We start from the raw sequence: 57,671 nt of genomic DNA, 5'->3' as shown, positions 1-57,671 counted from the left end.
GAATCGGTCACCAGAATCAATAAGGGCTCGCAGAGAATCAACATGCTGATTTGATCTCTGTGGTGCTGCTGTTCGTGAGGAATGCGGTGACGTCAGCAGGTGTCCGGAACCTGGCTGTCGAGGGTGGGATGGTGTAGCCGCGCTCGGCCAGGAGGGGCTGGACCTGGTGAACGGCCCTGGTGAGGGTGCTGGCGTTGACTCCGAATAACTGGGCGACCAGGTCTCGGGTGCCGAGTTTGCGCAGGTAGAGCACGGTGGCCAGGACTCTGTCGGCGGTGGTCAGTTTGTCCTTGGCCCCTGCGCCGCGAGCGCGGATGCGCTCGCCTCCTCGCCGCTGGAGCCGTCCTTGCTCACGTAAGTCGTCCAGTGTCCGGGCCAGTTGGCCGACAAGTTCGTCCAGCACCGGTTCGGGCATACCGGTCAGCTCCTGGTTGCGCAGACACCTGATGCACGGCTGTGGGGACGGGCAGTCGGCTGACCGCGTGTTCTTGGCCGCGCTGGTGTCGCGGGGCTGAGGGTGGAGGGTGTAGTTCCAGTCGCCGTGGAAGCGGTGCCGGTGCATGGGCAGAGTGTCGATGTCGCTGTCGGTGACCTTGATGCCGGTGTCGTAGGTGCCCGGGTCGAGTTCGGCATGGACTGTCAGCCCGGTGCGGGTGGTGGTCGCCGCGATGCTGTTCACGATGACGTCGTGGCTGGTCAGCGGGCGGCCGCGCCAGTTCATGGAGATGTGGGAGAACAACCGGTGCTCGATCTTGTTCCACTTCGAAGTGCCCGGCGGCATGTGGCAGACCGTGATGTCCAGGCCCGTCTCGGCGGCCAGAGCTGCGAGTTCCTTCTTCCAGCCGCGGGTGCGGTAGCCGTTGGAGCCGCCCGCGTCTGCGGTGATCAGCAGGCGCGTGGCGGCCGGGTAGTCGTGCCGGCCTCGAGCCTGCCACCAGCGGCGGATGGATTCCACGGCGAAGGCGGCGGTGTCGTGATCGGTACCGACGCTGACCCAACCGGTGTTCGCGGCGATGTCATAGATCCCGTACGGGATCGCCTTGCCCGGTCCCTGCCGGTCGAGGAAGTCGTGCGTCTTGACCTTCACCGGCTCACCGGCCGGCATCCACTCGCGGCCGCCGTTCTTGTACTCGCCAACGAGTTCCTTCTTCTTGGTGTCCACACTGATCACTGGCTGGCTGGCGTCCATGTGATGCCTGGCCTGCTCGCTTGCAGGCTGAAGCCCTCCTCCCTCAGCAGGTCACTGACAGTGTCCGCTGATACCCGGTGACCCTGCCGGGTGAGTTCGCCGGCGAGCTTGCGCGTCGACTTCGTCGTCCATCGCAGTGGCGACATCGGATCCCCGCGCACTTCCGGCTCGACCAGCGCCAACAGTGCAGGTCGCACCCTCGATCCACGTCGGCCGCCCTCTTACGTCCGCCGCCGGGCCGGCGGACCCGACCCAGCGGCTCCGCCCCCGCTTCCAGCTCGCTCACACCACTGCTGACGGTGGTCTCGCTGACTCCGGCCGCCTGCGCGACCGCCCGGATCCCGCCGTGTCCCAAGATCCGGGCCTCGGCCCCCATCAGCAGCCGACGCTGGCGCTCATCCAGATGTGGAAACAACACCGAGAATCTCAGCGCGAGTTGATCACGATTCTCCTGCGATACGCGCATACCACATCAACGAGCCAGACCCACGAAAGCAACACGTTGATTCTCTGCGAGCCCTTAACCTCGGGCTTTCATGACAGCTCGCCAGTTCATCTGGCGGGCTGTTTCTGTCTGTGCTGTGGGTTTCGGGCATGACATCGCCCCGGCAGTCGCGTCGGGTGGGCGCCGGGTTCCACTGCTCCGGTGGGCTTGCGCTGCCCGTAGGGACGAGAAAGTGTTGGTCAGCCGGGGCTGGGGAGGGCTTCGAGTCGTGCCCACGCGTCGGTGATCAGGTTGGTCCAAGGCCAGTGTTTCGCGAGCCGGAGGATGCGGCGGCGGCCGGTGGTGACCAACTGGGCAGCGATGGAGAACAGCCGCAGGCGCAGGCGTTTGGGCTCCCACACCCGGGCGGTGCCGGCCAGAGCGAGCATGGGCATCCAGGCGAGCAGGTCGAGGGCGATCTGGACGATCTCCAGCCAGATCTGGTTCTGCGCGGTGTCGTGCAGGGGCAAATTGCGCAGGCCGGTGGCGCGGGCGGCGCGGATGCGGTCCTCGGCCCTCGCGCGCTGGCGGTGCCGCAGTTCGAGCGCGGCGATCGGAGCATGCTTGGTGTTGGTGGCGAAGCAGGTCAGGCGCATGCCGTCGGCGTCGGTGAAGCGCAGTTGGGCGCCGGGGTGCGGGCGTTCCTTCCGCACGATCAGCCGCATCTCCTTGGGCCAGCCGGTCAGGCAGTCGCCGTCGAGTTCGGCGACCCAGGCACCGTCGCGGATCTCGCCGTCGGGCTCGACGGCCGGCGTCCAGGCCGATGCCGGGACCTTCCCGACGGCCTGGTGGATGGCATCGGTGATGGTCATGCCGACCGAGTAGGACAGCCACCGGCCGCGCGCGGAAAGCCAGTCCACGAACTCGTGGGTGCCGCCGCCCGAGTCGGTGCGGATCAGCGTCCGCCGTCCGCGCCGGTACTTCTTCGGCAGCTGCTTCAGGGCGATCCTGGCGGCTTCGATGTGGTCCGCAGCGGTGTTGCTGCCCGCGTTCCCGGGCCGCAGCAGCCCGGCCACCGGCTCCCCGGACCCGCCCCGGCCGTGGTCGACGAACCCCATCAGCGGATGGTGCCCGAACGTCTTTTTCCAGGTCGCGGCCGCATCCTGCTTCTCGGAATGCGCGATCACCAGCACCCCGCCCAGGTCCACGACCACCTGCCCGCCGGCGTCCGGAGCTTCCTCACCGGCCAACGTCCACACACATTCACGGACTTGAGAGCGGGCCTGCCGCAGTGCGGTCAGAGCACGCTTCCCACCCGCTGCCAGCGTGTCGATCAGCCGGGATACCGTCGGATCGGAGGCCACCGGCCCGAACACCGACGGTTCGGCCCGCAGCAGACCGACGTCTGCCAGGCAGTCCCCACCCAGCGCGACCGCGAGCGCCACATCCAGCAGGACCTTGCCCGGATCATGCACCGCCCGCGGCCTTCGCCACGGCTCAAGCGCCGCCGATATCGCCTGATCCAGACCGGACTTGCGGATCGTCTCCACCAGCAGCACACCACCGGCCTGGGACACCACCCCGCGGCCACCGCCCTCGACGCGGACACGCGGGTAGGACCCGATACGCTTCTTCACCTGGAGAGTGCTTCTTTCATGCGACGACCTGGACACTAGACAAGTCCCATCGTTGCAGGTCAGGAGCACTCTCTGCGTTTCTGATCACCCACCGGACGCCCTGCCACGTGAAAGCGCGAGGCTAACGAGCCGGGTGTGCTGCCCAGGACATCCGGGAGGTCGTGGGGACGCTCCGGGGCCCGTGCGGGCCAAACAGATCGTGCCGAGGATCGGCCTTGCGGCCGAGGCCGCGAAGATCGAGGGAGCGCGCACGAAGCTGAAGCGTCTGGTCGAACGGGGCTGTACCGATCTGGCCAACTCACCCTGAAAATCGGTCCATCGCGTGAATACTGATCACGGGTGTCGGGCGGGTTCGGGGTGGTCTTTCGAGTGCGGGCAGCAGGGTGTGCCGGGTGGCCGTCCGGTGCGGGTTCTCCTGTCGCGCGTCAGACTTTCTGGCACAGGGGTTTGTTGAGCCCTGACGAGCTGAAGGAGAGCCTGATGAGCCGTCCGCCGCAGTTCCCGGTGGAGGACAAGATACGGATCGTGCTGTCGGTCCTGGCTGGTGAGATGACCGTCGCTGAGGCGGCCCGCCGGAACAAGACGTCGCAGACGTCGGTGGCCAAGTGGCGGGACCAGTTCCTGGAGTCCGGGAAGGCTGGCCTGACGGCCGGAACATCGAAGCAGGCCTCCAGCCGGGAGGCGATGCTCGAGGAGCAGATCGAGGACCTCAAGGCCGCGCTTGGTGAGGCCCATGTCGAGCTGCGGGTGTGGAAGAAGTCCGCTGAGGGCCGCCTGGCCCCTTCGAGGACCTCGAGGTGATCCGCACCCAAGCGGCGATGCCGACCTCGAGGTTCTGCGAGCTTGTCGGCATCCCGCGCCGCACCTGCACCCGCTGGCAGGCCCGCGCCCGCCGTGGCCAGAGTGTGGTCAAGGGCCCGTGGCCGGCGCCGGTGGTCGACCAGCTCGAGCCGATCGCCGCGAAGTACGCCGCGGACTGGCCGGCCTGGGGCCACCGCAAGATCCACTGGATGATGCGAGCCGACGGCCACGACGTGTCTGCGTCCTCCATCGAACGGGCTCTGCGCAGAAGGGATTTACTCCAGCCGGTCGACTACCAGGGAATACGCCGCGAGCTGGCCAAGGCCCGCAAGGCCGCCTTCGCCCAGCCGCCGACGAGCCCGAACGAAGTATGGCAACTGGACTTCTCCGAATACGAGACGTCCGGAGGCGGGATCTGGCGGCTGGCCGGGGTGACGGACTACTTCACCAAGTACGAGCACGGCTGGCACATCAGCCCCTCGTGCACCGGCGCCGACGCGATCGAGGCGGTGAAGCTCGCGATCGCGGAGGCCGAACGTCTCGGCGGACGTCCGCTGGCCGAGCTGCTGCCCGCCGATCCCGACACCGGCAAAAACCGGCGCATCAAGCTGGTCACCGACAATGGCGGAGCCTTCAAGGGCGCCGCGTTCGCCCGCTTCATCGCTACCCGCCCCGAGTTGCTGCACATCCGCACCCAGGCCAAGAGCCCCGGCCAGAACGGCGTACGCGAGCGCGCCTTCGGCTCGCTGAAGTACGAGCACCTCTACCGCCTGGAGATCGAGGACCTCACCATGCTCGCCCCCGGAGGCCGAGCACTACCGGCATGTGTTCAACCACAACCGACCCCACGAGGCCCTGTCCGGCCACCGGCCGATCGAGGTCTACAACGACCCGAGCCTGCATCCCCAACTTTCAAACCGAGATCACTGAGCCAAAAACTTGACGCGGGACACTCCGATGTCTTTCGGGTCGTGGGCGGGTAGGGGCGGTCGCGCGGGTCAGCTGAGCATGCGCTGCCCGGTCGTTGTCCACGTACGAAGCAAGCGTCCGTCCGGGTCACGCCCTCGGCACGACCACCGTCTTCGGTACGGCGATAGCGGAGACCACAAGATTTCGGCGGGCCAGCCAACGGCCCTTCAGAAGGCCGGCTTCTCCCCTGAACTGGGGCCGGGAAGGGATGATGCGTGCCGTGAAGGAGGCTGCCGCGGCGTCCACTTCGATGTCGGCGTCCTCGAAATCCAGTCGGCGCCCCGTGGCCGGATACCAGGCCTTGTAGACCGCTTCCTTCATGCTGAACAGCAGGCGGTCCCAGCACACGCCGGGTTCGGTCGCCCGGAGTCTGCGCAGGCGCGCGATTTCACCGGGCAGGGCAATGGTCTCCAACACGCCTTCGGGCAGCGGCTGATCGGGTTCCGCGTCGATCCCCATCATGGCGACATCGGACGTACGGGCCAGGGCCGCGACTCGATAGCCGGTGCAGTGCGAAATGCTGCCTGTCACGGATTCCGGCCAGCGCGGCGCTCCGTGCCAGCCGGGCAGCAGGGGCCCGGACGGCAGGCCGAGCTGGGCGAGGCAGCGTCGCGCGCACAGCCGTGCCGTGGCGAACTCACGCCGCCGACTGTCCACGGCGTTCGCGACGACCCTGGCCTCCTCCGGATATAGCTCGGCCGGTGCGAAGTCGTCGTACGCCTCGGCCACAACGACGTTCGGCGGGAGTATCTCTTCGATCACGGAGTTCTCGTCTGTGGCAGCACACGACGGGGGACGTTGCGCGGGTGGCCGGGGCGGCGCCACTCGCGCGGATAGCCGACGGACACCTCCTCGAAGCACACGCCGTCGTGCCAGGTCGTCCGGGGGATGTGCAGATGGCCGTACACCACCGACCGGGCGCGGAACCGGTGGTGCCAGTCGGCCGTCCGCACGGTGCCGGACCACTGCGCGAACTCAGGGTGATACAGGATCCGGGTCGGATGGCGCACCAGCGGATAGTGGTTGACCAGCACCGTGGGCAGGTCGGGGTCGCACGCGGCGAGGCGCCGTTCGCTCTCCCGCACCCGAGCGTCGCACCAGGCCTCACGACTGGGATAGGGGTCCGGGTGGAGGAAGAACTCGTCCGTGCACACCACTCCCTTCTCGTACGCCTGCTCCAGCGCCGCCTCCTTGGTCACGGCGGTCGGCGTACGGAGGCTGTAGTCGTAGAGCACGAACAGCGGCGCCACCGTCACCGGTCCGCCCGCCACTTCCCACACCGCGTAGGGGTCCTCCGGGGTGAGGATGTCCATCCCCCTGCACAGGTCCACCAGGTAGCGGTATCTCTCCTCGCCCCGGAGCTGCACCGGGTCCTCGCGGGGCGTCCACGGCTCATGGTTGCCCGTCGCCCAGACGACCTTGGCGAAGTGGTCCCGCAGCGTGCTCAGCACCCACTCGATGTCTTCGGTCAGCTCCCCGACGTCACCGGCGACCAGCAGCCAGTCGTCGGCCGCCGTCGGGCGCAGGTTCTCCACGATCTCCCGGTTCTCCGGATGGCTGACGTGCAGATCGCTGATGCCGAGCCGGTTCGCGGGGGCCATCCGTCACCGGTCCGACGCGGGCGGGCCGGTCAGCGACGACTCCGCGATGCCGGCCGAGAACGCCTCCATCACCGCTTCCGCATGGGAGTTGAGGTAGAAGTGACCGCCCTCGTACACCTTGAGTTCGAAGCCGCCGACCGTGTGCTCGCTCCAGGCCTTCGCCTCGTCGAGCGTCACCTGGGGGTCGTCGTCGCCGGTGAAAGCGACGACGGGGCAGTCCAGCGGAGGGCCTGGAACGTGGCGGTACGACTCCACCGCCTTGTAGTCGCTCCTGACGGCCGGGAGGATCATCCGCAGCATGTCCGGGTCGCCCAGGATCTGGGAGTCAGTCCCGCTGAGCTTCTTGAGCTCGTCGATCAGGCCGTTGTCGTCGCGCCGGTGCACGTTCCCGTCCCGCGTACGCGACGGGGCGCGCCGGCCGGAGACGAAGAGGCGCAGGGGCTTGATCTCCTTGCTCTCCAGGCGCCTGGCGGCCTCGTACGCCACCATGGCGCCCATGCTGTGGCCGAAGAGGGCCAGCGGCTTGGTGTCCAGGGACAGCAGCTCCTCGACAACGCGGTCGGCCAGCTCGCCGATGTCACTGACACACGGTTCGCTGTGCCGGTCCTGCCGACCCGGGTACTGGACCGACAGCACCTCGATCGACCGTGACAGCGTACGGGAGACAGGAAAGTAGAAGGTGGCCGAGCCTCCCGCGTGCGGGAAGCAGACCAGCCGGACACCGGCATCTGGCGCCGGGTGGAATCGACGCAGCCACGCCGTGTTACCTGTCATGGTTCCTAAACGTCCCCTCTGTCTTGCCGTCTTGCCATCTCTGTCCTGCGGTTCTGTGGTCTTGCCGGGCCACATCGGCGGGTTGCCGTGTTTACGCGAGGACAGCCGAGCGTCCTTCGCGCGCAGTGCCTCAAGTGCCTCAATCAGAACGGGTTTTGGTTCGGCGGGGTCGATCACGTCGTCCACGAGCCCGCGTGGCGGCGTAATAGGGATGCATCAGCTCCTGCCGGTACTTGAGGGGCCTCGCGCTTCTTGGACAGCATCTGGCCATTGATGTCACGCGGAGATTTGCAACTTCTGGTACTCGGCGTGGCCTTCGCACGGAGGGCGGTAACCCACCGCCGAGTGAAGGCGTTTGCGATTGTACCAGAATTCGATGTATCGAGTGATGTCCTGCCGGGCTGCCTCGCGGGTGGGGTAAGTCGCCCGTGATACGCGCTCGTTCTTCAGGGCTCCGAAGAACGATTCAGCCATGGCGTTGTCGAAACAGATTCCGGTACGGCCGGCGGATCTGCGAAGCCCGAACCGCTTCAGCGTCTTCCCGAACTCGACTGACATGTAGTTCGGTCTTCCATCGCGTAACCGATTACTTCTTTCGTGCAGCCGTCGAGGACGGTCGCAAGATACAGCCACCCTTCTGCGGTGGCTATATAGGTGATATCGCCGACCAGCTTTTCACCTGGAGTATCGGCGGTGAAGTCCCGGCCGACGAGGTCCGGTACGGGACCGGGCGTGCCCTGGGTGAGGCCGAAGCGTTTCGGCTTCGGCTGGCAGGGCTCAAGGCCCAGCTCGCGCATGATGCGGCGGACCAGCTCCAGGCCCGCGGTGATGCCCCAGCGATGCAGCTGGGCGTGGATGCGCCGGTAGCCGTAGGTGCTGTCGGCTTCCTCGAATGCCTTCTTGATGAGAAGCTTCAATTCCTCACGCCGCTGGGCCGTCGCGGATTCCGGACGGCCTCGCCAGTTGTAGTAGCCGGACTTGGACACGTCGAGCCGACCGCACATGAACTCGACGCTATACACGTACTCCACCGTGTCGAGCCGCATCTCATCGATGAACTCGTATTTGCTCGCTACCGGGGATCCTTCGCGAAGTACGCTAACCTCGAAGTTTCGTGACGGTCCGCCGATGGAGTCGGTGGACCGTTTTCGTGCCGTGGGCTGAGGTTTTGCAGGCCGAAGACCCGAGTGTCGCCTCGGGATGGCGCCGGATTCCACTGCTCAGGGTGTTGAGGTGCTGTCGAAGGGACGGGGAATCTGCTGGTCAGCCAGGGGCGGGCAGTTGGATGAGTCGGTCGAGGGCTGCGGTGATGTGACCGGTCCAGGGCCAGTGCCGGGCCAGGCGGAGGATTCGCCGACGGCCGGTGGTCACGAGCTGTCCGGCCGCGGTGAACAGGCGGAGCCGTAGTCGGCGGAGCTCCCAGAGCCTGGCCTTGCCGGTCAGGGCGAGCATCGGCATCCAGGCCAGCAGGTCGAGAGCGAGCTGCGCGATCTCCAGCCAGATCCGGTTCTGGGCCGTGCGGTGCAGGGGCAGGTTGCGCAGGCCGGTGGTCCGGGCGGCGCGGATGCGGTCCTCGGCCCGGGCCCGCAGCCGGTGACGGAGCTCGAGCTCGGCGATCGGCCGGCCCAAGGTGTTCGTGGCGAAACAGGTCAGCCGCATGCCGTCCGCATCTATGAGCCGCAACTGGGCCCCGGGGTGCGGTCGTTCCTTCCTGACGATCAGCCGCATGCCCTGCGGCCAGCCGTCCAGAACGTCGCCGGTGAGTTCAGCGACCCAGGCGCCGTCGCGGATCTCGCCGTCCGCCTCGACGGCCGCCGTCCAGGCCGATGCCGGAACCTTCAGCACATGCTGGTGAATCGCCTCGGTGATCACCATGCCGACCGAGTAGGACAGCCACCGTCCTCGCTGAGCGAGCCAGGCGACGAAGTCGTGGGTGCCGCCCGCGGAGTCGGTGCGGATCAGGGTCCGGCGCCCGCGCCGGTACTTCTTCGGCAGCTGGGCCAGGCCAGTTGAGCGGCAGTGATGTGGTCGGTGGCCGTGTTCGATCCCGCGTTGCCTGGTCTGAGCAGGGCCGCGACCGGTTCACCCGTGCCGCCCGGTCCGTGGTCGACGAACCCCATCAGCGGGTGGTGGCCATAGGTTCGCTTCCACGTGGGTGCGGCGTCCTCCTTGTCCGAGTGAGCGATCACCAGCACCCCGTCGAGGTCCACGGTCACCGTCCCGCCCGCATCAGGAGCTTCCCGGTCGGCCAACCGCCAGACATGTTGACGGACTTCAGCCCGCGCGGCACGGATGGCCCGCAGGGCCTTCTCCCCGGCCGCGGCGAGGGTGTCGATGAGGCGGGAGACCGTCGGGTCGGAGGCCACCGGCCCGAACACGGCCGGCTCGGCCCGCAGCACGGCGACATCCGCGAGGCAGTCCCCGCCCAGCGCGACCGCCAGGGCCACGTCCAGCAGGATCTTGCCCGGATCGTGAACCGCCCGAGCCTTCCGCCACGGCGTCAGCGCCGCTGATATCGCGGTGTCCAAGCCGGCCCTGCGGACGGTCTCGACCAGCAGCACGCCCCCAGCCTGCGAGACCACCGCCCGGCCGCCGCCCTCGATGCGGACACGCGGGTACGACCCGATACGCTTCTTCACCTGGAGAGTGCTTCTTTCCGTGCAGCCAACAGGACCCTAGACAAGTCCCATCGTTGCAGGTCAGAAGCACTCTCCGCTTATTTGATCAAGCCTCGGACACCCCACCTCGTGAAAGCGCGAGGCTAATACTCCAGTCTGGTTTCGCGATCTTGCTGGTGGACCCGGCTGGTAACGCGTACGGCCACCGCGTGATCATCGGGGGTTGTGTGGACTCCTGAAGATCGTGCGGTGGCCGCAGGCCATAGCGTAGACCCTGCCCGCTGGCGGACGATGTTCGACCAGGCCATGGCCCGGATCGCGGGACAATTCGGCCGAGTTGAGCCGCGGACCGCCGCCCGTGCCTATCTGCTCGGGCTGCTGTCGAACGTCGAGCGCAAGAACTGCTGGCAGCTGGCCGAGCAGGCCGGTCTCGCCCGGCCCGGACCGATGCAGCGCCTGCTGCGCTACGCGCGCTGGGACGCCGACGCTGTCCGTGACGACCTGCGCGCCTACGTCGCCGACCACCTCGGCACCGACGACGCGGTGCTGATCGTGGACGAGACGGGCTTTGTGAAGAAGGGCCGAGCCTCGGCGGGCGTGCAACGGCAGTACACCGGCACCGCGGGACGCATCGAGAACTCCCGGGTCGGCGTGTTCCTCGCCTACGCCACCAGCCGAGGAAGGGCCCTGATCGACCGTCGGCTCTACCTGCCCGAGCATTCCTGGTGCACCAATCCGGACCGCCGTCACGCGGCCGGGATACCCAAGGAGGTGCAGTTCGCGACCAAGCCCCGCTTGGCCGGGGAGATGATCGCCGACGCGCTGGACGCGGGGCTCACCGCTTCCTGGGTGACCGGCGACGAAGCCTACGGCCAGGACCCGCACCTGCGAGCCCGCCTCGAAGGCCGTGGTATCGGCTACGTCCTGGCAGTCGCCTGCTCGGCCAGGGTGCGGATCAACCACGGCCGCACCCCCGTCCGCGCGGACACCGTCGCCGGCAGCCTGCCCGCCACCTCCTGGCACCGCCAGAGCGCCGGGAGGGGCGCGAAGGGCCCGCGCTACTACGACTGGGCCTGGATCCACATCGGCAGCGACAGCCACCGCCACCTACTCATCCGCCGCAACCGGACCACCGGTGAACTCGCCTTCTACCTGTGCTGGTCACCCACCGAGGTGCCCCTGGCGGAGCTGATCCGCGTCGCCGGTGTCCGCTGGAGCGTCGAGGAGTGCTTCCAGGCAGCCAAGGGCCAGGTCGGACTCGACCACTACCAGGTCAGGCACTGGACCTCATGGCACCGGCACATCACGCTCGCCATGCTTGCCCTGGCCTTCCTGAGCGTCGTCGCCGCCAGTGCGGCCCCGGACCGGGCCGCCGATCCGCACCACCCCACCCGCAGCCGCGAACCGATCACGCTGACCGTTTCGGAGATCCGCCACCTACTCGCCGCCTTCCACCCACCAGCCGTGTCCGCGGCCAGGCTGCTGCACTGGTCCAACTGGCGCCGAAAGCACCAGGCCACAGCCCGTCGCAGCCACTACCGACGACGATCCGCCGACGAACCCACGGGATAGATCACGAAACCGCACTGGAGTACTAGCTTGAGGGCATGGTGAACAACCGCACGTCGGGGTCGGTGACGACGGAGGTTCGCGGGATCGTGTGGGCTGTCCAGGCTGGTCACGAGGGTCAGTGGCGCGCCCTGGAGGCAAGGCTCCGCGAGCGGGATGCGGCTATGGAACACCTTGAATGGTGCCGCGTGCACGCGCCTCGCTCTGTCTCTCACCGGCTCATTCGGGAGACAACGACGGTGACGACCGAGATCGTGGACGTCTGATCGGGCACGAGAAGCAGGCGACGACCAGCATTCGAGACTTGTGCATTGGAGTTCCGAAACGGTCACACGCGGCCGCGATGCCTGCTGGTGCGTGCCCACCGGGACCCCGCGTACGCAGGGTCGGCTTCTTCGCCGCCCGCCGCTACCGCCGGCGCTTCCAGCAGCTTCTGGCGGGCCACCGCCAAGTGCAGCCTGCGACAGAGCCGTTCACCGGCCCGTCCCCCAAGCTCGACAGCGACCGCACGCAGCCACTGCTTCACGCCGGGACCGGAGCGCCGATACCGCTCGCTTGACCCGCTGACCCGCTGACCCGCTGATGCTGACCTGCTCGACGAAGATCCTCCGCCCGCAGGACGACCGGTCTCGGTCAGGGACAGCTCCAGCCAGGCCGCGTTGATCTGGAAGTGGCAGGAGGGGAAGCGGCCGGAGCCGGTGGTCTTGCCGCAGGGGATGCGGTCTTCGACCCGGGCGTGTGCGCGGTGGCGAACCTTTAGATGCTGCATGGAGCCCTCGCCGTAGGGGGTGTCGGTGAGGAAGACCTGGTGGCGCATGCCTTCATCCAGGCCGAATAGGGAGAGCTGGGCGCCGCTCGGTGACCTCGACTGAACCGCGCAGGGAGCCGCCCTGTTCCAGGGCCCGGGTGCCAGACCTGCCGGGGCAGGGTCCGGATCGCGCGGCGGACCGGTTCGGTGACGGGGCGTCTGACGGAGAAGTGCGTCCGGATGCCCTGGTGGCGCAGGTGGGTCAGGAATGCTTTGGCGCCGCCTGCGCTGTCGGTGCGGATGAGGATGTCGGTGCCGTGGCGATGGGCATCGGGGTCTGTGCGAGCGCGGCGTCCAGGACGGTGATGTGGTCGCTCGCAGTGTTTGCGCCGGCGTTGCCCGGCCGCAGCAGGCCAGCCAGAGCCTCGCCGGTGTTGTCCAGAAAGCACAGCAGCAGGTGGAAGCCGTATCCGTGTTTGTAGTTGACGGCTGCCTTTTCCTTCTCGGAGTGGCAGGTGACGAGGGTGGCGTCGAGGTCCAGGACTGCCGACGATTTTCTTGGCGGCGTCGGTTCTCTGGCTGGCCAGGGGCACATTGAGGGTGCGCCATCTTCAAAACCGCTGGTCAGGGGTTCTTCCGTGATGTTCGTTCGGGGTGCTCGCGCTGGTCGTAGGCGGCAGTCTGTGCTGTAGATCGTCTGACAGGGTGGTTTCGCCGGTTCCTGCCCGCTGTGGCCGGTATGCCTTCTACGATCCCGGGTCATGGTGGACCCCGAGACGCTGGAACGGATCGCCGCGCGACGCGCGGAGCTGGACGCACTCGAAGAACAGCTGGTCAAGCAGCTGGAGGAGGTACGGGCCGAGCGGGACGAACTCGCCGTCGCGATACGGTCCTTGAGCGGATGAGTGAGCAGATCACCCAGGAGCGTGCCGTGGCCGCTCCGGTATCTGCCCAGGTGGGGGCTGGACGGTGTGGATGATCCCGGAGCGTGGGCCGGGTGTGGAGGAGACTGCGCTCCCGCCGGAGTACCAGCGCATCCTCACCGTCGCGCGGAAGGCTGGCGGACCGGTATCGGTCCGGCAGGTCGGCGAGGAGCTGGGCCTGGAGGTCACGGTGAAGGGCAAGCTGGAGCCGCTGCGCGGGAAGCTGAGGAAACTGTCCGACCGCGGTTGGCTGCGCAAACGTCCCGACGGGAAGTTCACCGTCCGCCCGTGACCCGCCGCGACTCCGCTCTCGGTGCCGCAATCCGGCCGTAACTGCGGTGCCCCCGGCGGCCGTTGAGATTGTGTGAGCAAAAACAAAGAGCACACCGAGAGCACCGTGTCCCTGTCTACCAGTGCCGCCTGTCGCTGTCCACGCGGACCGTCAACCACCTCGCCGACCTACTGCGACGCCACCTGAAGGCGATAGGTTCCCGCTGGAGGACCCGGACACCCGGGAAGATCGCCGTGATCGTCCTGGCCGTCCTGCGGCACGACCATCGGCTGACCGACATGGCCGGCGGCAACGGCATCTCCGCCACCACCGTCCGGCGCTGGCGCGACGAGGTGATCGACCTGCTCGCCGCCAAGGCGCCGCGTCTGGACCGCGTCCTGAAGAAGATCGCCAAGCGGGGCGGCGAGGTCGTCCTGGTCGACGGCACCCTCGTGCCCACCCAGCGCCGCACGGGGCCAGCGAACCGCCCGAACTATTCCGGCAAGCACCACCGCCACGGCCTGCACTTCCTCGCCCTGACCGACGAACGCGGCCGCCTGATCTGGATCTCGGCCGCCCGGCCCGGCCGCACCCACGACATCACCGCCGCCCGCCGCGACCATCTCCTCACCCACCTCCGCGCCGCCGGCCTCGGCGCTCTCGCGGACCTCGGCTTCCTCGGCCTGGACGACGACCCCGACGACCCCGTGGTCGTCACCGGCTTCAAAGCCACCCGCCACCGCAAGCTCACCACCTGCGAAAAGGAAGCCAACCGGGTTCTCGCCGCCGGACGCGCCCCCGTCGAACACGGCTTCGCACACCTCAAAAATTGGCGCACACTCACCAAGCTCCGCACCGAACCCGCCCGCGCCACCCACCTCCTGCGCGCCCTGCTCGTCCTCACGAACCTCGAGGTCCACCGCTGACAGATGACAGATGATCTTCAGTGCAGACTGCCGCAGCACGACCAGCACGAGTACCCAGACTGAACGTCACGGAAGGGCCCCTGAACAGCGACTTTCAAGATGGCGCAGGCTCATTGGTGGAGGTCTTCACGCTCTGGGTGTCGATCACGGAAGCGGTCGTTCGGGCTTCCGTCCTTCCTTTACGCGGACCAGGCCGGTCAGGTCGTAGTTGAGCTGGGTGAGGATTTCCTCGTCTCGCCAGGCGGCGTAGTAGGCGTAGACGGTGCAGTGGTGGGGTAAGGCGTGCGGGAGGTATTTCGAGGGGATTCAGGTGCGGTTGATGTAGAGGAGTGCGTTGAATACGTCGCGCGCGAAGTGCGGGCGAGGTTGCGGCCCATCACCGCGAGTCCCGTGACACCGATCTGGGCTGTACCACTCATGCGCGTGCTCCTGGAGTCCGTCGGAAGATCCGTCCGTGCCGTCATTGCCGCTGTTCCCGCTGTTTTGGAGACGCATACGTGTGGGCGGTCCCGGCCATTCACCGATCCTCGACGCACGGGCGGCGTTCCGCACTCTGCCCGGCCCCCTCGCGTCGCACTCGGGCAGCGTTCGGACTCCGTCACGTGCGAAGCGGGCGCCGACGGGGCCCGTCGCGCTCGCGCGCAGGCGGCCGACCAGTGACGACGCGCTCGGCGAAACGGGCAGGAACGGGCATACGCCGTCCGGCGAAGACGCTGGTCCAGCGGCCTCGGTTGCTTGTGCAAACGACGCATGGGCCCGAACGGACGACGGGCCCGCCATGCAGCACCAGCACAGGCAGGGATGTGGGCCGTGGACACCGAGGAACGCCGGCGGGCCATTCTCGACACCGCCCGACGGGACGGGTCGGTCGAGGTCAACGCGCTGGCCGCCCGGCTCGAGGTGGCCAAGGAGACCATCCGCCGCGACCTCCACACCCTGGAGGAGCACGGACTCGTCCGGCGCACGCACGGCGGCGCGTACCCGGTCGAGAGTGCGGGCTTCGAGACGACGCTGGCGATGCGCACCATGCGCCAGGTACCGCAGAAGTCGAGGATTGCCGCGGCCGCCGCCGACCTCCTCGGTGACGCGGAGACGGTCTTCGTCGACGAGGGATTCACCCCGCAGCTCGTCGCCGAACACCTGCCGAGGGACCGGCCGCTGACCGTGGTCACCGCCTCGCTGGCCGTGGCGTCCGTCCTCGCGGACGCGGAGAGGACCGCCGTCCTGCTGCTCGGCGGCCGGCTGCGCGGCCAGACCATGGCCACGGTCGACCACTGGGCCACCCGGATGCTCGCCGGCTTCGTCATCGACCTGGCGTACGTCGGGGCCAACGGCATCTCCCGCGAGTACGGCCTGACCACACCCGACCCGGCCGTCGCCGAGGTCAAGGCGCAGGCCATGCGCAGCGCGCGACGGCGCGTCTTCGCCGGCGTGCACAGCAAGTTCGGAGCGGTGAGCTTCTGCCGTTTCGCCGACGTCGGCGACTTCGAGACCGTCGTCACCGACACGGGCCTGTCCTCGGTCGAGGCCCAGCGCTACTCCCTCATGGGGCCGCAGGTCGTCCGCGTCTGACTCGGCACCTCAACACAACAGCACCCACTGCACCCGCCCCGGCGGGACGGGCCGTCACGCCCCGAAACACCGAACGAACCGCCCGAAACCGGCACAATGAGCCGCTCTGAAATCCCAGGAGTCTCAATGACGAAGTCAAGCCGCTTGCGCGACCGGCGGGGCGGAGGTGAACAGTCGGTGATCGCGCAGGAGTGCCCACAGAATGCTGGCCCGTCGGCGGGCCAGGGCGATGACGGCCTGGACGTGTTTGCAGCCCTCGCCGCGCTTCTTGAGATAGAAGTCCCGGTTCGGTCCTTCTCGGATGATGCTGGTCTGCGCGGACATGTAGAACACTCGTCGCAGGCGGCGGCTGTATCGCTTGGGCCGGTGCAGGTTGCCGGTCCGCCGCCCGGAGTCCCGGGGAACAGGGACGAGGCCGGCTGCGGAGGCGAGGTGGCCCGCGTCCGCGTAGGCGGTCAGATCGCCCGCGGCAACGACGAACTCCGCCCCGAGTATCGGTCCCATGCCGGGCAGGAACTCGATGATCTCGGCCTGCGGATGACTGCGAAACGTCTCGCGAATCTGCCGGTCGATCCGCTTGAGACGGTCGTCCAGCGCCAGGATCTGCGTGGCCAGATCGGCGACGATCTGTGCGGCGACGTCCTCGCCGGGCAGCGAGGTCTGCTGGGCCTGGGCGGCTTCCAGGGCGGTGGCCGCGACCGCATCAGCGCCGCGCACGCCGCGGTTGGCCAGCCAGGCCGTCAGCCGGGCCCGGCCGCGACGGCGGATGGCAGCCGAGGTCTGGTATCCGGTCAGCAGCACCAGCGCGCCCTTGTGGGAGCTGTAGTCGAAGGCCCTCTCCAGCGCGGGGAAGACTCCGGTCAGCACGTCGCGGAGCCGGTTGATCATCCGTACCCGGTCGGCCACGAGATCGGCGCGGTGGGCGGTCAGCAGCGCGAGGTCAGCGGCGAGCTGGGCAGGAACGGCGATGGGGGCGAAGTCCCGGCGGTGCCTGGCGGTTTCGGCGATGACGTAGGCGTCGCGGGCGTCGGTCTTGGCCTCGCCCCGGTAAGCCCCGGACATGCGGTTGACCGTGCGGCCGGGAACGTAGACGGCCTGCTGGCCGTGGGCCGCGAGCAGGGTCAGCAGCAGCGCAGAGGACGTGCCGGAGATGTCCACTGCCCAACTGACCTCGTCGGCCAGTTCCAGGATCTCGCCGAGGGCGGTGAGGATCGCCGACTCGTCGTTCTTGATCTTCTTCGACCACAGGGTCGCGCCGGTCTCGTCGACCACAGCCGCCCAGTGGTGACCCTTGCCTGCGTCGATGCCGGCCCACACCTGGGCCCGTCGCTCGCTCACTCGCCCCTTCTCAGCCCGAACAGCTTGCCGTCGGCCCGAGGAACACCCCGCTGTCATCTCCGTAATCAGCGACCGAAGCGCACATCTCAATCAGCAGCCAGGGCGCCCCGGAGAGCCGGACGGCCACTCCAAGGAAGCCACGGTCGGCAAGAACCCATCAGCCACATCCGGCCCTCCCGGGCCACCCAACAACTTACGGAGACACCCATGACCCTGAAGCGACGACACCATGGACAGCGCATCAGTGCGGTTGCCGCCACGGCTGCCCTCGTCGTCCTCGCCGCAGGATGCGGGGGTGCCGGCGGCGGTTCGTCCTCCTCCGGAGGCAACCAGACCCTGAACGTGCTCATGGTGAACAACCCGCAGATGGTCGAACTGCAGAAGCTGACCGCCCACCACTTCACCAAGGACACCGGCATCAAGGTCAACTTCACCGTCCTGCCGGAGAACGACGTCAGAGACAAGATCAGCCAGGACTTCTCCAACCAGGCCAGCCAGTACGACGTCGCCACCATCAGCAACTACGAGGTGCCCATCTACGCCAGGAACGGCTGGCTGCACTCCCTCGACACGTACGCCGCCGAGGACACGGCCTTCGACCAGAACGACATCCTGGCACCCCTGCGCCACTCGCTCACCGCCGAGGACGGCAAGCTCTATGCCCAGCCCTTCTACGGAGAGTCGTCCTTCCTCATGTACCGCAAGGACGTGTTCGCGGCGCAGGGCCTGAGCATGCCCGACAAGCCCACCTGGCAGCAGGTCGCCGACCTTGCCGCGAAGGCGGACGGAGCCGAGAAGGGCATGAAGGGCATTTGCCTGCGTGGCCTGCCCGGCTGGGGCGAGGTCATAGCTCTGTCCCGCGTCAAGTTTTTGGCTCAGTGATCTCGGTTTGAAAGTTGGGGATGCAGGCTCGGGTCGTTGTAGACCTCGATCGGCCGGTGGCCGGACAGGGCCTCGTGGGGTCGGTTGTGGTTGAACACATGCCGGTAGTGCTCGGCCTCGCGGGCGAGCATGGTGAGGTCCTCGATCTCCAGGCGGTAGAGGTGCTCGTACTTCAGCGAGCCGAAGGCGCGCTCGCGTACGCCGTTCTGGCCGGGGCTCTTGGCCCGGGTGCGGATGTGCAGCAACTCGGGGCGGGTAGCGATGAAGCGGGCGAACGCGGCGCCCTTGAAGGCTCCGCCATTGTCGGTGACCAGCTTGATGCGCCGGTTTTTGCCGGTGTCGGGACCGGCGGGCAGCAGCTCGGCCAGCGGACGTCCGCCGAGACGTTCGGCCTCCGCGATCGCGAGCTTCACCGCCTCGATCGCGTCGGCGCCGGTGCACGAGGGGCTGATGTGCCAGCCGTGCTCGTACTTGGTGAAGTAGTCCGTCACCCCGGCCAGCCGCCAGATCCCGCCTCCGGACGTCTCGTATTCGGAGAAGTCCAGTTGCCATACTTCGTTCGGGCTCGTCGGCGGCTGGGCGAAGGCGGCCTTGCGGGCCTTGGCCAGCTCGCGGCGTATTCCCTGGTAGTCGACCGGCTGGAGTAAATCCCTTCTGCGCAGAGCCCGTTCGATGGAGGACGCAGACACGTCGTGGCCGTCGGCTCGCATCATCCAGTGGATCTTGCGGTGGCCCCAGGCCGGCCAGTCCGCGGCGTACTTCGCGGCGATCGGCTCGAGCTGGTCGACCACCGGCGCCGGCCACGGGCCCTTGACCACACTCTGGCCACGGCGGGCGCGGGCCTGCCAGCGGGTGCAGGTGCGGCGCGGGATGCCGACAAGCTCGCAGAACCTCGAGGTCGGCATCGCCGCTTCGGTGCGGATCACCTCGAGGTCCTCGAAGGGGCCAGGCGGCCCTCAGCGGACTTCTTCCACACCCGCAGCTCGACATGGGCCTCACCAAGCGCGGCCTTGAGGTCCTCGATCTGCTCCTCGAGCATCGCCTCCCGGCTGGAGGCCTGCTTCGATGTTCCGGCCGTCAGGCCAGCCTTCCCGGACTCCAGGAACTGGTCCCGCCACTTGGCCACCGACGTCTGCGACGTCTTGTTCCGGCGGGCCGCCTCAGCGACGGTCATCTCACCAGCCAGGACCGACAGCACGATCCGTATCTTGTCCTCCACCGGGAACTGCGGCGGACGGCTCATCAGGCTCTCCTTCAGCTCGTCAGGGCTCAACAAACCCCTGTGCCAGAAAGTCTGACGCGCGACAGCTCCCCTCACCACTGTCGTCAACACCATGGGGGCACCTGGTTCACCGAGGACTGGGAAGCACGGCTCGACTCGCCCGAGTTCACCAAGGCCGCCAAGTTCTACGTCGACCTCCTCCGGGAGCACGGCGAGGCGGGCGCGGCCCAGTCCGGCTACGCCGAGTGCCTCAACAACATGACCCAGGGCAAGACCGCCATGTGGTACGACGCCACCGCAGGCGCCGGCTCTCTGGAGGCCTCCGGTTCCCCGGTCAAGGGGAAGATCGGATATGTGCCCGCGCCGGTCGAGAAGACGGACAGCTCCGGCTGGCTCTACACCTGGGCCTGGGGCATGCAGAAGGCGTCCACAAAGGCCGACAACGCCTGGAAGTTCATCTCCTGGGCATCGAGCAAGGAGTACGAGGAGCTGGTCGGCAAGCAGATCGGCTGGGCCAACGTGCCCGCCGGCAAGCGGACCTCCACCTACTCCCGCCCCGAATACCTCAAGGCGGCGGACGCGTTCGCCGACGTCACCAAGCGAGCCATCGCCGAGGCCGACCCGAAGAACCCCGGCACCCAGCCCCGCCCCGCGCCCGGCATCCAGTTCGTCGGCATCCCCGAGTTCACCGACCTCGGCACCAAGGTGTCCCAGGAGATCAGCTCGGCCGTCGCCGGCCGCCAGTCCGTCGAGGCAGCCCTGAAGAAGTCGCAGGCCCTGGCCGAGAAGGTCGCCGAGGAGTACCGGTGAGTACATCGCTGAGCACACTGTCCCCCACGCCCGCCGGACAGCGGCCGCAGACCGCGCCCGGCACGGCACCCGAGCCCCCGTCCTCCACGCAGCGCACGGCCGGCCGCAGTGACCGGATCCGTGCCTGGGCCACCAGGGCTCCACTCCTGCCCGCCCTCGTGTTCCTGATAACGGTCACCCAGCTGCCCTTCGTGGCCACACTGGTGATCTCCCTCTTCGACTGGAACTCCCTTGCCCCCGACGAACGCGCCTTCACAGGACTGAGCAACTACGCCTCCGCGTTCAGGGACGACTCGATGCGCGACTCGGTCCTGACCACCGTGCTGCTGACCGCGAGTGTCGTCATCGCGAGCGTCGTCCTCGGACTGCTCCTCGCCCTGCTGCTCGACCGCACCTTCCTCGGCCGCGGCATCGTGCGCACCCTGCTCATCACCCCGTTCCTGCTGGTGCCCGTCTCGGCGGCCCTGCTGTGGAAGCACGCCCTCTACAACCCCGAGTACGGGCTGTTCAACGGTGCCCTCAACTGGGCCGCCGGACTCGTCGGCATCGACGCACCGGCGCAGCCCGACTGGATCTCCGAGATGCCTCTGCTCGCTGTGGAAGCGGCCTTGGTGTGGCAGTGGACACCGTTCATGATGCTGATCCTGCTCGCCGGACTGCAGAGCAGGCCCGCGGAGATGATGGAGGCCGCCCGGCTCGACGGCGCGAACTCCTGGCAGATGTTCCGCTACCTGACCCTGCCGCACCTGCGCCGCTATCTCGAACTGGGCATTCTGCTCGGCTCGGTGTACATCGTGCAGAACTTCGACGCCGTTTTCACCCTCACCTCGGGCGGCCTCGGCACCGCCAACCTCCCATACACGATCTACCAGACCTTCTACCAGGCCCACGAATACGGACTGGCGTCCGCCGCGGGAGTCGTCGTCGTGATCGGCACCATCGTCATCGCGACCTTCGCGCTCCGGGCGGTCTCGTCCCTCTTCCGTGAGGAGGCGACCCGCGCATGACCACTGCCGCACTCCCACCGCACCCCCTGCCGCCCGCCGCCCGCAAGGCCCGGCGCCGCTCCGCCGCCCTCGGCCTGCTGGCCTGGGCCGCCGGCATCGGGTTCTGCCTGCCCGCCCTGTGGATGCTGCTCACCTCCTTCCACTCGGAGGCCGACGCCGCCACCAACCCGCCCTCGGTCGCCGCCACGCTCACCCTCGACGGCTACCGGTCGTTCTTCGGCGGCGCGGGCGGCCCCACGCCCTGGCCCCTGCTGATCAACTCCCTCTCGGCGTCCGTCCTCTCGACCGTCCTCGTGCTGGTGCTCGCCCTTCCGGCCGCGTACCCGCTCTCCATCCGGCCGGTCCGCAAGTGGACGGACGTGATGTTCTTCTTCCTGTCCACCAAGATGCTGCCGGTGGTCGCCGGACTGCTCCCGGTCTACCTGTTCGCGAAGAACACCGGGATGCTGGACAACGTCTGGCTCCTGGTCGTCCTCTACACCTCGATGAACCTGCCGATCGCGGTCTGGATGATGCAGTCCTTCCTCGCCGACGTACCGGTGTCGATCATCGAGGCCGCCCAGGTCGACGGCGCCCGGCTGCCCACCGTGCTCGCCCGGGTCGTCGCGCCCGTGGCGGGGCCGGGCATCGCCGCGACCGCCCTCATCTGCTTCATCTTCAGCTGGAACGAGCTGCTGTTCGCCCGGGTGCTCACCGGCGTCGTCGCCCAGACCGCTCCCGTGTACCTGACCGGATTCGTCACCAGCCAGGGCCTCTTCCTCGCCCAGCTGTGCGCCGCGTCCGTCGTCGTGTCCCTGCCGGTGCTCACCGCCGGCTACGCCGCCCAGGACAAACTCGTCCAGGGCCTGTCTCTTGGAGCCGTCAAGTGAGGGCAGCGATCGTCGAAGCACCCGGCAAGGTCACCGTCACGACCGTGCCCGACCCGACTCCGGGCCCCCGCGACGTCGTCGTCTCCGTGGCGTCGTGCGGACTGTGCGGCACCGATCTGCACATCCTCCAGGGCGAGTTCGCGCCCACCCTGCCGATCGTGCCCGGCCACGAGTTCGCCGGCGAGGTCGTCGGCATCGGCAAGGACGTCACCGAACTGGCCGTCGGGGACCTGGTCGCGGTCGACCCGTCGCTCCACTGCCACGAGTGCCGCTACTGCCGCAGCGGGCGCGGCAATCTCTGCGACCGCTGGGCGGCCATCGGTGTCACCGTCCCCGGCGGCGCCGCCGAGTACGCGGTGGCACCGGTCGCCAACTGCGTGAAACTGCCCGGCCACGTCGACGTCAGGGACGCGGCGCTCATCGAGCCCCTGTCCTGCGCCGTGCGCGGCTACGACGTGCTCAGCAACACGCTCGGCGCCGAGGTCCTGATCTACGGCTCGGGAACGATGGGCCTGATGATGCTGGAGCTCGCCAAGCGCACCGGCGCGGCCGGTGTCGACGTCGTCGACGTCAACCCCGACCGGCTGGCCACCGCCGGTCTCCTCGGCTGCTCGCGCACGGCGGCCTGTGCCGACGAAATCGAGCGCCCCGGCGGCTGGGACGTCGTCATCGACGCCACCGGCAACGCCAAGGCCATCCAGGACGGCCTCGGCCGCGTCGCCAAGGGCGGCACCTTCCTCCAGTTCGGCGTCGCCGACTACGCGACGACGGCGGTGATCGAGCCGTACCGCATCTACAACCAGGAGATCACCATCACCGGCTCGATGGCCGTGCTGCACAGCTACGAGCGGGCTGCCGCACTCTTCGCGACCGGCGTGCTCGACGCGTCGGTGTTCATCAGCGACCGGCTGCCGCTGGAACGGTACGCGCAGGCCATGGAGCAGTTCCGGGCGGGCCGCGGCCGCAAGATCGTGGTGGAGCCGTAAGCCGTGTCCCGCCCCGGCGGTGCGACGTCGCCGGGGTCGGGGTGACGCGTCCGCAGGTTACGCGGCCGACCAAGCCACCGACCCCGACGGTCGTTCGCCGACCTAGTAGGACTCCGTTAGGTGTGTTTGCCTGTTGTGTGCGGTTGAGGGCACGGTGGGTGTATGGACATGCGGCAAGTGGAGGGCCTGCGGGCGGAGTTAGCCGAGTTCGTAGCGGATGTGTTCGCGTCGGTGCCGCGGCGGGATCAGCGGGCGAAGGGCGACTGCTACCTGCGCGGGCTGATGCTGGACGGGCGGCGTAAGTCGATCCAGCCGATGGCCGAGCGGCTGCCGGACGGCAGCGAGCAGAATCTGCAGCAGTTCGTGAATCAGTCGCCGTGGGATCCGATGCCGGTGCAGCAGCGGATCGCCGCGCGGATGGTGCCGCTGATCAGCCCGGACGCCTTCGTGGTGGACGATGTGTCCTTTCCCAAGGACGGCCGGATGTCGGTCGCGGTTGCCCGTCAGTACTGCGGCGCGCTGGGCAAGCAGGCCAACTGCCAGGTCGCGGTGAGTGTGCACGCGGTCAGCGACACCGCCTCGGTGCCGTTGCAGTGGCGGCTGTTCCTGCCGAAGGAGTGGGACGACGACACCCAGCGTCGCCGGGTCACCGGGGTGCCGGACGAGGTGCGGCACCAGGAGAAATGGCGGTTGGCGCTGGATGTCCTGGACGAGCTGGCCCGGTGGGGCCTGGCCCCACCTGTGGTGGTGGCGGACGCCGGATACGGCCAGATCCATCCCTTCCGGGCAGGATTGCGCGATCGCGGTCTGGACTACATCACCGCGGTGCGCGGGGACACCAGCGTCCATCCGGCCGAGGCCGTGCCCAGCACGCCGCAGCGGGCGGGGCGGATGGGCGCACCCCGCCTGCCGCGCTACCGGGAGGCGGCCCGCTCGGTGAAGGATCTTGTCATGGCAGCGGGACGCAGGTCGCTGCGGCGGTGCACCTGGCGGGAGGGCAGCCGCGGCGCGATGACCGGCCGCTTCATCGTCATGGAAGTCCGGCCGGCCGGCGTCGCGGCCTGCAAAGCGGCACGCGATCAGGCCGGCGGACGCGACGCCTGGGACGGCACCCTGCCGGCCGAGACCCTCCTGGCCGAATGGCCGCCCCACCAGCCAGAGCCCACCGACTACTGGCTGACCAGCCTGCCCGCCCACACCACTCTGCGCCTCCTGGTACGGCTGGCCAAGATCCGCTGGCGGATCGAGCACGACTACCGCGAACTCAAGCACGGCCTGGGCCTGGACCACTTCGAAGGCCGTTCCTGGAACGGCTGGCACCACCACGCCACCCTGGTCACCGCCGCCCACGCCTTCCTCACCGAGCAGCGACTGGCCCCAAAAGCCGACACGCCGGCCTGTCCCTCTACCAGACCCTCGACGCCCTCCAAGACCTGCTGAACTGCTGGACCGGCACCTGCACCACCTGCCACCGCCCCCTGCCCACACACCGCACCAGACAGCCAGCCCAAACACACCTAACGGAGTCCTACTAGGCTACGACTCCGACAAATACCGCCTCCTCCCGGCTCGAGGGATCACACCGTGGCGGGGGAGGGGATGTGTGCTGGTTGCGGACACCGTATGGGCCGTTGCCGGGTTCTTCGTGAACTGTGCGTCGAAGGTGTCCCGCACGGTCCCGAGTACTTCCAGCGCGTCGGCCCGCTCGCCGGTTATCTGTGCGGCCCGAGGTCACCTCGAACGTGCCGTTGTCGCCGGCGAGGCCCGCGTCATCGTCTATCCCAAGGACGTCGACTCTGGCCGTTTCACTGGACGCCTCCCGCCCGGGCCGGGGCGGCCGGCTGCCGGGGCACTCCGCCAGATTGACGCCACCACCGCCGTGTCGCTCCCCGCCGGTCCGGCCGGCACCTGTGCCGCCCTGTGCTGCTCCCGCCCCGCCCCTCTACCGTGCTCGCCTGAACATTCGCGCCCGCCGCATCCGCCGCATCCGCCGCATCCGCCGCATCCGCCTCTTCGGCGGTGGTCTCCCGCGCCAGTCGCCGTAACTCTTTCCCCCGGTCCGCTCCCGGACCCAGCCGCTGTCCGCACCCGGTCATTGTCTCCGCGGCCACGCCTATCGCCACCACCACTCGCGTCCGGTCGATCCGCGCCTGCCCCCGCTCCCGGGCCTGACGCATCTTCTCCTTCACTGCGGCGGCTACCGTCTCCTCGTCCTCTCGCGCCCGGTCGAATTCGGCCTCCAGCTCATCGAACGCCGTCTCCTTGCTCAGCCGCTCAGCCGCCGCTCCTGAGAGGTCGTTTTCTCCCGGTGTTTTATCCCGGTCCAGGTGATTCATTGGTAGTTGTCGGGTCGTGCCAGGAGATGGTGTTCTCGCCGGTGAGGCGGCGGGTCATGAGGTCGGTCATGGCGAGGTGGATCATCGCTTCGGAGCGGGCCGGGAGGGTTTCGTAGTCGCGGGCCAGGCGGCGGTGCAGCATCAGCCAACCGGTTGGGTCGGCCGCGCGGCGAGGTGCTTGCCGTGGGGGCGAGTCCTGTTCCGCGCGGCCTCCCGCCGAACCGGACATGACGGTTTCCCGGTCATCCGGCTCTCCAGTGACTACTGCGTGAGTGGTCTGGCTGGCCGTTCTGAGTGGATACGGTCGTGGCAGGTGTCGCAGGCCACGACGGTTTTGCGTCGCCGGTGGAGCATGACGCGCGCCCAGTCGGAAGGCTGCCATCCGGAATGTGCGAGGTCGGCGAGAGCGCGGACGTGGTGCACTTGCACGTTGCCCTTGCTTCCGCAGATCTCGCAGGTGTCCGCGAGGAGTCTCGCGATGAGTTCCTTCTGCGGATAGTCCACCCGTACCGGCTCGCGATCGGCGAGTTCTGCCGCCCGCTGCCGTTGGAGGGGAATCCCGCCGAACCGTGCCACCAGTGGTTTCCTGTTCTTCCGCTCGATACGGGCCTCGAAGCACACTCGGGGCCCGTTGGGGGTGTCGATTCTGGTCTTGTGCTTGGCGGCCATCTTCGACACTGACGAACGGTGCTTGGCTGCGAGAGTTTTGAGCATGGAGGTCTCCATGACCCATTGCAGCCGGTGCAGCCGGAAGACGTCTCCGGCGAGCAGGTAGTACTGGACGACGCCCCGGTAGATGGTCCCGAAGGTCGCCACGATCGCGTGATCGCTGCTGTTGGTCAGGGCCGTCTTCTTCGCGGGTTTCCCGCGGGCGATATAGGGGGCGCACTTGGCTTTGATCACGTCCCGTGGAACACGGAGTGCTATCTGACCGTTGACCCGACGGTAACGGCCGGTTTTCTTCGTGTCGTTGTGCTGGGTCGTGATCTCATAGCCGAGAAACCTAGCTGCCCGGGTGCGGGCATGGGTGATCAGCGTCTTTTCCTGGGACAGTTCCAGCTTGAGTTTGTCACGCAGGAACTGGGCCAGGCGTTGTTTGATCTGCTCGGCCTCGGCTTTCGGTCCGGTGAAACCGAGGAGGTGATCGTCCGCGTAGCGTATGTAGCGCAGCCTGCGATATGCCGGATCATTGGGATCCGCGCTCGGCAGGCTGACCATCCGCTGACGCAACGCACGGGCCTGGGCCCGATCGCCGCGCCGGCGGGCTTTCGCCAGCAGATTCTGCAACTCCAGGTAAGCCGGGTTTCGGGCCCGGCGGTCTCCTCGGGTGTACTCCGGAATCAGAACCGTTTCTACAAACTCATCCAACTTGTGCAGGTAGATGTTGGACAGGATTGGGGAGGCCACTCCGCCTTGCGGCGCTCCGGAGAGCGTGGTGCCCCATCTCCAGTCCTCCAGGTATCCGGCTGTCAGCATGTTGCGCACCAGCCGTAGAAACCGCTGGTCATGGATCTTTTCGCCGAGGATCGACAGCAGGACCTGGTGGTCCAGGCTGCCGAAGCAGTCGGCGATGTCCCCTTCGATGAACCAGGATGTCCCGGTCCAGGTGTGGTCCACCTCCCGCAACGCGGTGTGGCAGCCTCGGCGGGGACGAAATCCATGTGAGCGGTCGGAGAACGTTGGCTCGTAGTACGCCTCTAATAACAGGCGGACCACTTCTCCAACGAGCTTGTCCGACCAGGTCGGCAGCCCCAGCGGGCGCGTCTTCCCGTTCTTCTTCGGGATATGGATGCGTCGGACCGGCTTGAAGCGGTAACGCTCGTGACGCATCGCTTCAATGATCCGGCCGATCTTCCGCTGTGACATACCGTCCACGGTTTCCGACGTGACCCCGGGCGTCATCGCGCCGTGGTTGGCGTAAATGCGCCCGTAGGCCAGCAGATACAACTGCGGGTTGAACAGTTGCCTATACAGTTCATTGCACGGCAGGCCGCGCCTGCCGCGTTCACGCAGGACACCCAGCACCGTTTTGGCGCTTTGCATTCCGCATACCTCCCGGATTCGAGTGTCCGAATCACCTGGCCCCCTTCGCCCTGTGAACGGCTTTCCCGTCCTCCCTGGCCGGGCGTGACTCCGGCGACTACTACGGGGCCTCCGTCGCCATAGGACTCGCGTCCCGTAGGCGATCCCACGTTCGTCTCTGTCTGTACGTTCTAGCGCGACACAGGCGTCCCACTCATCTCCTTGAATGTCCTCGCTGAACATCGCTCCGTGCTCCGGAAGTTGCTCCGGCCACACAATCGAAGCCAGAGCAGAGCACGGCACCGGTTTCAGATGTCTTTCCGGCGGATGGGAACTTGCATCTTCTGGAGATTGGGCTTCAAACAATCCAGTCTTCGCCATATCGCGCGGGCCACCCAGCACACCGTCTCCGACAACTGAGCCCGGTCACTGGTTTTCTGACATGCTTTTGTCCCCTTCGCCTTTCGGATCCAGGTAAGTCATCGGGCCCAGGAACCTCCTTCCGAGTTCCTCCCGGCTGAGCCGGGGATACAAACAGAGCGCCTCGTGGCGCACTAGGTCCGCTCGACCGCCCACCGTTTCGGTATCGGGGTGAACCCCCTGGTCCCGGGGGTGCGGGCGGAGATTTCCATGTCGATGCCGAGGGTGGCGGCGTGCTCGACGAAGTGCTTGCGGTAGCCGCCGTCGACCCACACCTTGCGGAGGCCGGGATGGTCGGCGGCGACCTGGTCGAGCAGCTGGGTGCCGGCCACCGAGTCCTGCACGCCGGCCGCAGTGACCAGCACTGCGAGGAACAGGCCGAGCGTGTCGGTCACGATGCTCCGCTTCCGGCCGACGATCTTCTTGGCGTTGTCCGTGCCCTGACTCGCGGCGGGGACACTGGTGGAGGTCTTGACGCTCTGTGCGTCGATCACGCACGCCGACGGCTTCGCGTTCCGGCCCTCCTGCTGTCGCACCAACTCACGCAGCAGGCCGTTGAGCTGGGCAAAGATGCCATCGGACTGCCACTTGGCAAAATAGCCGTAGACCGTGTTCCAGTTCGGGAAATCATGCGGCAGGTAGCGCCACTGCACCCCGGTGCGGTCCACGTACAGGATCGCGTTCATGATCTCGCGCAGATCATGCTCGGGCGGCCGGCCGAAACCCAGGGCCCGGCCGCGACGCTCGTAGCGCCACGCGGACAGCACCGGCTCGATCAACTCCCAGCGGGCATCGGACAGATCACTCGGATACGCACGACGATCGGTCATGACCTGGACGTACCGCCGGTCGGGGGCGTGCGCCCAGGCGTGAGTCCTGCCTCACTGAAGCACAGACCCGATCCGGGCGTCCCGGAATGAGACAGGCGCAAGCCGACTCCCGCCCCAGATGTCACACCATCCGCCTCGGCAAGCACGGCCAACCTGCCAGCTTCACCCGCACCAACACCTCAGCGGGTGTAATTGCGGAGATACCACCGCACTACAGATGAAAACGACCTCTAAGACGTCGTCTCATATGGGTTGTTCGATAGTCTGGCGTCGTGGGGATCGTTGAGCGTCTCGTGCCAGATGAGTTGTGGGAGCTGTTCGAGCGGGTGGTGCCGCCGGCTCCGTCTCGGCCGCAGGGCGGTGGCCGACGACGGTACGGAGACCGAGAGGTCCTGGCTGCGATCATCTTCGTAGCGACGTCGGGCTGTACGTGGCGGCAGTTGCCCCCCTCGTTCGGGCCTTTGGGGCCCACAGCCCACCGGCGGTTCACCGAGTGGACCAAGGCCCGAGTCTGGGCCAGGCTCCACCGTCTGGTCCTCGACGAGCTGGGCAGGCGCGGTGAGCTGGACTGGAGCCGGTGCGCGATCGATTCGGTGAACATGCGTGCGATGAAAGGGGGGAGCTGACAGGTCCGAATCCTACCGGGGCAAGAAAGGCTCAAAGATCCACTTGATCTGCGGGTCGTAGAGGTCCAGCTTGTCCACCCCGGTCCTCAGGTTGTCCGGCACCAGACGCCGCGGGACACCGCTGGAGAAGCGGAACGCTTTCGCGTGCGCTTCGGTCCAGGCGTGCTGGTCCATGTGTGCCACCAGGCAGACAACCATGTGCCGCGGGGCGGGCAGCACCATCACGAACGCCCAGATCCGGTGCCGTTTCCCGGTCGCCGGGTTGATCCACTGCCCCAGGAAGCCGTAGTCGACCGAAGCCGTTGGTAGATCGTGGTGACCGACGTGGTCTCCAACAGGCTCTTGACGTAGTCCCGGTGCGGCTTGATCTCTGCCCACCGCACCTGGTTCAGCCTTCGGCTGGCCAACTCCGGGAACCAGCTCTTGAGTAGCTTCGCCCAGTCCACCTCGCTCATCGGCGACCCTCCCGGAGTGATCCCGGCCGCCTCCGCCGGCGCCAGCTACTTCCTGATCGGCTTGCGGTTCACCCCCAGCGACGGACACCTGGCTCTTGAGCCGGCCCCGCGTACCCATACACGTAGATCTCGACGACGTCGACCACGGCGAATGTTCTTCTTGCCATCCGGTGAGCGTGGCCAGCGGCATGATCGACGGTCAGCGTCCCGCTGGGGAGTCGTGACCACAGGGGTGGGGTATTGACTGATGCCGATCATGCAGATCGTAGGGAATTACCTGACCGTCGACACGGGGACGTGCCCCAAGTAGCGGCGGACCGCGTGAACGTCGTCGAATGCTCGGCGCAGGCGCCCGAGCACGCCGCGCGGGCGGCCGGCTTGTCCAGGGCTGTCATGTGTCCTCATTCCTCGAACCTGACGGTTCGGAGATCAATGGCCGCTGAGTGAATCGAGCCAGCGCCGGAGGTGCGCGGCGGTCTCTGCCGCCCGTTCCTCGATGATCGAAAAGTGATCTGCCTCGATGTACTCGGCCGGTCCACGGTGTTGCCAGTCGGGGACGGGGGCGACGTCCCCGAAGCTGCTCAGCATCACGGTGGCCCGCAGATTCAGCGTCGGCGCGGCGATCGGCTTGGCCTCGCGCTCGGGGTATATCCGCACGTAGCCGCCCATGGAGACCAGGCCGTGGTCGTCGACGGGGGTCAGTGCGTTGCCCCGGGACAGGATCTGTCCCAGCGCGTCGGTGAGCACGAGGCGGTTGAGTTCGTGCTCTTCCGGGGAGTAGGTGTCGATCATCGCGACGCCCGCGAGCTCGCCGCCGTCGTCTTCGATCCGCCGGGCGATCGCATGGGCGAGCGCACCACCGGCCGAATAGCCGATGAGCGCCACCGGGCCTCGCTCGAGTTCCGACGCGACGGCCGCGGCGAGGCTCTCGATCGCCGTCGCCCATGTCGCCGGCAGGTCGTCGCCTGCGCGCATGCCGGGCAGCCGCAACGCACTGACCTGCCGCTCGCCGCCCAGTTCGCGGGCCAGGCGGGCGAACTGGTGCGGGCCCGATCCCGCCAGGAACGAGGGGATGCAGACCAGTGCTGGTGCCGCGGCGCCGCGCGCCAGGAGCTGCACATCCGGGCGGTGTTCGGCGGCCTCACCGACGGAGTACGCGGTCATCAGAGCCGAGCTCGCGGTCAGCAGGGGCATCGCCCCTTCCAGCTCACCGCGGCGATGCGCCGCCGACACCAGGTCGGTGATCGTGCCGCGCACGCCGGCCGGTGCCTGCTCGACCACGCCGGTGTCGGATTCCTCGATCAGCGATCGCACCAGTTTCGCCACGTCGGCGGCGGTCGGGTGGTCGAAGATCAGCGTCGACGGCAGCGTCAGCCCGGTCAGCTGTGCGAGCCGGTTGCGGAATTCGACGGCACCGAGGGAGTCAAAACCGAGCTCGGTGAACGGCGCGTCCGGGTCGATCGCGTCGCCGGACAGGTGGCCGAGGACCGCCGAGGCGACGTTGCGCACCTCGCACAGGATCACACCGTCGCGGTCGGCGTCGGGCAGTGCGGCCAGCTGCCACGCCAGGCTGACACCGGGCTTCGCCGCGGCCGGGGGAACCCGGATCATGCCGCGCAGTACCGCGGGCAGTGTGCCGCCGCGCGCCAGGTCGGTGAGCGCCGCCGTGTCCAGCAGGGCCGTCGTCGGTGTCGCCCTGTCGGTCGCGAGCGCGTTGTCGAACAGCGCCATCCCGGACTCCGGGTCGATCGGGATCAGGCCCAGCCTGGCCCGGATCTGGCGGGCGTACTGCTCGGCGCCGTCCCCGCCGAGTATCCCTGCCATGCCGACGGTCCACAGTCCCCAGGCCAGTGAGTGCGCGGGCAGGCCCCCGCTGCGCCGCACGCGTGCCAGCGCGTCCAGGACGCTGTTCGCGGCGGCGTAGTTGCCCTGCCCTTGTCCGCCGAGCAACGGTGCCGCGGACGAGAACAGCACGAACGCCGACAGATCCATATCGCGGGTCAGCTCGTGCAGGTGCAGTGCCGCATCGGCCTTCGGTGCCAGCACCCGTGTCGTCTGCGCGGCGGTGAGGGTGTCGAGCGTGCCGTCGTCCAGGACGCCCGCCGCATGGATGACGGCGGTCAGCGGGGCGTCGGTGTCGATGTCGGCCAGCAGGGCCTGGACCGCGGTGCGTTCGGTGACGTCGCACGCCACGACCCGGACGTGGGCGCCGAGGTCGGTCAGCTCGGCGACCAGTTCGGCGGAGCCGTCCGCGGCGGCACCGCGCCGCGATGCCAGCAGCAGCCGTCGTGCGCCGTGCGCTGCGACCAGATGCCGGGCGACGATCGCGCCGATGCCGCCGGTGCCGCCGGTGATGAGCACCGTGCCGTGATCGAACGGTGGTACGCCCGGTTCGGTGGTGGGCAGCTGCTGCAATCGCGGTGCCAGGAGCCGACCCTCGCGAACCGCCAGGTGCGGTTCGTCCTGGGCCAGGGCGTCGGCGAGCGACTTGATCGGCAGGGCGTCGCCGTCGTGGTCGATGAGCAGGAACCGGCCCGGGTGCTCGGACTGTGCGCTGCGCACCAGGCCCGCCACGGCGGCTCCGACCAGATCGGGTTCCTCGCCGGGCAGTCCGGCGGCCGTGTGCGTCACGATCGCGAGCCGGCCGGGGTGTTCGGCGGCCATCCAGTCCTGCAACACTGCGAGCGTCGTCAGCACGCCGGCGTGTATGTCCGTCGCGCCGGCACCGGTTCCGCGGGGCGCCGACCAGACCACCGTGTCGGGAACATCCTGCAGCACGGCGAGTTCCGCGAGATCGGCACAGCATGTCGGGGGCTCAGGGGCCTCGACGGCCGCCGGGTCGCCGAGCACGACGATGCGCCCGGTGTCCGCCTTGGAGGCGGCAGGCACGGCGACCCACTCGAGGTCGAACAACGGTGCCGCGCCGCGCAGCCCGGCCAGCGCCCTCCGCTCGATCGGGCGGGACCGCACCGACTCCACGCTCAGCACGAGGGCACCGGTCGCGTCGACCGCCTCCACACAGAAGGTGTCCGGTGCGACGCGGGCGATGCGGGCACGCAGGGCACCCACGCCGGACTGTGCCAGCTGGACACCGTCGAAGGCGAAAGGCAGCGTCACCCGGCCGTCGGTCCCGCCCGCGGCGAGCTGGCCGACAGTCGCGTGGAACACCGCGTCCAGTAGTGCCGGATGCAGTCCGAAGGCGGTGGCGCGCGCCGCGGTGTCGGTGTCGAGCGCCAGGTCGGCGAAGACTTCCTCCCCACGCGACCACGCGGCGCGCACACCCTGGAACACCGGGCCGTACCCGAAGCCGAGGTCGCCGAGCACGCGGTACACCTGCTGCCCGTCGACCGGATCGCCCGCAACCGGAGGCCACACCTGGGGCCAGCCCGGCGCCGCGGTCGGCGCGGCGGGCATGAGCAGGCCACGGGCATGCTGCACCCAGGCGTCGGCGGCGCGGGCGTGGATGGCCACGGTCCGGTGCCCGTCGGCGTCGGGTTCGCCCACGGCGAGCTGAATGTCCGCGGCACCGTCGGCCGGGAGAACCAGCGGCTCCGCAAGCACCAGTTCCGCCAGGCGCGGCACACCAAGCCGGGCGCCGGCGGCCAGAGCCAGTTCCACGAATCCGGTACCTGGCATCAAGACCGCGCCGAAGACGGCGTAGTCGGCGAGCCATGGGTGCGTGCGCAGCGAGAGCCTGCCGGTGAACAGCCACTCGTCCTTGCCGGCGAGCTGCACCTGGGTGTGCAGCAGCGGATGGTCGGCGGAGTCGGCACCGGCGAGCGGCGCGGCGGCCTCCGCGGGCAGGAGCCAGAATCGTTCGTGCTGGAAGGGATAGGTAGGCAATGTGATCCGTGGCTGCGGTCGAGCTCCGAAGTAGGCCGCCCACCGTACCGGCTGGCCCGCGCAGTGCGCGGTGGCCAGCGCGGCGACCAGCTGCTCGGGTTCGGCGACTGTGCGACGGGATCCCGCGACCACCGATGTGCGCGCTGCGAGGTCTGTCGCCAGAGTGGCGCGGCTCATGGTCGTCAGCACCGCGTCCGGGCCCAGCTCAACGAACAGGCGCACACCCGAATCGAGCAGTGACTGCACCGCCGGGGCGAAGCGCACGGCCTCGCGCACCTGCCGTACCCAATACTCGGGCGTACCCACCGAATCGCCGGCGAATGCGCCGGAAACCGTGGAGCACAAAGGTATTCGTGGCTCGTGATACGTCAGGCCCGCGGCGATCTCCGCGAAGTCAGTCAGCATCGGATCCATCAAGGCGGAGTGGAACGCGTGGCTCACCCGCAGCCTGCTGGTCTTGACGCCCTCGGCCACCAACCTCGACTCGAGCGCCGATACCGCCTCGGTGTTTCCGGAGAAGACCACCGCATCGGGAGCGTTCACAGCGGCCAGCGAGACCGCGGCGGCTGCCGGATCGGCACTAGCCGCCGCCAGCAGCTCCAGGGCCCGCCCCTCCGGCACCGCGGCGGCCAGCATGCTCCCACCTGTCGGCAGCGCCCCCATCAATCGACCCCGGGCCGCAACGAGTCTGCACGCATCAGACAACGACCACACACCGGCCACATACGCCGCGGCCAGCTCGCCGATCGAATGCCCGGCCACCACATCCGGCGTCACGCCCAACGACTCGACAAGGCGATACATCGCCACCTCGAACGCGAACAACGCGGGCTGGGCGTACTCGGTGCGGTCCAGCAGAGTCTCGGCAGTCGCGCCGCTCGCAGCGGCCAGCACGTCGAGCTCACTCGCTTCCTGCCCGATGCCGGTGCGCTGCGCGCCGAACATCACATCCCGCAGCGAATGCTCCAGGTGTGCAACGAATTCCGCGCACACCTCGTCGAGCGCGGCGGCGAAAGCCGGGAACGCCCGGTACAGTCCAGCGCCCATCCCGATCCGCTGCGCGCCCTGACCGGTGAACAGGAACGCTGTCGTGCCTGTCTGACTAGCGCCGTTGGCGATGCCCGGTCCTGGCTCGTCGGCTGCCAGGCGCGCCAAGGCCGCCAGCAGCGTCTCCCGGTCCGAGCCCACGACGGCGGCGCGCTGCTCGAGCCGCGCGCGGTGCAGCGCCAGCGTCACCGCGACGTCGGTCAGGTCGAGCGACGGACGTTCGCGCAGCGCGTCGTGCATACGGCGCGCTTGGGTCCGCAGCGCGGCAGTCGTCCGCGCGGACAGCAGCAACGGCAAGGCCGCCGGGCGCGGTAGATCGACCGGCCGCGGCGGGACCGCGGGCGCCTCTTCGAGGATCACGTGCGCGTTGGTCCCGCTGATCCCGAACGACGACACTCCCGCCCGGCGCGGACGCTCCCCGACCGGCCACGGCTCGGCCTCGGTCAGGATCCGTACCTCGCCCGCCGACCACTCCACGTGCGGCGACGGCGCGTCAACATGCAAGGTGGGCGGCAACACCTCGTGCCGCAGCGCCTGCACCATCTTGATCACACCGCCGACACCGGCAGCCGCCTGCGCATGCCCAATGTTCGACTTCAACGACCCGATCCGCAGCGGCTCGGCACGATCCTGTCCGTAGGCGTTGATCAGCGCCTGCGCCTCGATCGGGTCGCCCAGCGTGGTGCCGGTGCCGTGCGCCTCCACCGCGTCCACCTCGGCCGCGGCCACCCCTGCGTTGACCAGTGCCTGCGCGATCACCCGCTCCTGGGATGGACCATTCGGTGCGGTCAAGCCGTTGCTCGCACCGTCCTGATTGATTGCGCTACCGCGGATCACGGCCAGCACCGGGCGCCCATTACGCTGCGCGTCGGACAACCGCTCGAGGGCGAGCACGCCGACGCCCTCGGCCCACGAGACACCGTCCGCGGCACTCGAGAACGCCTTGCAGCGCCCATCCGGTGACAGCGCCCGCTGCCGGGAGAACTCCTGGAACAGCATCGGAGTCGACATGACCGTCACCCCGCTGGCCAGGACCAGCGACGTCTCCCCGGCGCGCAGTGCCTGCACCGCCAGATGCAGGGCCACCAGCGACGACGAACATGCCGTGTCCACCGTCACCGCGGGTCCTTCCAGACCGAGGGCGTAGGACACCCGGCCGGAGACGACGCTGCCGCCCGATCCGGTCGCCAGATAGCCTTCCGCGGCACCGTCGGCGGCCTCGCGCGCCGTGTAGCCGTAGTCCTGGTACATGACGCCCGCGTACACCCCCGTGTCGGTGCCCCGCAGTGAGGTCGGATCGATGCCGGCGTCTTCGAGCGCTTCCCAGGACGCCTCGAGCAGCAGCCGCTGCTGCGGGTCCATCGCCGCTGCCTCACGGGGGCCGATCCCGAAGAAGGCGGCATCGAAATCACCCGCGGCATGCAGGAATCCGCCTTCTCGGGTGTAGATCTTGCCGGGTTTGCCGGGGTCGGTGTCGTACAGGTGGTCGACGTCCCAGCCGCGGTCGCCCGGGATCGGGGTGATCGCGTCGACGCGCCCGGCGATCAGTTCCCAGAGCTGGTCGGGATTCTCGACGCCGCCGGGATACCGGCAGCTCATGCCGACGATCGCGATCGGCTCGTCGGCCCTGGCCTTGGCCCTGGTCGAGGCGGGGTGCGACCGCGTCGGCGCCGAACCGTCGACCCTGGTACGCAGGAAGCCCGCGACGGCGGCGGTGGTCGGATAGTCGAACACCAGCGTGGACGGAAGCTGAACACCGGTGGCGGCGGTCACCTTGTTGCGGAACTCGACTCCGCCGAGCGAGTCGAAGCCCAGTTCCGTGAACGGTGTTTCGGGGTCGATGGCGTCGGCCGACTCGTGGCCGAGGACCGCGGCGGCGATCGCGCGGACCTCGTCGCGGATCAGCGCTTCCCACCGATCGGCGGGGGCGTCGAGCAACCGCTGGCGCAACGGGCTGTCGGCGATCTGGCCGCGCGACGGTACGTGGATCAGGCCGCGCAGCACCGCGGGCAGCGTGCCGAGCCGGCCCAGCGCGGTGAGGGCGGGTGTGTCGAGCAGCGCGGTCATCAGCATCGGTTCGCCGGTGGTCAACGCATCGTCGAACATCTGCATGCCGGTGTCCGGCTCGATCGGGGACAGACCGAGACGCGTGCGGATCTGACGTGTCAGATGTTCGGCACTGGGGTCGTTCAATGCCTCGGCCATGCCGCGCTTCCACAGCCCCCAGGCCAGCGAGTGCGCGGGCAGACCGGCGCTGCGGCGCACCTGGGCGAGCGCGTCCATCGCCGCGTTCGCGGCCGCGTAGTTGCCTTGGCCCTGCCCGCCGAGCAGCGGCCCGGCGGAGGAGAACAGCACGAACGCCGACAGGTCCATGTCGCGGGTGAGCTCGTGCAGATGCCAGGCGGCATCGACCTTCGGGGCGAGCACCCGGTCCACCTGCTCGGCGGTCAGGGTTTCGATGGTGCCGTCGTCGACCACGCCCGAGGTGTGCACGACAGCGGTCACCGGTTCGTGCGCAGCTACGGATTCCAGCAGCGCCGCGACTTCGGCGCGATCGCTGACATCGCAGGCGGTGACGCGTACGTCGGCGCCCAGCGAGGTCAGTTCGGTGACCAGCTCCGCGACACCCGGCGCGGCGGAGCCGCGGCGCGAGACGAGCAGCAGTCTGCGCACCCCGTGCCGGGTGACCAGGTGGCGTGCGGTGACGGCGCCCAGTCCGCCCGCGCCGCCGGTGATCAGGACCGTGCCGTCACCGAAGGGCTCGCCGGTCGGTTCGACGGTGGTGGCACGGATCAGCCGCGGTGCCACCGTGGCGCCGTCGCGGATCGCGAGCTGTGGTTCGTCCGTGGCGACTGCGGCGGCGATCCGCTGGTGCAGGTCCGCGGGGTCGTTGTCGTCGAGGTCGACGTTCACGATGCGCCCGGGATGTTCCGATTGCGCGCTGCGCACCAGGCCGCGGACGGCCGCTGCCGCGGGGTCCGGCGTCTCACCGGGCAGACCCGCTCCGTTGCGGGTCAGCACGATCAGCGTCGAGTCGGCGCAGCCCGGTTCGGCGAGCCAGTCGCGCAGCACCGCGAGGGCCTTGTGCACAGCGGTGCGGATGGTCGCGGGGACGTCGTCGCCGTCCGCCGGCGCCGTTTCGGGCGACCAGACGACAGCCGCGCCTGTGTGGCCCCCGCCTGCCGCGAACGCCGCGACATCCTCGAACGTCTTCGCGCAGCCTGCGACGGGCCGCCCCAGTGCGACCAGTTGCCGGTCGGACACCGCAGGCGCCGTCACCGGCGGCCAGTCGATCGCGTAGAGCGGGCTGCGGGCACCGGCGAGAGCGCTCGCGTCCGCGGGGCGGGCGAGCACGGCGTCGATCGACAGTACCGCGGCGCCGGTGGCGTCGCAGGCGTCGATGCGCACCTTCTCGGAACCCGAACGGATGATGCGGGCGCGGACCGCGGTGGCGCCGCGCCGGAACACACGGACGCCGCCGAAGGAGAACGGAAGCGGCAGCCTGCCGTCGGGGAGGTCGTCGGCGAGCACATCGATGGCGGCGTGGAAGGTCGCGTCCAGCAGCGCCGGATGGACCCCGAAGCCCGCCGCCCGGTTCGCTGTCGTCTCGTCCAGGGTCACCTCGGCGAACACGTCGTCACCACTGGTCCAGGCGGCGCGCACGCCCTGGAAGCTCGGGCCGTAGCCGAATCCCAGGTCGGCGAGCCGGTCGTACAGACGCGTTCCGTCGATCGGCGTGCCGTCGGCCGGCGGCCAGTCGGGGTCGGTCCAGGCCGGCGTCACGCCGTCGGCGGGGGCGAGGGTGCCGGTGGCGTGCAGCGTCCAGTCCGGCTCGCCCGGGTGGGACGGCGCGGTGCCGGTGACGGCGCGCGAGTGGATCGACAGGCGTCGACGGCCGGTGTGGTCGGGCTCGGTCACCGAGACCTGCACGTCCACGGCAGCGGCACCGTCGAACAGCAGCGGCGTCTCCAGGACGAGTTCGTCCACGACGGGCAGTTCCAGGCGGCTGCCCGCGGCTAACGCGAGATCCAAGAACCCGGTGCCGGGCAGAAGCACCGCTCCGAAGGCCGTGTGGTCGGCGATCCACGGCTGGTCGGTGGTGGAAAGCCTGCCGCTGAACAGCCATTCGTCGCGACCGGCGAGCGGCGCGGCGACGCGCAGCATCGGATGATCGAGCGCGGACAGGCCGGCACGGCCCATGTCACCGAGCGCATCGTCGTCGGGCTGCACCCAGTAGCGGCGATGCTGGAAGGCGTAGACAGGCAGGTCGAGGTGGGTGACCGGCCTTCCTGGTGACAGCGGCGCCCAGTCGACGGTGACGCCCGAGCAATGGGCGGCGGCGAGCAACCGCAGGAACTGGTCGACCTCGTCGACGCCGCGCCGTGACGCCGCCGCGACCAGTGAGCGGGACGCCACCTCGTCGATCAGTGTGTGGCGGGTCAGCGCCGCCAGCACCGCGTCCGGACCCACCTCGACGAACCGGCGCACGCCGGAGTCGACGAGTGACTGCACGGCCGGGGCGAACCGCACGGCCTCGCGCACCTGCCGCACCCAGTACTGCGGCGTCAGCAGGTCGGGACCGGCCGGCGCACCGGACACCGTGGAGCACACATCAATGCGTGGCGTCCGGTACGTCACCGATCCGGCGACCTGCTCGTACTCGGCAAGCATCGGCTCCATCAACGCCGAATGGAAGGCGTGACTGACCGTCAGCCGGGTCGTCTTCACGCCCTCGTCCGCCAGCCGGTCCTCCAGTGCGACGATCGCCGCCGTCTCGCCCGAGAACACCATCGCCGCAGGCGCGTTCACGGCCGCCAACGAGACCGTCCCAGCCGCGAGCAGTTCCAGAGCCCGCTCCTCCGACACTGCGGCGGCGAGCATCGCTCCATCGGTCGGCAGCGCGCCCATCAATCGACCACGGGCGGCAACGAGCCGACACGCGTCGGCCAGCGACCACACCTCGGCCACATAGGCCGCGGCCAGCTCGCCGATCGAATGCCCGACCACCACATCCGGGGTCACGCCGAACGACTCCAAAAGGCGATACAGCGCCACCTCGAAGGCGAACAGCGCAGGCTGCGTGAATTCCGTCCGGTCAAGCAGGGCCATGCGCTCGGTGTCGCCGACGCTGTTCCCGGCACCACCGGTCTCGCCGAACATGACCTTGCGCAGCGATACCTCTAGCAGGGCATCGAATTCCGCGCACACCTCGTCGAGGGCAGCGGAGAACACGGGGAACGCGGCAGCCAACCCTGCGCCCATTCCGACACGTTGCGCGCCCTGACCGGTGAACAGGAAGGCCGTCTCGCCGGTGGTGGCGACACCTGAGACAACATGCGGGGATGCCGAACCCGCGGCCAGAGCCGTGAGGCCTGCGAGCAGACCGGCCCGGTCGGCGCCGAGCACCGCGCCGCGCCGACCCAGCTGAGCGCGCGCGGTGGTCAGGAAGGCAGCGACATCAGCGTCATCCACCTCGGGGTGGTCGGCGAGCCAGGCCAGCAGCCGGCTCGCCTGTGCCCGTAGTGCGGTCTCCGACTTGGCCGAAAGCAACCACGGTGCCGGCAGCGTCGGTGAGCCCGACTCCGACTGCTGTACAGCAGCATCCGGTGCTGTCACCGGATCGACATCACGGTCGCGCGGCGCCTCTTCGAGGATCACGTGAGCGTTGGTCCCGCTGATTCCGAAGGACGACACACCCGTCCGACGCGGACGATCGAGCTCCGGCCACTGCTGAGCCTGCGTCAGCAGTTTCACCGTGCCCGCCGACCAATCGACCTCGGGGGTGGGCTCGTCCACGTGCAAAGTCGAGGGCATGACCCCCTTGCGCATCGCCATAACCATCTTGATCACGCCCGCGACACCCGCCGCGGCCTGCGTGTGACCAATATTCGACTTGACAGAACCCAACCACAACGGGTTGTCGTCCCCACGGGCCTGGCCGTAAGCAGACATCAGCGCCTGCGCCTCGATCGGATCACCCAGCCGCGTACCCGTACCGTGCGCCTCCACGACATCCACCTCGGACGCCGTCAGCCGCGCGCTGGCCAGGGCGGCCCGTATGACCCGCTCCTGCGAAGGCCCGTTCGGCGCAGTCAGCTGGCTGCTCGCACCGTCCTGATTCACCGCGGAACCACGCATCGCCGCCAGCACCCGATGCCCACGGCGCTCCGCGTCCGACAGCCGCTCCAACACCAACACGCCCACGCCCTCGGCCCAACCCGTGCCGTCCGCCGACGACGAGAAGGCCTTGCACCGCCCATCCGGCGACAACCCACGCTGCCGAGAAAACTCCACGTACGTGCCGGGTGTCGCCATCACCGTCACACCACCGGCGAGCGCCATCGAACACTCACCCTGACGCAGCGACTGAGCGGCAAGATGAAGCGCGACGAGCGAGGACGAACACGCGGTATCGACCGTCACCGCCGGTCCCTCCAACCCGAAGGTGTAGGCCAGACGACCCGACGCGACGCTGCCCGCGCTTCCGGTCAGCAGGTAGCCCTCGAAGCCCTCGGGCGCATTGGGGATCCGGGAGCCGTAGTCGTCGTACATGACCCCCATGTACACCCCGGTACGGGTGCCCCTCAGCGTGGTCGGGGCGATTCCCGCGTGCTCGAAAGCCTCCCAACCCGTCTCCAGCAGCAACCGCTGCTGGGGATCCATCGCCGCCGCCTCGCGAGGACTGATGCCGAAGAACTCGGCGTCAAACCGGTCCGCCTCGTACAGAAAGCCGCCTTCGCGGGTGTACGAGGTCCCGAGGTGGTCGGGGTCTGGGTGGTACAGGTTTTCCAGGTCCCAGCCGCGGCCCTCCGGGAAGGGACCGACCGCGTCACGTTCGGCGCTCAGCAGCTCCCACAGGTCATCCGGGGAGGCGATACCGCCCGGGAGTCGGCATGCCATGCCCACGATCGCGATCGGCTCGTGTGCGCGCTCCTCCAGATCCTGCACACGCTGACGGCTCTCCCGCAGGTCGACCGTTGCCCGCTTGAGGTAGTCGCGAAGTTTCTGCTCGTTGTTCATGTCTACCTGCCGAGTTCGTTGTCAAGTGCTGCGAAGAGTTCGTCGTCAGTTGCCAGGTCGAGGTCGGCGCCGTCGGGGCCGCCGTCCACCCTCCGAAGCAGGCCGCGCAGTCGCGCGGCGTACGTTCCTGCCGGTCCGTCGCCGTCCGACGGGCCGGCGGCCGAGAGAGCGGCCTCAAGTGCGTCCAGGGCTGCCTGGACCGGGTCTGCCACTTCGCCGACCAGCTCGCCCCGCAGGTATTCGGCGACGGCTTGGGTGGTCGGATGGTGGAAGACGAGCGTGCTGGGCAACCGCAGTTCGGTGATGGTGTTCAGCCTGTTGCGCAGTTCGACCGCGGTGAGGGAGTCGAAGCCCAGGTCCAGCAGTCCGCGCTGATCGTCGATCGTCCGCGGGGCCGGGTGGGCCAGGACGATGCCGACCTGTTCCCTGACGAGGTCGAGCAGCAGCTGCTGCTGCTCTTCCACGTCCAGGCCCGTGAGCCGCTGCGCCAGCGGGATCTCCGCCGGAGCGGAGGCACGCCGACCGGCTCGGCGCTCGGTGCGCACCAGGCCCCGGTACAGCTCGGGCAGTGCGTCCCCGAGGCTCCGCAGTGCCGCGAGGTCGAGTGCCACCGGTGCGAGCACCGGTCGGGTCGCCGCCTCGCCGTCGGCTTGTGGCGCCTTGGCTCCGGCCAGGGCAGTGTCGAGGGCCGCGAGTGCCCGGTCGGTCGGCATCGGCAGGATCCCGTTGCGTGCGATCCTGGCCCGGTCGGCACGGTCGAGGTCGCTCGCCATCCCGTCCTGCCACATACCCCAGGCGAGGGACACGGCGGGCAGGCCCTCGGCGCGCCGGTGTTCGGCGAGCGCGTCCAGGAAGGTGTTGCCGGCGGCGTAGTTGGCCTGTCCGGCGTTGCCTACCAGGCCGGCGACGGAAGAGAAGAGGACGAAGTCCGTCAGCTCCAGTCCGGCGGTCAGCTCGTGCAGGTTCCAGGCGGCTTCCACCTTCGGCCGCAGGACCCGGGAGAGGCTCTCCGGGCTCATGGCCTCCAGCGTGGCGTCCGCGACGACGCCGGCCGCGTGCACGACCGCGGTGAGCGGGTGCTCGTCCGGGATCGAGGCGAGCAGCCCGGCCAGCGCGTCGCGGTCGGCCGCGTCGCATGCCGCGACCCGTATGTCCGCGCCGAGCGCTGTCAGTTCGGCGACAAGGTCCTCCGCCCCGCCTTGCCGGCTGGTGAGCAGCAGGCGACGGGCGCCGCGGCCGGTCACCAGGTGCCGGGCGACCTGGGCTCCGAGTGCGCCCGTGCCACCGGTGATCAGCACCGTACGCTCCGGGTCGAACGCGTCGTCGACGTCCGGGGTCCGGACCGGGTACGGGACCTTGGCGAGCCGGGTCACGTAGGCCTGTCCCTCGTGCAGTTCGAGCTGCGGTCGGGGATCGGCCAGGGCCGCGGCAAGCAGCTCGCGGCCGGCCGGCAGGCCGTCCGTGATCACGTGCTGGAAAAGTCCCGGGTGTTCCGACTCGGCGGTCCGCATCAGCCCGGAGAGTGCGCTGTGCGCCAGTTCCCCGGTGCTGACCACGGCGAGCCGCGCTCCAGCCGGCGCGTCGGTGGCGAGCCACTGCCGCAGTACCGCCAGCACCTCCTCCGTGACCCGGCCGGTCTCCTGCGGAGTGGCCGGGCGTACCGGAAGGACGACCACGTCGGGTGCGGCCGCGCCGTCCGCCGTCGAGGCGGCCAGGTCGGCTAGGTCGGCGTGGTGCTCGGCGGCGAGTCCTAGGTCGGCCTCGCCGAGGACCACGATGGTCGTGTCGCCACCGGTGGGGAGTTCCACACCGGCCCGCTCCACCGCGTACACGTGCTGGTCAGAGGGGCGGGTCAGCGCGGTCCCCGTCGGCAGGGCCCGCAGGGCGAGCGATGCGACGGTGGCGACCGGCGCGCCCGTCTCGTCGGCGATGCTGACCGCGACCGTTCCGTCCGGGCCGGCCGACAGCTTGACCCGCACGGTGCCGGTCCGGGACCCGGTCAGCTGGACGCCGCCGAAGGAGAAGGGCAGCCGTAGTTCGGCCGAATCCTCCAGGAGCAGTGCGTGCAGCGCGGCGTCGAACAGTGCCGGGTGCAGGGCGAATCCATCAGGGTCGACGGACAGCCGTACCTCGGCGTAGAGGTCCTCGCCCGAGCGCCATGCCGCCTGGAGGCCCTGGAAGGCGGGGCCGTAGCCGTAGCCATGGTCGGCGAGGCGGTCGTACAGGTCCTCGACCGGCTGGGGTTCGGCGCCGGCCGGAGGCCAGGACGCGAGGTCGGGTTCGGGGCCGCCGGGAACGGCGGCCACCACGGTTCCGGTGGCGTGCCGGTTCCAGACGTCGCCTTCCTGGTCCCCGCGCGAGTGGACGGCGACGGGTCTGCGGCCTTCTGAGTCGGGGCCGCCGACGGTGATCTGGAGCTGGAGCGCACCCTCGTCGGGAAGGACCAGGGGTGCCTGGAGGGCGAGTTCCTCCAGCCGCTCGCAGCCGAGTGCGGCGCCCGCGTGGAGCGCGAGCTCCACCAGGGCCGTGCCCGGGACCAGCAGGGTCCCGGCGACGGCATGGTCGGCGAACCAGGTGTGGCTGCGGGCCGAGATCCGGCCGGTGAACAGGACACCGTCGGAGTCGGCGAGCGGAACCGCGGCCCCGAGCAGCGGGTGCCGTGCGGAGTCGAGTCCGGCTGAGGTGACGTCGCCTCCGCCGGGCCCCTCCGTGAGCCAGTAGCGCTGGCGCTGGAAGGGGTAGGTCGGCAGGTCCGCGGCCGGTCCGGCGTTCTCGCCGAACAGTGCGCGCCAGTCCACCGGCACGCCCCGTACGTGGGCGTGGGCCAGGGCGGTGACGGCGGTGTGCGGCTCGTGGTGCCCGCCGCGCAGCCCCGGGACCAGGAGCGATCCCGCGTCGAGGAAGTCCTGCCCCATCGCGCTGAGCACGCCGTCCGGGCCGAGCTCCAGGAAGGTCCGTACGCCTTCGGCTTCCAGGGCGCGTGCCGCGTCCAGGAAGCGCACGGGCCGGCGGACGTGCCGGACCCAGTACTCGGGCGTGGTCAGTTCCTCTGCGCCGACCGGCTGTCCGGTCAGGGTGGAGACGATCGGGATGGTGGGCGCGGCGAACGTGAGCCCCTGCGCGACCGTTTGGAATTCGTCCAGCATCGCGTCCATGTGCGGGGAGTGGAAGGCGTGGCTGACGCGCAGTCGCTTGGTCTTGCGTCCCTGGGCGGAGAGTTCGGCTCCGATGGCCTCGACGGCTTCCGCGTCGCCCGAGAGCACCACGGAGGTGGGGCCGTTGACGGCGGCGATGCCCAGCAGGTCCTCCCGTCCGGCGAGCAGCGGCAGCACCTCCTGCTCCTCGGCCTGCACGGCGAGCATCGCGCCGCCGCCGGGCAGTGCCTGCATCAGCCGGCCGCGGGCCGCGACGAGCTGCGCCGCGTCCGCCAGCGAGAGGACGCCGGCGACGTGCGCGGCGGCCAGCTCACCGATGGAGTGGCCCGCGAGGAAGTCCGGCCGTACGCCCCAGCCTTCGAGGAGCCGGAAGAGCGCGACCTCGGTTGCGAACAGGGCGGCCTGGGTGAAGCCGGTCTGGTCCAGCGGCGCCGGGTCCTCACCGAAGAGGACGTCGAGCAGCGGCGTTTCCAGCCATGGGTCGAGCTCTTCGCATACGGCGTCCAGGGCCTCGGCGTAGGCGGGGTAGGCGGTGTACAGCTCCCGGCCCATGCCGAGTCGCTGGCTGCCCTGACCGGTGAAGAGGAAGGCCGTACGGCCGTCCACGGGTGCACCCCGCACGGTCAGTGCCGCGCATCCGTCGACCGCTTCGATGGCGGTGGAGGCCACCACCACGGCGCGGTGCGGCAGTCCGGCCCGTCCGACGGCCAGGGTCCGGCCCGTCGATGCCAGGTCCTGCTGCCCGGTGTCGGCGAGGGCCGCGCCCACCTGGTCGGCCTGCGCCAGCAGGGCCGCGTCGTTGTGCGCAGACAGCAGCAGCGGAACGACCGGCATCGGCTCGGCCTGCGGGACCGTCCCCTCGGTCGGCGGCTGCTCCACGATGACGTGGGCATTGGTACCGCTGATGCCAAAGGAGGACACGCCTGCCCGGCGCGGCCGCTTGGACTCGGGCCACGGCACCGCCTCGGTGAGCAGTTCCACCTCTCCGGCGGACCAGTCCACGTGCGGGCTGGGCTCGTCGATGTGAAGGCTCTTGGGGAGCACCCCGTGCTGCATCGCCATGACCATCTTGATGACGCCGGCCACACCGGCGGCGGCCTGGGAGTGTCCGATGTTGGACTTCAGGGAGCCCATCAGGAGGGGGGACGGGCGCTCTTGCCCGTAGGTGGCGAGTACGGCCTGGGCCTCGATCGGGTCGCCCAGCGTGGTGCCGGTGCCGTGGGCCTCCAGCGCGTCTACGTCCGCGGTGGTCAGGCCCGCGTTGGTCAGGGCTTGGCGGATCACCCGCTCCTGGGAGGGGCCGTTGGGGGCGGTGAGGCCGTTGCTCGCACCATCTTGGTTGACGGCGGTTCCGCGGATCACGCCGAGGATCCGGCGGCCGTTGCGCTGGGCATCGGAGAGCCGCTCCAGCAGGAGGATTCCGGCGCCTTCGGCCCAGGCCGCCCCGTCCGCCTGCGCGGAGAAGGACTTGCACCGGCCGTCCGGTGCCAGGCCGCGCTGCCGGCTGAACTCGACGAACAGGGTGGGCGCGGCCAGTACGGTCACACCGCCGGCCAGGGCCAGCCCGCATTCGCCGTTCCGCAGCGCCTGCGCGGCGAGGTGGACGGAGACGAGCGAGGAGGAGCAGGCGGTGTCGACGGTGATCGCCGGTCCCTGCAGGCCGAAGGTGTAGGCGACGCGGCCGGAGGCGACACTGACCGTGCTGCCGACCGCCAGGTAGCCCTCCAGGGCCTCGGGGGCGTCCTTTAGGCGTGCCGCGTAGTCGTTGGCCATGACACCGGCGAACACACCGGTCTGGCTGCCCTTGAGAGAGGTCGGGTCGATGCCCGCGCGCTCGAAGGCCTCCCAGCAGATTTCCAGCAGCAGGCGCTGCTGCGGGTCGATGGCGGTGGCCTCCCGGGCGCTCACCCCGAAGAGCTCGGGGTCGAACTGCGGAGCCTCGTAGAGGAATCCGCCGTGCCGGGTGTACGAGGTGCCCACGTGGTCGGGGTCCGTGTCGTACAGGCCGTCCAGGTCCCAGCCGCGGTCGTCCGGGAACGGGCCGATGGCGTCCCGCTCGTCGGACAGCAGCGCCCACAGCTCCTCCGGGGAGCTGACCTCGCCCGGGTAGCGGCACGCCATCGCGACGATCGCGATCGGCTCGTCGGAGGCGCCAGCGACCGGTTCGGGCTCGGCCACCGCGGCGGCCGGGCCGAGCAGTTCGGTCCGCAGGAAGCCGGCCAGCTCGACCGTGCTCGGGTAGTCGAACACCAGCGTCGGGGGCAGCTTCAGGCCTGCGGCCGCGTTCAGCCGGTTGCGCAGTTCCACCGCCTTGAGCGAGTCGAAGCCCAGCTCGTTGAAGGCCCGGCCGGGCCCGACCTGGTCGGCGTCGGTGTGCCCCAGTACGGAGGCCACCACGCCGCGGACCAGTTCCAGCAGTGCGTGCTCCTGGTCCTGGGGGGCCAGGGGCGCCAGGCGTTCCTGGAGGGAGTTCCCGCCCGCCTGCTCGCCGACGGCGGCGCGCCGCGCCGGGCGCACCAGGCCGTGGAAGAGCGCGGGCAGGGTGCCGTCCTCGCTCTGTGCCCGTAGTCCGGTGTAGTCCAGCAGCGCCGGAACGAGCACCGGCCGACGGGTCGCGAGGGCCGCGTCGAACAGCGCCAGCCCCTGCTCGCTGCCGATCGGGGCGATGCCGCCCCGGGACATGCGGGCGAGGTCGGCGTCGGTCAGGTGACCGGTCATCCCGCTGACCTCGGCCCACAGGCCCCAGGCCAGCGACGTACCGGGCAGGCCCAGGGCGTGGCGGTGGTGCGCGAGGGCGTCCAGATAGGTGTTGGCCGCAGCGTAGTTGGCCTGTCCCGCGGTGCCGACCGTACCGGCCAGCGAGGAGAACAGGACGAACGCGTCCAGCTCCAGGTCGGCCGTCAGCTCGTGCAGGTGCCGGGCGGCATCGGCCTTGGGACGCAGTACGGTGTCGAGCTGCTCGGCCGTGAGGGTGTGCAGCGTGCCGTCGTCGAGGACGCCGGCGGTGTGCAGGACCGCGGTGAGCGGGTGCTCCGAGGGGATCGCGTCCAGCATCGCGGCGACCGCCATGCGGTCGGCCGTGTCACAGGCGACCACGGACACGTCGGCTCCGTGAGCCGTGAGTTCGGCCTCCAGCGCCGGCATGCCCGCCGCGTCCCGGCCGCGGCGGCTCGCCAGCAGCAGGTGCCGTACGCCGTGTTCGGCGACGAGGTGGCGGGCGAACAGCTGGCCCAGGGCGCCGGTGGCGCCCGTGATGAGCACGGTGCCCTCGGGGTTCAGGGCGGGCACGGTGTCGCCCGTCGTGGGCGACTTGACCAGCCGCGGTACGAGCAGTGCCCCGTCCCGCAGGCTCACCTGCGCGTCCGGTACGGCCAGCGCACGGCCAAGCTCAGCCTCGGAGAGGTCCCAGTCCGTCAGGTCCAGCAGGCCGAACCGGTCGGGGTTCTCGGCCATGGCGGTACGCACCAGCCCCCAGACGGGAGCCGAGCCGAGTCCCGCCTCCGTGCGGGCGGTGGTCGCGTCACGGGTCACGAAGACCAGGCGCGAGTCGGCGAACCGCTCCTCGGCGAGCCACTCCTGGGCCAGCCGCAGGGCCCGGTGTGCCACGGCGCCGGGGCCGTCCTCGCCGGGGAAGGGGACCACGACGAGCGGCGGGGTTCCGACAATGCCGGCGAGGTCCGAGTAGCTGCCCAGAGGGGCGCGCAGACCGTGGCCGGAGTCGTCGAGGACGGCCCATCCGGCGGCCGGGGCGGCCTCCGGGGCGGTCGTCCACTCCACCTGGAGCAGCGGCTGGCGGGGGGTGCCCGAGCCGGCCAGCGGCGCGGGGTCCACGGCCCGCAGGCTGAGCGTCTTCACCGACGCGATCGGCGCACCGCTCGCGTCGGCGAGGGACAGGGCGGCATCCGAGCCTTCCGGGGTGATCCGTACGCGCAGCATGCTGGCGTTCACCGCGTGCAGCCGGACGCCGGTCCAGGCGAACGGCAGCACCAGGCGGCCGTCCTCCGCGAGCGCCAGCGGGTGCAGGGCGGCGTCGAGGAGGGCCGGGTGGATCCCGAACTCGCCCGGGGGGACGTCCTTCGGGAGCCCGACCTCGGCGAACATCTCCTGGCCGGCGCGCCACAGCGCCCGCAGGCCCTGGAAGGTGGGTCCGTACTGGAAGCCCCGCTCGGCAAGCGTGTCGTACGCCGCCGTCAGGTCGACCGGCTCGGCGCCGGCCGGGGGCCAGGCGGTGTCGGCCGGTACAGCCGCACGTCCTTCCGCGTGACCCAGTACGCCGGTGGCGTGCAGGGTCCACGGGTGGATCGCGGCGTCGTCGGACTCGGGTTCCGGGCGGGAGTGGACCGACAGCGCGCGCCGGCCCTCCTCGTCCGGAGCGTCGACCACGACCTGGAGCTGTACTCCGCCGCGGCCGGCCAGCATCAGCGGTGCCTGGAGGGTCAGCTCGTCGAGCTGGTCGAGGCCCGTGTGGTCACCCGCCCGGATGGCGAGGTCCACGAAGGCGGTACCGGGGAGCAGCACGGTGCCGGCCACGGCGTGGTCCGCCAGCCAGGGCTGCGTGTTCAGGGCGATCCTGCTGCTGAGGACCAGCTTGTCCTGGTCGGCCGTCCAGAGCGCGGCACCGATGAGCGGGTGCCGCTCGGCGGCCATGCCGAGCCCGCCCGTGTCCCAGGCCGTCGCCGGGCCCTCCAGCCAGTGGCGCCGGCGCTGGAAGGGGTAGGTCGGCAGGTCGACGACCGCGCCGGGTCCGCCGACCACGGCAGTCCAGTCGAGCGGGGCGCCCGAGACGTGGGCCTGCGCCGCGGAGGCGAGGAAGTCGTCGAGTCCACCACCCTCGTCACGGTGGAGCGAGGGCACGGTGACGGCGCTGTCGTACGGCGTGTCGTCGATCGTCTCCTGGAGCGCGATGGTTAGCACCGGGTGGGCGCTGGCCTCGATGAAGACGCGGTGGCCCTGGTCGAGCAGGGTCCGGGTGGCCGCCTCCAGTTGGACGGTCTGGCGGAGGTTGCGGAACCAGTACGAGCCGTCGAGCTCCGTGCCGTCCAGCGGCTGCCCGGTGACGGTGGAGAGGAAGGGCACCTTGACGGCGCGCGGGGTGAGCGAGGACAGGGCGTCGAGAAGCTCGTCCCGCAGGCTTTCGACGTGCGCGGAGTGGGAGGCGTAGTCGACCGGGATGCGCTTGGCGCGCATGTTGTTGTCCTTGCAGTGGGCGACCAGCTCCTCGAGAGCGGTCACCTCTCCGGCGACCACCACGGAACGCGGGCCGTTGTGTGCGGCGATGTCGATGGCGCCGCCCCAACGGGTGATGAGCTCGCGAACCTCGTCGGCCGGCAGGGCCACTGAGACCATCCCGCCCGTACCCGCCAGCTTCACGATCGCCCGGCTGCGCAACGCCACGACCTTCGCCGCGTCGTCCAGCGACAGCGCCCCCGACACCGCGGCCGCCGCGATCTCGCCCTGCGAGTGACCGATCACCGCATCCGGCTCGATACCCACCGAACGCCACAACGCGGCCAGGGACACCATCACCGCCCACAGCGCGGGCTGCACCACGTCCACCCGGTCGAAACCGGGCGCGCCCTCCACACCGCGCAGGACGTCCAGCAGCGACCAGTCCGTGAACGGCGCCAGCGCCCGCTCACACTCCACCAGCCGGGCGGCGAACTCCAGGGAGGAGCCGAAGAGTTCCAGAGCCATGCCCTGCCACTGCGAACCCTGACCCGGGAACACGAACACCGTCTTGCCCGAGCCCGTGACCGCGCCGTGCACCAGGTTCGCCGCGGACCCGCCCGTGGCCAGCGCCTCAAGACCCGCCAACAGCTCGTCCCGGCCGGCGCCGGAAACCGTCGCCCGGAAGGGGAGGTGCGGGACCCGGGTCGCGAGAGCCGAAGCCACCCGCGCCGGGTCGACGATCTCCGAGGCCAGCAGCTCACGCACCTGGCCGGCACGCGCCGCCAGGGCCGCCTCGCTCTTCGCCGAGACCACCAGCGGAAGCCCCGCCACCACCGGCTCACCGGCCACGACCGGCTCCGGGCCCTGCTCCAGGACCACATGCGCGTTCGTACCGCTGATACCGAACGAGGACACGGCCGCGCGACGCGGACGCGCCACCTCCGGCCACGGCCGACGCTCGGTGACCAGCTCCACCGCACCCGTCGACCAGTCGACGTGCGGCGTCGGCTCGTCCACGTGCAGCGTCGGCGGAAGCTCCCCGTTACGCATCGCCATCAGCATCTTGATGATGCCCGCGACACCCGCGGCAGCCTGCGTGTGACCGATGTTCGACTTGATCGATCCCAGACGCAGCGGCTCTTCGCGGTCCTGGCCGTAGGTGGCCAGCAGCGCGTTGGCCTCGATCGGGTCACCGAGCCGGGTACCGGTGCCGTGCGCCTCGACCGCGTCTACCTCGTGCGGAGCGAGGCGGGCGTTGGCGAGGGCCTGGCGGATGACGCGTTCCTGCGAGGGCCCGTTGGGGGCGGTGAGGCCGTTGCTCGCACCGTCCTGGTTGACCGCGGAACCACGGATCACACCAAGGATGTTGTGCCCGAGCCGCTGAGCGTCCGACAGACGCTCCAGCACCAGCATGCCCGCGCCCTCGGCCCAACCCGTACCATCCGCCGAAGCCGCGAACGACTTGCAGGTCCCGTCCGGCGACAGACCACGCTGACGCGAGAACTCGACAAAGGTCGTTGGCGTGGACATCACGGTGACACCGCCGGCGAGTGCCATCGAGCACTCGCCCTGGCGCAGCGCCTGAGCGGCCAGGTGCACCGCTACCAGCGACGAGGAACACGCCGTGTCCAGCGTCACCGCCGGCCCCTCAAGACCGAACGTGTAAGCCACTCGACCCGACAGGACACTCGCGATCGTGCCCGTCAGCAAATGCCCCTCGAAGCCCTCCGGAGCACTCCCCAGCCGCGACCCGTAGTCGTTGTACATCACACCCGCGTAGACACCGGTCGAGGAACCGCGCAGCGAGGCGGGGTCGACTCCCGCACGCTCCAGCGCCTCCCACGCGACCTCCAGCAGCACACGCTGCTGCGGGTCTGTCGCGATCGCCTCACGCGGACTCAGACCGAAGAACTCGGCATCGAACTCCGCGGCCTCGTAGAGGAATCCGCCCTTGCGCGTGTACGACTTGCCGATCTTCTCGGGGTCCGGGTCGAAGAGGCCTTCCACGTCCCAGCCGCGGTCGGATGGGAACTCGTCGATCGCGTCCCGGCCCTCCGCCACGAGCCGCCACAGGTCCTCCGGCGAGGAGACCCCGCCCGGGTAGCGGCAACCCATACCGACGACGGCGATCGGCTCGTCCAGTCCCGGGGCGTGGGCTGCCACCGACGGGACAACGACCGTTCCGGTCGCGTCGAGCCGGTCCAGCAGGAAGTCCGCCACCGCCTGGGGCGACGGGTGGTCGAACACGAGGGTGGTGGGCAGTCGCAGCCCGGTCACCGAGTTGAGCCGGTTGCGTAATTCGACACCCGTGAGGGAGTCGAAGCCGGTGTCCTTGAATACCTTGGCCGGGTCGATGTCGGCGTTGGCCCCGTGCCCGAGAACTAACCCCACGGTCTCCCGTACGGTCTGGAGTACGGCCTGCGCCCGCTCCTCCGCGGCCAGCGCGATCAGCCGCTGGACCCACGACGAGTCGGTGCCGGCCGCCTGCCGGCGGCGGACGCGGACCAGGCCGGTAAACAGCTCGGGGAGCGCGTTCTCCTCGGCCCGGGCGCGCAGGGCGCCCAGGTCGAGTTCGGCGGGGACCAGCAGCGGCTCCGCCGAGGCGAGCGTCGCGTCGAACAGATCGAGACCCAAATCCGGGGTCAGCGGGACGATTCCGCTCCGCTTCCACCGCGCGACGTCGGCGTCGGCGAGGGTTCCAGCCATGCCGTCGGCGCTGTCCCACAGGCTCCACGCGAGGGAGGTGGCGGGCAGGTTCCGGGCGCGGCGGTGCTGCGCGAGGGCGTCGAGGAAGGTGTTCGCGGCTGCGTAGTTGGCCTGGCCAGCGTTGCCCATGAGCCCCGCGATGGACGAGAACATGACGAACGAGGCGAGACCGTGGGACTCGGTGAGGCGGTGGAGGTTCCAGGCCGCGTCCACCTTCGGACGCATCACTCGCTCCAGCTGACCGGCCGACAGCGAAGCGACCGTCGTGTCGTCCAGGACACCCGCCGTATGCACCACGGCAGTCAGCGGACGCTCGACCGCGACCTCGTCCAGCAGACCCGCCAGCGCGTCGAAATCCGACACGTCACAGGCCGCCACCCGAGCCCGCGCGCCCAACTCCGCCAGCTCCGCCACGAACTCGGCGGCCCCCGGGGTCTCACCACCGCGACGCGACACCAGCAGCAGGTGCCGCGCACCGTGATGCGTCACCAACCGGCGCGCCACCAGACGGCCCAACGTACCCAGAGCACCGGTCACCAGGACCGTGCCCTCCGGATCCAGATCCTCCACCGCACCCGCCACGACACCCGCGGCACGCGTCAGACGCGGCACGAACAGCTCGCCGCCCCGCACCGCCACCTCAGGCTCACCCGATGCCAACGCGGCAGGTAGCAGCTCCAGACCGCCCTCGTCCACGTGGGCGAGGGCCAGTCGGTCGGGCTGCTCGGTCTGCGCGGTACGGATCAGGCCCACGAGCGGGGCCGTGTGCAGCGCGCCGTCCGGGACGACGAGGACGAGGTGGCTGTCCGCGAACTGCGGGGCGGCCAGCCATTCCCGCACCGCCTCCAGCCCGCGCGCCGCCGTGGCGTGGGTCTGGTCGAGTACGTCACCGGTGGTGTCGTCGACGAGCTCCTGCTCGCCGATCACCACGAACTCCGGTACGGCAGATCCGGCGTCGACCGCGGCGGCGAGCGCGGCGAGGTCGGCGTAGGGCGCCTCGCCCAGCCGGACCCACCGCTGGCCGGCGACCGGCTCGGCCGCCGGGACGGGCTCCCAGGCCACCCGGTACAGGGACTCCACGGCCGGGCCGGCAACCGCGAGCTGATCGCGGGCGATCGGCCGCAGGGCGACCGACTCGATGGCCGCGACCGGAGCGCCGGCGCCGTCGGCGAGAGCGAGACGGGCCGTGTCCTGGCCGGTACGGGTCCAGCGGACGCGCAACACCGTGGCACCGACCGCGTGCAGCACGAAGCCCGAGAACGAGAACGGCAGACGGATCGTGCTGTCGTCCTGCGCCGAGGCCGCAGCCTCCAGCACGAGCGGGTGCAGGACCGCGTCGAGGAGGGCGGGGTGCACACCGAAGCGCGCGGCTTCGGTGTGGAGCTGGTCGGGCAGGGCGACCTCGGCAAAGAGGTCGTCACCGGCGCGCCAGGCGGCGCGCAGACCGTGGAAGGCCGGCCCGTAGCCGTAGCCCAGGTCGTCGAGGCGGTCGTAGACGCCGCCCAGCGGGATGGGGGTGGCGTCAGCCGGGGGCCACTGGTCCAGGGAACCGCCCGGCGAGGGGACGGAGGACGTGAGCAGGCCGGGCGCGTGGGCGGTCCACTGCTCTTCGCCGGTCCGCGAGTACACGGTGAACCGACGATCGCCGCGCGCGTCGGCCCGGTCGACGGTCAGCCGCAGCTGAGCGCCCGTCTTCTCCGAGAGGATCAGGGGGGCCTGGAGGGTTAGTTCCTCGACGGTGGTGTAACCCAGCTGCTCGGCCGCGGTGCCCGCGAGCTCCAGGAACACCGTCCCCGGGACCAGGACCGTCCCACCGATCGCGTGATCGGCCAGCCACGGATGCGAGGACAACGACACCGAAGCCGAGAACTGAACCGCATCACCGTCCGGCTCCGTGATCACCGCAGCCATCAACGGGTGATCCACAGCCGTCAGACCCAGACCCGCCGCATCACCGGAACGCGGCGCATCCAGCCAGAAACGCTCACGCTGGAAGGCATACGTCGGCAGCTCCACCACACCGCACCCCGGCAGGAACCGCTCCCAGTCCACACCCACACCCTGTGCGTGCACAGCGCCCAGGGCGGCGAGGAGGGAACGCTTCTCGGCACGGTCCTTGCGCAGCACCGGAACCACGACGACGCCCTCGGTGTCGGCCAGGCACTCGCCCGTCAGACCCGCGAGCGTCCCGTCGGGACCCAGCTCCACGAACGCCGTCACACCAAGACCGGCCAGCGTGGCGATGCCGTCGGCGAAACGGACCGCCGAACGGGCCTGAACAGCCCAGTACTCGGCAGCGAACTCCTCGACCACCTCACCGGTGACATTCGAAACGACCGGGATCCGGGGAGCCGAATGGGTCAGAGTCCGGGCGACCCCGGTGAGCTCCGCCAGCATTCCGTCCAGGTGCGCGGAGTGGAAAGCGTGGCTCACCTTCAGCCGCGTCGCCTTCACACCCTCCCCGCGAGCCAGCTCCAGGACGTCGAGCACTGCCGTCTCGTCACCCGAGATCACGGTGCCGGCAGGGCTGTTGAACCCGGCCACATCCACACCGGAACGACCCTCGAGCCACCCGGCGACGCGCGCTTCACCCGCGTTCAGGGCAACCATCGCCCCGCCCTCGGCAACACCCTCCATCAGACGCGCCCGCGCACACACCAGACGCGCGGCGTCCTCGAGCGACAGCACACCCGCCACATGGGCCGCCGCCAGCTCACCCACCGAATGACCCACCAGATAGTCCGGGGTCACCCCGTAATGAGACAGCAGACGGAACAGGGCCACCTCGACCGCGAACAACGCCGGCTGAGTGAACACCGTCCGCTGAAGCAGCTCCGGCTCGCCCTCGATCACCCCGGCGAGCGAACGGTCCAAGTGGGCGTCCAACGCCCCGACAACCTCGTCGAACGCAGCCGCGAACACCGGTTCCGCCGCGTACAGCTCACGGCCCATGCCCACACGCTGACTGCCCTGCCCGGAGAACAGGAACGCCACCGAACCCGCCGAGACGGCCTCGCCCGGGGTCAGCGCCCGCAGAGCGTCGAGGAGTTCCTCACGGGTCTCCCCCACGACCACCGCACGGTGATCGAAACGGGCACGCGACACGGCCAGCGAACGGCCCACAGCCACGACGTCCAGCTCTGGCCGCTCCTCCAGGAACGACACCAGCCGATCCGCCTGCTCCGACAGAGCGGCCCCCGACTTGCCCGACACCACCCACGGCACCGGCCCCGGCACCGACAGCTCCGCCCCCGGAGCTTCGATCTCCGTGACCTGCTCGACGATGAGGTGTGCGTTGGTACCGCTGATACCGAAGGACGAGATGCCCGCCCGGCGCGGACGATCGAGCTCCGGCCACTGCTGGGCCTGCGTCAGCAGCTCCACCGCGCCGGCCGACCAATCGACGTGCGAGGTCGGCTCGTCCACGTGCAGCGTCGCCGGGAGAACCCCGTGACGCATGGCCATGACCATCTTGATCACGCCCGCGACGCCCGCCGCGGCCTGCGTGTGACCGATGTTCGACTTCAGCGAGCCGAGTCGGAGCGGCTCTTCGCGGTCCTGGCCGTAGGTGGCCAGCAGCGCCTGCGCCTCGATCGGGTCGCCGAGCTTGGTGCCCGTGCCGTGCGCCTCCACCGCGTCCACCTCGGACGCCGACAGGCGGGCGTTGGCCAGCGCGGCGCGGATGACCCGCTCCTGCGAAGGCCCGTTCGGGGCCGCCAGACCGTTGCTCGCACCATCCTGGTTCACGGCGGAACCACGGATCACCGCGAGCACCTGGTGCCCGTTGCGCTCCGCGTCCGACAGCCGCTCCAGCACCAGCAGACCCACGCCCTCGGCCCAGCCCGTACCGTCCGCCGACGACGAGAACGCCTTGCAACGCCCGCCCGGCGACAGCCCGCGCTGCCGGGAGAACTCCATGAACATGCCGGGCGTGGCCATGACGGACACACCGCCGGCGATGGTCACGGAGGACTCGCCCTGGCGCAGCGACTGCGCGGCGAGGTGGAGCGCGACGAGCGAGGACGAGCAGGCGGTGTCGACCGTCACCGCCGGGCCCTCGAGCCCGAAGGTGTAGGCCAGTCGGCCCGAGGCCACACTGGCGGTGTTGCCCGTCAGCAGGTAGCCGTCGTATCCGCCGGACGGCTCGTGCAGCCGCGGCCCGTACTCCTGTGCCGTCGCGCCCACGTACACACCGGTGCGGGTGCCGCGCAGCTCGGCGGGGTCGATGCCCGCCTGCTCGAAGGCCTCCCAGGCCGTCTCCAGCAGCAGCCGCTGCTGGGGCTCCATCGCCGCCGCCTCTCGGGGACTGATGCCGAAGAACTCGGCATCGAACCGGTCCGCATCGTGCAGGAAACCACCTTGGGTGGCGTAGGTCTTGCCGGGGCTGTCCGGATCGGGGGTGAAGAGCGAATCGAGGTCCCAGCCCCGGTTGGTCGGGAATCCGCCGACCGCGTCGACCTCGCTGCTGACCAGACTCCACAGGTCCTCAGGAGAGGCGACCCCTCCCGGCAGCCGACATGCCATGCCCACGATCGCGATCGGCTCGTCACGCGCTATGGCCTCGTACTCGTCGTCATCCTGGCCCTGGTCCAGGCCGAGGAGCTGACCACTGAGGTGTTCGGCGAGTACCGCCGGGGTCGGGTGGTTGAAAAGGAGGCCGGAGGGCAGCAACAGCCCGGTGGCCCTGTTCAGCGCGTTCCGAAGCTCGACGGACGAGACGGAGTCGAAGCCCAGGTCCTTGAAGGTCGTGTCGATGTCCACGTCGCGCGCCGATCCGTGGCCGAGCACTGCTGCCACGTGCGCACACACCAGCTCCAGCTCATCGCCGCGCGGCGCGGACCGCTTCGGACCGCTCCGCTGTGCCGCGGCGGTCCGGACCTGGACCGGCCCGGTCACCGAACCTTCC

General features: G+C 69.6%; 22 protein-coding genes and 11 pseudogenes (1 of these 33 running past the window's edge). 15 read left to right on the top strand and 18 right to left on the bottom strand.

The features are described from left to right. Nucleotides 1-37 precede the first annotated feature (37 nt). Both QFZ82_RS00945 and QFZ82_RS00940 read right to left on the bottom strand, forming a co-directional pair. Nucleotides 38-1,565 (bottom strand): annotated as a pseudogene (locus QFZ82_RS00945) (ISAzo13 family transposase). Nucleotides 1,566-1,873: 308 nt separating this feature from the next. Further along, nucleotides 1,874-3,250: an IS1380 family transposase gene (locus QFZ82_RS00940; RefSeq protein ID WP_307711316.1), complete on the bottom strand. Its 1,377-nt coding sequence runs from the start codon at nt 3,248-3,250 to the stop codon at nt 1,874-1,876. Nucleotides 3,251-3,431: 181 nt separating this feature from the next. On the opposite strand from QFZ82_RS00940, the gene QFZ82_RS00935 reads away from it, so the two are divergent. The 3 genes from QFZ82_RS00935 (at nt 3,432) to QFZ82_RS00925 (ending at nt 5,034) form a co-directional block, all read left to right on the top strand. After that, complete coding sequence (locus QFZ82_RS00935) at nt 3,432-3,557, top strand: hypothetical protein (RefSeq protein WP_307711315.1); 126 nt, start codon at nt 3,432-3,434, stop codon at nt 3,555-3,557. A gap of 173 nt (nt 3,558-3,730) precedes the next feature. Further along, nucleotides 3,731-4,051, top strand: coding sequence for a transposase (locus tag QFZ82_RS00930; RefSeq protein WP_307711246.1), 321 nt, complete (start codon nt 3,731-3,733; stop codon nt 4,049-4,051). After that, the gene (locus QFZ82_RS00925; RefSeq protein ID WP_307711314.1) at nt 4,048-5,034 is read left to right on the top strand and encodes a hypothetical protein; all 987 of its coding nucleotides are present in this window, start codon (nt 4,048-4,050) and stop codon (nt 5,032-5,034) included. Before QFZ82_RS00930 ends, QFZ82_RS00925 begins: the two co-directional genes overlap by 4 nt. Nucleotides 5,035-5,107: 73 nt before the next feature. Here QFZ82_RS00925 and QFZ82_RS00920 read toward each other — a convergent pair whose 3' ends face one another. The 6 genes and pseudogenes from QFZ82_RS00920 to QFZ82_RS00895 form a co-directional block, all read right to left on the bottom strand. Continuing rightward, nucleotides 5,108-5,749: a 4'-phosphopantetheinyl transferase gene (locus tag QFZ82_RS00920; protein WP_373429208.1), complete on the bottom strand. Its 642-nt coding sequence runs from the start codon at nt 5,747-5,749 to the stop codon at nt 5,108-5,110. Between the two features lie 29 nt (nt 5,750-5,778). Continuing rightward, nucleotides 5,779-6,621: a metallophosphoesterase gene (locus QFZ82_RS00915; RefSeq protein WP_307711293.1), complete on the bottom strand. Its 843-nt coding sequence runs from the start codon at nt 6,619-6,621 to the stop codon at nt 5,779-5,781. A 3-nt stretch (nt 6,622-6,624) separates the two neighbouring features. After that, nucleotides 6,625-7,395 carry a thioesterase II family protein gene (locus tag QFZ82_RS00910; protein WP_307711292.1) on the bottom strand — a complete coding sequence of 257 codons (771 nt, stop codon included), beginning with the start codon at nt 7,393-7,395 and terminating at the stop codon, nt 6,625-6,627. A gap of 276 nt (nt 7,396-7,671) precedes the next feature. After that, a complete protein-coding gene (locus QFZ82_RS00905; RefSeq protein ID WP_307711291.1) occupies nt 7,672-7,953 on the bottom strand; it encodes an integrase core domain-containing protein in 282 nt (93 codons plus the stop codon). Next, nucleotides 7,926-8,441 carry an IS3 family transposase gene (locus QFZ82_RS00900; RefSeq protein WP_307711290.1) on the bottom strand — a complete coding sequence of 172 codons (516 nt, stop codon included), beginning with the start codon at nt 8,439-8,441 and terminating at the stop codon, nt 7,926-7,928. The genes QFZ82_RS00905 and QFZ82_RS00900 overlap by 28 nt, the downstream gene beginning before the upstream one ends. 217 nt (nt 8,442-8,658) lie before the next feature. Further along, a pseudogene (locus QFZ82_RS00895) lies at nt 8,659-10,034 on the bottom strand (IS1380 family transposase). A 270-nt stretch (nt 10,035-10,304) separates the two neighbouring features. Here QFZ82_RS00895 and QFZ82_RS00890 point away from each other — a divergent pair. Beyond that, nucleotides 10,305-11,611 (top strand): annotated as a pseudogene (locus tag QFZ82_RS00890) (IS701 family transposase). Nucleotides 11,612-12,213: 602 nt separating this feature from the next. On the opposite strand, the pseudogene QFZ82_RS39605 reads toward QFZ82_RS00890, so the two are convergent. After that, nucleotides 12,214-12,874: pseudogene (locus QFZ82_RS39605) on the bottom strand (transposase); the annotation flags it as partial. A 217-nt stretch (nt 12,875-13,091) separates the two neighbouring features. Here QFZ82_RS39605 and QFZ82_RS00875 point away from each other — a divergent pair. The 3 genes from QFZ82_RS00875 to QFZ82_RS00865 all read left to right on the top strand — a co-directional run bounded on the left by QFZ82_RS00875 (nt 13,092) and on the right by QFZ82_RS00865 (nt 14,450). Then, nucleotides 13,092-13,235 (top strand): hypothetical protein, encoded by a 144-nt coding sequence (locus QFZ82_RS00875; RefSeq protein ID WP_307711311.1) that lies wholly within the window; start codon nt 13,092-13,094, stop codon nt 13,233-13,235. 70 nt (nt 13,236-13,305) lie between these two features. After that, nucleotides 13,306-13,545, top strand: coding sequence for a hypothetical protein (locus tag QFZ82_RS00870; protein ID WP_307711310.1), 240 nt, complete (start codon nt 13,306-13,308; stop codon nt 13,543-13,545). A 233-nt stretch (nt 13,546-13,778) separates the two neighbouring features. Beyond that, nucleotides 13,779-14,450, top strand: coding sequence for a transposase family protein (locus tag QFZ82_RS00865; protein ID WP_307711309.1), 672 nt, complete (start codon nt 13,779-13,781; stop codon nt 14,448-14,450). Between the two features lie 97 nt (nt 14,451-14,547). Here QFZ82_RS00865 and QFZ82_RS00860 read toward each other — a convergent pair. After that, nucleotides 14,548-14,798: pseudogene (locus QFZ82_RS00860) on the bottom strand (transposase); the annotation flags it as partial. Nucleotides 14,799-15,260: 462 nt separating this feature from the next. Between QFZ82_RS00860 and QFZ82_RS00855 the strand changes: the two are divergent. Continuing rightward, complete coding sequence (locus QFZ82_RS00855) at nt 15,261-16,022, top strand: DeoR/GlpR family DNA-binding transcription regulator (protein WP_307711308.1); 762 nt, start codon at nt 15,261-15,263, stop codon at nt 16,020-16,022. 135 nt (nt 16,023-16,157) lie between these two features. On the opposite strand, the gene QFZ82_RS00850 is transcribed toward QFZ82_RS00855, so the two are convergent. Continuing rightward, a complete protein-coding gene (locus QFZ82_RS00850) occupies nt 16,158-17,360 on the bottom strand; it encodes an IS110 family transposase (protein ID WP_307711307.1) in 1,203 nt (400 codons plus the stop codon). Nucleotides 17,361-17,567: 207 nt separating this feature from the next. On the opposite strand from QFZ82_RS00850, the pseudogene QFZ82_RS00845 reads away from it, so the two are divergent. Beyond that, nucleotides 17,568-18,212 (top strand): annotated as a pseudogene (locus QFZ82_RS00845) (ABC transporter substrate-binding protein); the annotation flags it as partial. A 23-nt stretch (nt 18,213-18,235) separates the two neighbouring features. Here QFZ82_RS00845 and QFZ82_RS00840 read toward each other — a convergent pair. Together QFZ82_RS00840 and QFZ82_RS00835 are read right to left on the bottom strand one after the other, a co-directional pair. Beyond that, the gene (locus QFZ82_RS00840; RefSeq protein ID WP_307711306.1) at nt 18,236-19,168 is read right to left on the bottom strand and encodes an integrase core domain-containing protein; all 933 of its coding nucleotides are present in this window, start codon (nt 19,166-19,168) and stop codon (nt 18,236-18,238) included. Next, on the bottom strand, nt 19,165-19,485 hold the full coding sequence (locus QFZ82_RS00835; RefSeq protein WP_307711246.1) for a transposase: 321 nt from the start codon (nt 19,483-19,485) through the stop codon (nt 19,165-19,167). The genes QFZ82_RS00840 and QFZ82_RS00835 overlap by 4 nt, the downstream gene beginning before the upstream one ends. A gap of 64 nt (nt 19,486-19,549) precedes the next feature. On the opposite strand from QFZ82_RS00835, the pseudogene QFZ82_RS00830 reads away from it, so the two are divergent. The 5 genes and pseudogenes from QFZ82_RS00830 to QFZ82_RS00810 form a co-directional block, all read left to right on the top strand. Continuing rightward, nucleotides 19,550-20,274 (top strand): annotated as a pseudogene (locus QFZ82_RS00830) (extracellular solute-binding protein); the annotation flags it as partial. Next, nucleotides 20,271-21,281: a carbohydrate ABC transporter permease gene (locus QFZ82_RS00825; RefSeq protein ID WP_307711305.1), complete on the top strand. Its 1,011-nt coding sequence runs from the start codon at nt 20,271-20,273 to the stop codon at nt 21,279-21,281. The pseudogene QFZ82_RS00830 and the gene QFZ82_RS00825, both read left to right, overlap by 4 nt. Further along, the gene (locus tag QFZ82_RS00820; protein WP_307711304.1) at nt 21,278-22,150 is read left to right on the top strand and encodes a carbohydrate ABC transporter permease; all 873 of its coding nucleotides are present in this window, start codon (nt 21,278-21,280) and stop codon (nt 22,148-22,150) included. The genes QFZ82_RS00825 and QFZ82_RS00820 overlap by 4 nt, the downstream gene beginning before the upstream one ends. Then, on the top strand, nt 22,147-23,136 hold the full coding sequence (locus QFZ82_RS00815; protein WP_307711303.1) for a zinc-dependent alcohol dehydrogenase family protein: 990 nt from the start codon (nt 22,147-22,149) through the stop codon (nt 23,134-23,136). The genes QFZ82_RS00820 and QFZ82_RS00815 overlap by 4 nt, the downstream gene beginning before the upstream one ends. A 162-nt stretch (nt 23,137-23,298) precedes the next feature. After that, nucleotides 23,299-24,576, top strand: coding sequence for an IS701 family transposase (locus tag QFZ82_RS00810; RefSeq protein WP_307711272.1), 1,278 nt, complete (start codon nt 23,299-23,301; stop codon nt 24,574-24,576). Between the two features lie 873 nt (nt 24,577-25,449). Here the strand turns inward: QFZ82_RS00810 and QFZ82_RS00805 are convergent. The 3 genes and pseudogenes from QFZ82_RS00805 to QFZ82_RS00795 form a co-directional block, all read right to left on the bottom strand. Next, a pseudogene (locus QFZ82_RS00805) lies at nt 25,450-25,623 on the bottom strand (IS5/IS1182 family transposase); the annotation flags it as partial. A 110-nt stretch (nt 25,624-25,733) separates the two neighbouring features. Next, nucleotides 25,734-27,515, bottom strand: coding sequence for a reverse transcriptase/maturase family protein (locus QFZ82_RS00800; RefSeq protein WP_307711302.1), 1,782 nt, complete (start codon nt 27,513-27,515; stop codon nt 25,734-25,736). Nucleotides 27,516-28,051: 536 nt separating this feature from the next. Then, nucleotides 28,052-28,744, bottom strand: a pseudogene (locus tag QFZ82_RS00795) (IS5 family transposase); the annotation flags it as partial. 272 nt (nt 28,745-29,016) lie between these two features. On the opposite strand from QFZ82_RS00795, the pseudogene QFZ82_RS00790 reads away from it, so the two are divergent. Then, a pseudogene (locus QFZ82_RS00790) lies at nt 29,017-29,419 on the top strand (transposase); the annotation flags it as partial. 835 nt (nt 29,420-30,254) lie between these two features. Here QFZ82_RS00790 and QFZ82_RS00785 read toward each other — a convergent pair. Further along, nucleotides 30,255-41,735 (bottom strand): annotated as a pseudogene (locus QFZ82_RS00785) (SDR family NAD(P)-dependent oxidoreductase); the annotation flags it as partial. Between the two features lie 2 nt (nt 41,736-41,737). Continuing rightward, nucleotides 41,738-57,671, bottom strand: partial view of an SDR family NAD(P)-dependent oxidoreductase gene (locus QFZ82_RS00780; protein ID WP_373429207.1) — the 3' portion only. The gene runs 2,609 nt beyond the window's last position; 15,934 of the gene's 18,543 nt are visible here — the last part of the coding sequence; its start codon lies beyond the right edge, outside the window; its stop codon occupies nt 41,738-41,740.

The sequence above is a fragment of the Streptomyces sp. V4I23 genome, assembly GCF_030817975.1.
Classification (GTDB): Bacteria; Actinomycetota; Actinomycetes; order Streptomycetales; family Streptomycetaceae; genus Streptomyces.
The sequence above is the reverse complement of the archived record's forward strand: the minus strand, read 5'-3'. Positions and strand labels throughout refer to the sequence as shown.

Coding starts and splice junctions, on each gene's coding strand:
- QFZ82_RS00930 (WP_307711246.1), top strand. CDS start 3,731: ATGAGCCGTCCGCCGCAGTTCCCGGTGGAGGACAAGATACGGATCGTG.
- QFZ82_RS00915 (WP_307711293.1), bottom strand. CDS start 6,621: ATGGCCCCCGCGAACCGGCTCGGCATCAGCGATCTGCACGTCAGCCAT.
- QFZ82_RS00910 (WP_307711292.1), bottom strand. CDS start 7,395: ATGACAGGTAACACGGCGTGGCTGCGTCGATTCCACCCGGCGCCAGAT.
- QFZ82_RS00905 (WP_307711291.1), bottom strand. CDS start 7,953: ATGTCAGTCGAGTTCGGGAAGACGCTGAAGCGGTTCGGGCTTCGCAGA.
- QFZ82_RS00900 (WP_307711290.1), bottom strand. CDS start 8,441: ATGCGGCTCGACACGGTGGAGTACGTGTATAGCGTCGAGTTCATGTGC.
- QFZ82_RS00875 (WP_307711311.1), top strand. CDS start 13,092: ATGGTGGACCCCGAGACGCTGGAACGGATCGCCGCGCGACGCGCGGAG.
- QFZ82_RS00870 (WP_307711310.1), top strand. CDS start 13,306: ATGATCCCGGAGCGTGGGCCGGGTGTGGAGGAGACTGCGCTCCCGCCG.
- QFZ82_RS00835 (WP_307711246.1), bottom strand. CDS start 19,485: ATGAGCCGTCCGCCGCAGTTCCCGGTGGAGGACAAGATACGGATCGTG.
- QFZ82_RS00820 (WP_307711304.1), top strand. CDS start 21,278: ATGACCACTGCCGCACTCCCACCGCACCCCCTGCCGCCCGCCGCCCGC.
- QFZ82_RS00810 (WP_307711272.1), top strand. CDS start 23,299: ATGGACATGCGGCAAGTGGAGGGCCTGCGGGCGGAGTTAGCCGAGTTC.
- QFZ82_RS00800 (WP_307711302.1), bottom strand. CDS start 27,515: ATGCAAAGCGCCAAAACGGTGCTGGGTGTCCTGCGTGAACGCGGCAGG.